A 57671-nucleotide genomic window follows, 5' to 3' on the forward strand; every position below is an offset into this window, starting at 1 on the left:
TATAACCAAAGCTCACCGAGAGGAAATCACATCCTTGCGCCTGCTGCTGAGCCGCTTCGACCAGTGCTTTACCGATACCCCGCTGCCGCTGCGCTGCCTGAACTGCAATGCGGCTGATACGCTGCGAACGCAAGGTTGCCGCCTCGGTAAAACCGGCATGCGCGGCCATCGACTGCGCCACCAGGTTGCCACGTGGCCGCCGCAATCCCGCCCAAACGGCTTCCGCGAGTTGCGGATCTAATCCTCCTTCCTCCACCAGCCATAAGGCACCCACAACACTATCGGATTGCCCTGCCAGCCAGAATTGCATGCCGGGCGCATCAAGCATGCGCCGTAGATCCAAGGGAGAGGTGCGATAGTGGGCGCTCGCCAGCAGACGATAACCCTCCTCAAGAGAACGGATGGCGTTTTGCGGCGTCGCGGGAAAAATGGTCGTTTCGCCATCGGCTGTGCGCTCTGCCGCATCCTCAAATAACAGCGCTTGGCTTAGCCATTGCTCAAGCGGATCACTTGCAGACCAACGTAACGGCTCATCGAGCTGAAAATAGCGTACCTGCGGCAATGTGGCGCAAAAGCGCAACATAAATCCACGCCCAGTGCCTTCATAGCCTTGCACCGTGGTGGTCAGCAGCACGCGTGGAAAACGCTGTACCAGTTGATGCAGCACGGGCGCCGGAATCGCAGCGGCTTCATCCACAATCAGCCACTGCGCCTGCGGCAGATCTTCTGCCGCCAGGATCGCATCCGGTGCCATAAAGTGAAAATGCTCCCCGGCAAATTCGGCCAATACTTGGGTCGAGACTTTGGCGGGCGCAGTCACTAAACAGTGTTGATGCTGCTGTGCCAGCATTCCGGCCAGAGCTGATTTGCCACGTCCGCGCGCAGCAGTAATCACCGCAACACCCGGCGGCATGGCTAACAACTGTTGCAGAATTTGCGCCTGTTGCTGTGGGGCCTGGCATTGCCAGTCGAGTAAGGTCAGGCTCGCGGGCTCGCGGATGGGCTGATGCTGACGCAGCACCATCACCTGCGGGTCCTGCAGGATCAGATGCTGAAGGTGACGTGTAAAATTTGGCGTGGCAATAGGCTCTGCCACATCCGCCCAGCGCAGGCTGTCTGCGTCAGGTTCGGCTGCCCAGGATTGCCACGGGGGGGTGAGCAGTAAGAGCCAACTGCTTGCCCGCAATGTCCCAGCCAGCGCGGCAAAGGCTTCGGCATGGAAACCTTCACGCGCATCAAAAATAGCGTGCAGGAATTCACGTCCCAGCAAGGTGCGCAACGCGGCGGGCGCCACGCGCTGCGCGACATCCTGGCTGTCACTGAGCGTTAACCAGTCACCGGATAATGCGGCGCGCCAGTCAGCCGTCTGCTGCATGGCCCATTCCGCTTCACCGGCAATCACACACAGACGTCTTATCCCCGCACGCTGCATGGCGGCGGTGATCGCAGGCAACCGCATCAGTTGTTAGCGAAGGTGTTGCAATCACCCGGATTGCCGCTATCAAATCCGCGTTTGAACCACGTATAGCGTTGCTGCGACGTACCGTGTGTGAAGCTGTCTGGCACCACGCGGCCCTGGCTTTTCTGCTGGAGGCGGTCATCCCCTATCGCTTCAGCCGCATTGAGCGCTTTCTGCAGATCCCCCACTTCCAGCATATTTTGCTGTTGTACGTAGTGGCCCCACACGCCAGCAAAACAGTCGGCCTGTAGCTCCATTTTCACCGACAGCTGGTTGGCCTGTACCTGGCTGGCACCCTGCTGCAGCTGACGAACTTTGGCTTCAATGCCGAGCAATTTCTGGATGTGATGGCCCACTTCATGCGCGATCACATAGCCTTGGGCAAAATCACCGCCGGCCCCGAGTTTGGTTTTCATGTCATCGTAGAATGAGAGATCGATGTAGACGGTTTGATCTGCCGGGCAGTAAAACGGCCCCATCGCGGACTGACCGGTACCGCAATTTGTGGAGGTGTAGTTACGGTACATCACCAGCTTTGGCGGCACGTACTGTTTGCCCATTTTCTGGAACAGCGTGCTCCAGGTATCTTCCGTGGTGGCCAGCATCACCTTGGTGAATTTGGCATCTTCATTATCCTGTGCTGAATTCACCGGACGCTGTTGTTGCTGTTGCGAGACGGGTGCGCCCCCTTCCAGCAGTGCCGTGAGGTCATAACCATAATAACCGGCCACGGCCACCACAATTAACAGGATGATACCGCCCTTGCCGCGCGGGATGCGAATTTGCCGCCCGCCGCCGCCGCCCAATCCGGGTGAATCATTGCGGCGATCTTCTACATTGTCGCTCTCACGACGACCTTGCCAGCGCATGGCCTGCTCCTGTTTAAGAGGTTTTGCATGATTTTAGTTTGCGGCATAGCTAATCACCAGCGTTGCGGAGCGGAAGCGTGTAGCGGCGCAATTCATTGCGCATATTTTAGGTGGGAAAACAACGGGAATGCACCAAATGGCGCAACAGCAGAAAGGAGCACCGGCTGAAACGCGCGATAAATCGCGCCGCTACGAACCGGTGCAGGCTGGCATTAATCCAGCTTCACACCCAGACGATGTGCCACTTCTTCATACGCTTCAATCAGGCCACCGAGGCTCTGACGGAAACGGTCTTTATCCATTTTGTCCATGGTCTCTTTGTCCCACAGACGTGCGCCGTCTGGCGAGAACTCATCGCCCAGCGTCACTTCGCCGTTGAATAAACCGAACTCCAGTTTGAAATCGACGAGGATTAAGCCCGCGTCATCAAACAGTTTGCTCAGCACGTCATTGGCTTTAAAGGTCAGTTCCTGCATGCGGGCCAGATTGGCTTTGCTTACCCAGCCAAATGTCTCGCAATAAGATTCGTTAACCATCGGGTCGTGTTTGGCGTCATCTTTCAGGAAGAGATCAAACAGCGGTGGATTGAGCAGCATGCCCTCTTCCACGCCCAGACGTTTTACCAGCGATCCTGCCGCGCGGTTACGAACCACGCACTCTACCGGCACCATCTCCAGCTTTTTCACCAGCGCTTCGTTATCCGACAGCAGCGCTTCCATCTGGGTCGGGATGCCCGCTTCCTGCAATTTGGTCATGATGAAATGGTTGAACTTGTTGTTCACCATCCCTTTACGATCAAACTGCTCGATTCGTGCACCGTCTCCTGCTGACGTATCGTTGCGGAATTCGAGTACCAGCAGATCCGGATTATCGGTGCTGTATACGGTTTTCGCTTTACCGCGATACAACTCAGCTCGCTTTTGCATCTTGTTAACTCCAAACATGAAAGAACCCGTTCAGCGGTGTTTCACCGCGCGATGACTGCCTGACGCAATCGTTTACTTCGCCGGGCGCTATTATACACAAAATAATTCGAGATACAGGAAGGCGGCAAACGAGCGAGTCACGATGAGCTGACTCAAGTCAGTGATTCGGGTGAACGAGAGCAGCCAACGCATCTGTAGCTTGAAGTATTTGTATCTATGCCAAATCCAAACAAAAGGGCCGGAAATCTCCGGCCCTTTGGCAATTTATTTGTTCAGTGCACCTTGGAACACGGCCACCAACGCATCATTCTGCGACTGAGTGAGCACATGGCCCTTAGGATCGATGAACTGCAGACTGCTGCGGTTATCCAAATCACCCACCTGCAATTTGTAATCGCCGTTTGGCAGTTCTGGATCTTTCGCACCAATCGCATCAAACGCGCTGCTGCCCGGCTGCTTGTACGTCACTTTCAGACTACCCTGTGAACGGTTGTCATCAGTCACTTCCATGCCCATACGTTTCAGTGCCGCTGGCAGACGCTGCCAGGTCACGTTAAACGGTGAACGCAGCACCAACATTGGCAGACCGGTATCATCCGCGCCGCTCTGAACATCAATCTGTCCGGTCGCGCGGCCCGCAGCGGCATCTGCGCTGGCGGTATCGATTTTATCCAGACCGGTACTGATGTCGTTCAGCATCTGAGCAGTGTAGCGCTGAACCTGCGCTGGTGATGTCACCGCCTGGCCATTCTGCTGCAGCTCCAGCAGACGAACGGTCAGCACCTGCTGATAGCTCTGGTTCTGTACGCTGATCTGATAGCGTCCGCGATATTGGTTGTCTTCGTCAGCACGGTTCCACTGCACCCAATCGGTCGTCAGCTGCTGCTCAGCATCATTACGCTGTGCGATCGGGAACTTGTAGGACTGGATCACATTCACCACCTGTGACCAGATAGAGCCACGGCTGCTCTCTACCGCCAGCACACCGGTATTGCCAGTGAACTGTGCACGCGTGCCGTTCAGCAATGCCAGCGGTTGGGCTGGAGGACGAATATCCAGTGCTTTACCCACTGCGCCTTTGGCAACGGTGTGCGGCACATCATAATCACCATTCTGCAGCGGCAGAATCATGCCCGCTGGGGCTTTTAAATCATGCAGTTCAGGCGCCTGCAGGTAAGATTCATCACCGCTGACCTGGCGCTTATAACGCTGATCGCTGGAACAAGCTGTTAGCAGCATCAGGGTGGACAAACCCACCACGGTTGCCAGCGTCGAGCGCTTAACTGAATAACTCATTGATTCTCCCTAATTTATCGCAGACCCGCTTTAATCAGCGCTTGGGCCGTTTTCGCCTGACCCGCTTCGGTCAGTGGCGTCATTGGCAAGCGCAGCGTGTCATCTGCGATTAATCCTAGCTGTTTCGCTGCCCATTTGACTGGGATTGGATTCGGTTCACAGAAAAGCGTCTGGTGCAGATGCATGAGACGCTGATTCAGGCGGCGCGCTTCGGCGAATTTCCCCTGTTGCGCTAAGGCACAGAGTTCAACCATTTCACGAGCTGCAATATTAGCCGTGACCGAAATGACGCCTTTGCCGCCCAGTTGCATTGAGTCCAGTGCCGTGGCGTCATCGCCGCTCACAATAACGAACTCATCATTAACCAGCTCTTGGATCTGAGAAATACGCGATAAGTTCCCGGTGGCCTCTTTGATTCCGATAATATTTTTAATTTCGGCCAGACGAGCAACGGTTTCAGGCAGCATATCGCAGCCGGTACGCGAAGGGACGTTATACAGCATCTGTGGCAGGTCGGTGCTTTCCGCAATCGCTTTGAAGTGTTGGAACAGACCTTCCTGAGTTGGGCGATTGTAGTAAGGCGTTACGGTCAGACAACCCACGACACCGGTGCCTGTGAAGCGCTTAGTGAGGGAGATACCTTCCGCAGTGGCGTTTGCACCAGTACCCGCGATGACCGGAATGCGACCATCTGCCAATTCCAGAGTTTGCATGACCACATCACCATGCTCGTCATGGCTAAGGGTGGCAGACTCGCCGGTGGTACCAACAGATACAATTGCCGCGGTACCGCTGGCAACATGATAATCAATCAGTTTTTTCAAACTCTCGCGGCAGACATTGCCTTTTTCATTCATTGGCGTAATGAGCGCAACAATACTTCCGGTGAACATGGGCTATCCCCTCGACAAACAAGTGCCTCATGTTACGTTTTACCTCGAAAGAAAAGCAAGTGAGCCAAGCCATTCCCGCGCTTGTCAGCAGTTTTTTTTATGTTTACCTTATGGTTATTAGCGAACGTACAGGAAATGTCATTTTGTCGCAGTCACAGCCTCACCATTTGGTGATTACCGCCTTGGGCGTCGATCGTCCGGGAATCGTCAATACCATCACCCGCCACGTCAGCAGCTGCGGTTGTAATATCGAAGACAGCCGTCTGGCCATGCTCGGTGATGAGTTCACCTTTATCATGCTGCTTTCTGGTAGCTGGAACGCGATTACCCTGATTGAATCAACGCTGCCAATGAAAGGTGCCGAGCTGGAACTGCTGATCGTGATGAAGCGAACCAACGCGCGTGTCACCCCGCCCATGCCCGCCACCGTGTGGGTGCAGGTAGAAGTGCCAGATTCGCCCCACATCATCGAGCGCTTCACCGATCTGTTCGACAAACATCAAATGAACATCGCTGAACTGGTTTCTCGTATCCAGCCCGCCCAGGAAGGTATTCCACCGACGCTCTACGTGCAGATGACCGCACACAGTCCGGATAACCATGCCAGCGCACCGTTTGAGCAAGCCTTCAACAAACTGTGTGAAGAACTGCATGCACAAGGCTCAATTCGTCTTTATAGTGTCACCGACGATGCCAGTAGCACCGCATAATCTTAATCCGGGTTATTTCTCCACACACTCTGCCGTCGTGGCATACCGTGTAGTGAAATAACCCAGAGGGTGTAAAACCCACAGCATGAAAAAAATGGAGAGTTGTGATGAATCCACTGAAAGCCGGTGATACCGCACCGAAATTTAGCTTGCCCGATCAGGACGGCGAACAAGTAAATTTGGCCGACTTCCAGGGACAGCGCGTTCTGGTCTACTTCTATCCGAAAGCCATGACGCCGGGTTGCACCGTACAGGCCTGTGGTCTGCGCGACAACATGGATCAGTTGAAAACCGTGGGTGTGGAAGTGCTGGGCATCAGCACTGACAAACCTGAAAAACTGTCACGCTTTGCTGAGAAAGAAGTGCTGAATTTCACACTGCTATCCGATGAAGATCATCAAGTGTGTGAGCAGTTTGGCGTTTGGGGTGAAAAAACCTTTATGGGTAAAACCTATGACGGCATTCACCGCATCAGCTTCCTGATTGATGGCAACGGCAAGGTAGAGAAAGTCTTCGACGATTTCAAAACGTCAAACCACCACGACATCGTGTTGGATTATTTGAAGTCCGCCTGATAGCAAACGGGTGCACACTGTGCACCCGTTTCTTTTAAGCCTGATGCTGCTCCAGCGAGGTTTCCGGCCAGGCGCGCACCACGGCTTTAATCAGGGTGGCTAGCGGAATGGCAAAGAACACCCCCCAAAAGCCCCACATCCCGCCGAAAATCACCACCGAGAGAATAATCACCAGAGGGTGAAGATTGACGGCCTCCGAGAACAGAACCGGCACCAGCACATTGCCGTCCAGCGCTTGCACCACCAGATAGACGATAAACATCGTCCAGAAATCGCTGCCTAAGCCCCACTGGAACAGGCCCACGCCGATCACCGGGATAGTCACCACCATGGCACCGATGTAGGGAATCAGCACTGAAATCCCTACCAGCACCGCCAGCAACAGCGCGTAATTGAGGCCGAGCACCAGGAAAGCAATCCAGGTGACAAATCCGACCGCCACCATCTCCAGCACTTTGCCGCGAATATAGTTGGTGATCTGCTGATTCATCTCCTGCCACACCACGCCGGCTAAGCCCCGATTGCGCGGCAAGACACGGCGCACAGCATTGAGCATCTGCTCTTTATCTTTGAGCAGGAAAAACACCATCAGCGGCACCAGCACCAGATAGATCATCAGCGTCATCAACCCCACCAGCGAGGCCAGCGAGTACTTCACTAATGATTCACCCAGTCCCGTCAGGCGGCTGCGGAGGTTCTCGACGATGATGTCGATGATGCCTGCATCCACCAGGGCCGGGAAACGCTTTGGCAGACCTGCGGCATAGACGTAGAGCTTATTCAGCATATTGGGCAGGTCACGCAGCAAGTTAATGCCTTGCTGCCAGGCCACCGGGGCGACGATAAGGACCATCACCAACAGAATACCGGCGAACACAATCAACACGGCGCTGGTTGCAAAAGTACGACTGCATCCAAGACGTTGCAAACGTACCGTTGGCCATTCCAGTAAGTAAGCCAGGACCAGTGCCACCAGCAATGGAGCCAGCAAGCCACTGAAGAAGAACAGGATACAGAACGCCATCAGCAGAATAACCAGCAGACCAATCGCCTGCGGGTCGCTAAAACGACGTTTATACCATTGATAAAGCAGAGCCAGCATTTCACTTCCTTGGTGCCAAAAACAAGTCGACGATTGTACAGAAATACCTGGTGCGCATAAATGCGCACCCTACAACGTCGGGTTGACCGAGAGGCAAGCCGCGCAGATCAATGTTGGGTTGCAAGTTATGGCGACCAGGTGAAACCGAATACCCACGCAAACCGCATAGGCCATTGTAGGGGCGCCATTGATGGCGACCAGGTAAATCAGTGCGTTATGCTGCTCACCAGCGCATCCTGACCGGCAATCATCACGCAGTTACGTCCGGCATGTTTCGCCTGATACAGAGCTGCATCGGCCTGTTTCAGGCTCTGCTCGTGGCTACCGTTTTCAACGTCCCAGTGAGCGATGCCGACAGAGAGCGTGATGTGGCCAACATGGTCAATCCAGTTCTCGGCAATACTGGTGCGCACTCGCTCAGCGATCATGCGGGCTTCTTCAGTCGATGTGGCAGGCAGCAGCATCAAAAACTCTTCGCCACCGTTACGACACACCACGTCAGTTTGCCGTGCGCTGTGGCGCAGTGTCCGCGCCACCTGTTTAATCACTTCATCACCGACATCGTGACCAAAGTTATCGTTAACGCGTTTGAAGTGGTCGATATCCAATGCCAGCACCGCATAGGGTTGACGCATGGTATCGAAATAGTCGAGCACCGCGCTGAGTCCACGGCGGTTCAGCAGGCTGGTCATCGGGTCGGTTTGTACTTCCGACTTCAGACGCCCAATTTTATCCTGCACTAAGCCGATGCCGGTCAGCAGCGCACGTTTGACCTGAGCTGCCTCGAAATACCATGCACGAATACCGCCGATTTCACTGGACACACCTTGGGTATCCATCTGGCTGGCCTTTCGTGCCAGTTGCCACAGCGGCAGCGCAATCAGGCGGGCAAAAATCACGGCCATCAGCAAGGTCAGCAGTGCAAACGGCACCGAGTTTTTCAGCACTTTCAGCAGCAGCCCAGAAAGCGGTTGCAGCGTGACATCGGTTGGCTTGAGTGCCACCACCATCCAGCCCGTGGTCGGCACAATGGCATAACCCGCCAGCTTAGGCGTGCCATCTTCGGTTAATTGCACTTCGCCATTGGTGCTCTCTTTACGTTCGCGTTCGCTGACGATCTCCGGCACGGTTTTACCAATCAGTTGGCTGTTCTGGTGATAAAGCACCTGATTGTTGCGGTCCAGGACATACACATGCGTGCCATCGCGATAGAACTGCTCGCCGAGTAATGCGTTGAGGATACTTTTCTTCTTCAGATAGATGGTGCCGCCCACATAGCCCAGGTAGCGCCCTTCATTGCTCCAGATAGGCCAGGAAACAAACACAATCAGGTTGTTGGCTGCCGAAACCGTGGGTTTACTGACCATGGGCTGACGCTGCGCCAGCGCCTCACGCGAGGCCTGGCTGGTGAGCTGCATGCCTTTCAGCATCAGAGACTCAGGGGAAATCGCTTTCACGATACCGTCCGTCCCCACCACCGCGACCGAGTTAAAACTGTTGGTCTGCTCACGTAACCGATTCACTTCCTGCTGTGCCAGCGCCGTATTGTCAAAGTCTTTACCCAGCTGTGTCGCACTGTAGTGCAGTTGAGACTGCGCCAACTGAAAGAAGACTTCAGTGGTGGCGGCCAGCTTAGTGGCGTAAGCGCGGTTGGCTTCGAGGGTGCTTTCGATCAGGACCATGCGCTGCACACGCCAGGTGGCGTACAGCGTATTGGCGAGAGTGATGACGATACTGGTGATCGCCAGCAACGCGATCAGCGTTCGCAGGTCGGTTTTCGGCCGGATGCGCGTTAGCATGACGCAGCCGCCCTGGTGAATAGGTTCATAATTCGCGTGCCTGACAATATAGTTATAGTTGGACTAGCTACCCCTGGTGAGGGAACCGCCAATTGTACACCTGTAAACCAAATTGAGCACGAACCATCCTGTCAGACACGCGTAATTATTCAGCAAACATCGGTGCTAATCGATCAACCCATTGGCGTCATAAAATGGCCAGGGACCAGGATAATCGCCAATCGCACACTGATGGGTGGTCATGCCCTGTTGCGGGTGCCAGCGATGCAGCAGGAATCCCGGCGGTTCCAGCACAAAGTTGGCCGGTCCATTTTCAGATAAATCAAAGGCCACCTGATGCGATACGCCAGGCGCAACACAGGCTAATGTGCCGGCGAAGCGCGCCTGCACCGAGCGATGCAGATGGCCGCTCAGGACACGTTCAACTTGTGGATGGCGGGCAATGATGTTTGCCAGTGCCTCAGGATTACGCAGCGGCTGCTTGTCCATATGGCCAATGCCAGAAACCAAAGGGGGATGATGCAGCATCACCAGTGTCGGTAGCTGAGGTTCGCGCGATAGCTGCTCGTCCAGCCAATCCAGCTGCGCCTCGTCCACATAACCCCAGGGCTGCTGCGGCACGCTGGAATCCAGCGCCAGCAGCTGCACGCCTTTCACCCGCGCCTGCCAGTTCAGCGTTTCACCGTGCTGCAAGTAGTGGTGATCCGGGAACGCGGCACGTAACTGCTGCCGATCGTCGTGGTTGCCAGGCATGAGCATAAAGGGCAGCTGCAGCCGACGCAGTGCCGTGCGCAGCGTTTGGTACTCTTCGGCGGTGCCAAAATCCACTAAGTCGCCGGTAATCACCACTTTATCCGGGCGCGGTGTCAGACGATTTAACGTCTCAATCACCCGCAGCAATGCCGCCTGGGTATCGACTTTTTTATACGACAGGCGACCGTTCGCCTTGATGTGTAAGTCACTAATTTGCGCAATCAGCGTCAATGCTTCAGACACGAATCTCTTCCTCAGGATGCAGAAAATTGGAGTGCGGCGTCCTGCGCCAGCGTCCAGCTCACCGGTTGTCCGGCATGCCAGGCTTCACGTGCATGACGATCAACCTGAATGGGGGTTGCCAGCCCGATATCGATCATTAGCCGCTGCGATGCACCTAAAAAGGTGCTGGCCAGAATAAAGCCCTGGCGCGCATAGCGGTTGTCATCGGCCAACAGCACATCCTCCGGGCGACAGAAGCGTTGCGGGTTGCCACGGGTATCGACATCCACGCAGTTAATCGCGCCCACAAAGTCGGCGACAAATTTCGACGCGGGATGCTGATAAATGTTCTGCGGCGTGTCGATCTGCACCAGCCGGCCGTGCTCCATCACCGCGATGCGGTCGCCGAGCGCCATCGCCTCTTGCTGATCGTGGGTAACGTAAACCGCAGTAATCGCCAGCTTTTTGAGCAACGAGCCAATTTCAAGGCGCAGCCGGTCGCGCAGGCGCGCATCCAGCGCCGCCAGCGGCTCATCAAACAGTAAGACTTTCGGGCGTGCCGCCAGTGCACGAGCTAAAGCGACACGCTGTTTTTGCCCACCGGAAAGCTTGTCGATACTGCGTTGTGACAAGGCACTGAGATCCACCAATTCCAGCATCTCCTGCACGCGCGCTTCACGCTCGGCACGTGGCACCCCCTGCACTTTCAGGCCGTACGCCACGTTCTCCGCCACGTTGAGATTGGGAAACAGCGCGTAGTTTTGGAACACCATGCCGACATTGCGTTTCTCAATCGGCAGTGCGGTGACGTTGCGATCATCGAACCACACTTCCCCGCCTTCATCACTGCGTTCAAGCCCGCTAATGATGCGCAGTGTGGTGGTTTTGCCACAGCCAGAAGGCCCGAGCAGCACTAAGGTTTCACCGGGATTGACGGTTAAATCAAGCGGATGCAAGGCCAGTTGATGATTGAATTGACGTGAGCAGTTGCGCAGCTTCACGGTTACGGCCGCAGGATTCATGCCGCCTCCTTGTTTTGGCGCGAAACCGCGCGGTTAAGCCAGTGATTGACCGCATTGAGCATCAGCAACAGCGGCAGAATCATCAGAATAAAAATCAGGGTGTAAGCGGAGCCCACTTCCAGTCGCATCGAGGCATAGCTGTCAGCAAGGCCGACCGGCAAGGTTTTGGTCAGTGGCGTGTGCAGCATCCAGGTGATGTTGAATTCACCCACTGACAAGGTAATCACCATAAAAGCCCCCGCCAAAATGCCGTTGCGGCAGTTGGGTACCACTACGGTAAAGAAGCGCTGCCAGAGACTGGCCCCCAGACTGGCGGATGCCTCTTCAAGGCGCGGCATATCCACCGCCTGCATCACTGCCAGCACCGGGCGCATCATAAAGGGCAGCGTGAACAGCACGTGCCCAATCAAAATGAAGACCCAGCTATCACGCAGCGTAGAGAACTGACCGTAAAGCAGAATGATACTGAGCGCGGTGGCCAATCCCGGCAGGGCGACCGGCAACATCAGGCACTCTTCAATACGTGCCGCCCAGCGTCCGGGCGCTTTCAGCAAGCCCCACGCGGCAGGTACGCCAATCACCAACGTCACTAACAGGCAGAACAGCGCGATCAGCAGTGACAGCCAAAAGGTGTCGGCATACATTTCCCATACCTGTTCCACCCATTTCAGGGTCAAGCCGCTGCGCAGGCCGATAAAGTAGTTGTTCGTCACGCCCGCCAGCATCGACAACACCACGGGCACAATCATGAACAGCGCTGTCAGCGTGGTGACCAGCAGTTGCAGGCTAAACAATCCGCGACGATTCATACCGCCCCCTTGTGTGCCAACCGGCGTGCGAACATCAGCGCCAGCCACGCCACCGCTCCCATCACCACCGACAGCGCCGCCGCCGTGGCAAAGTTGGCGTAGTTAGTAAATTCGCCGTAAATCGTTAGCGGCAATACCGCCAAATTGGTGCCGAGGGTAAACGCGGTGCCAAAGGCCCCCATACTGGTGGCGAAGCAGAGCGCCCCGGTTGAGAGCAACGCCGGTTGCAGGCCGGGCACAATCACATCCCAGGTGATACGCCACTGGCTGGCACCGAGCGAACGTGCCGCCTCTTCCAGCGAACGATCCAGCTTTTCACTGGCGGCAACCAGGGTGACGATGGCGCGTGGCAGTGAGAAATAGAGATAACCGATAAACAAACCGGTGAGCGAGTAGGCCAGGGTCCAGCGCTCGTGCACCAGGCTCATGCTGATTTGTGCCAGCAAGCCCTGACGCCCCGCCAGCATCACCACCAGAAAACCCACCACCACGCCGGGAAAAGCCAGTGGGAAAGTCAGCAGCGCGAGTAAGGTGCCGCGTCCAGCAAAGCGCTGACGCGCAAGAAAACAGCCGACGATGGCGGCAATCGCCAGCGTTACCAGTGTGACCAGCAGTGACAGCACCACCGTATTCAGCAGGCTGAATAGATAATTTGGCTGGCTCACCACCGTCCAGTAACCACTATTACCGCTGCTACGATCGTTCTGCATGCCCATTTGCAACAGGCGCGCAAACGGCAGCAGCCAGAAGGCGCAGAATAACAGTAACGCGGGCAGCGTCAGCCATAACCAGCGGCTACCCGGCAAAGCACGAGCCTGGCGGCGTGAAACCGCCAGGTTGTCGGAGATCGACATAATCAGTGAATCTCGCTCAGGTACTTAGCAGAGAAGGCTTTCTGCGCATCGGCCATCTGCTGATAATCGACGGTTTGAGCACGCGCATAATCGCTATCCGGCAGGAAGAACTTCTTCGCTTCAGGTGACATGGCAGAAGTGCGCACCGGGCGCAGGAAGGCGTTGGCCCAAATGGCCTGGCCTTTGTCAGACAGCACATAGTCGATCACTTTTTTACCGTTGGCTTCATGCGGCGCATTCTTCACCAGGCTGATCACGTAAGGCACGGTGACGGTGCCCTCTTTCGGGATCACAAAGGCCACGTTGGCATGGTCCTTATACTTGGCGCGATAGGCGTTGAAATCGTAGTCGAGCAGAATCGGGATTTCGCCGGAGATCAGACGCGCATAGGCAGTCTGTTTCGGTACGATCGGCTGGTTAGCTTGCAGTTTCTTGAACCAGTTCAGCGCAGGGGTGAAATCCTGCATGTTACCGCCTTTCGCCTGGTTAACGGCCACCGCTGCCACGTAACCAACAAAGGCACTGGCAGGATCGAGGTAACCGATCATCCCTTTGTATTCGGGCTTCAGCAGGTCATCCCAGGACTGCGGCACAGGCGCGCCATTCAGCGCATCCACGTTCACCATAAAGCCCATGGTGCCTGAGTGCAGCGCGACCCATTTACCGTTGGGATCTTTCATTCCGGCTGGGATCTCATCCCAGTGTTGGGGTTTATAGCCGGTGATGACGCCGGCGCTGTCCGCCTGGATGCCGAAACTGACGCCGTAATACACCACATCTGCCACCGGATTGCCTTTCTCCGCCACCATTTGCGCCAGCGCCTGGCCGGAGTTTTTGTTGTCTTGTGGCACGGTGATGCCGGTGTCTTTGGCAATGGCTTTAAGCTGTGTGCCCCAGTCAGCCCACTCGGGCGGGCAGTTGTAACAGATCGCCGTTTCAGCGGCCTGCGTCATCATGCTGAACAGCGAACCGGCGGTCAGCACGATCGCGCCTGTCAAAATTTTCACTTTTTTATTAAAGGTCATGGTGGTTCCCTGGTGTGGTTAAAGTGGTGGCAGGTGCAGCAATGCTTTCGCCAACCCGCAACCGATGTGCCAGTACGCGGGTGCCGCGGCTGGCCTGTTGTAACAGCATGTCTATCGCACAGGCACCGAGCATGTCGGCTGGCTGAGTGACGCTGGCCAGTGACGGCGCAATCTGCTCGCCAATATCGATGCCATCGAAGCCCATCACCGAAAGCTGCTGCGGGACGCGCAAACCTGCACGTGCCGCCGCCCCAATCAGGCTGATGGCGAGCAAATCGTTAGTACAAATCACCGCAGTCAGCGGTGCAGCGCCCTGCAACTGCGGTTGCAGCAGCGCAAAATCAGAGTGGGTGTGGCTGGTCATTTCAATCACGGGCAGCGCATGCAGCCCGGCACGGTGCATCGCATCGCAGTAGCCTTGATAGCGCAAGCGCGCACGGTCTGATTGCAGCATCGGCCCCGCGACCATGCCGATATGACGATGGCCGAGCGCCAGCAGATGCTGTGTGGCCTCCTCCATCGCCTGGCGGTTGTCGACGCAAATGGCTGGCCAGTGACTTTGCTGCGGCACGTTATGCGCCAGCACAAACGGCATGCTGGCTTCGTGCAGCGTATGCAACACGGCGCTGTTATCGGCGTCCGCCACGGTCAGCACTAAACCGGCCACACGCTGACGCAGCATATGTTCAACAATCGCCGCCTCGCGTTCGGGCTGATAATCACTGGTGGCGACCAGCAAACCGTAACCGGCGGCGCGCGCCTGACGCTCCATCGCCTGCAACTGGCGGGAAAAAATCGGGTTCAGCAGTGACGGCAGCAGCACACCCAGTGTGGTGGAGCTTTGCGTGCGCAACTGACGGGCAATGTGATTGGGGCGAAAACCGAGTTGCTCTGATGCCGCCAGCACTTTTTCCAGCGTGTCTGGTCGCAGCAGATGAGGATCAGAGAATGCGCGCGCAGCAGTAGCGCGGGATACGCCAGCCAGCTTTGCCACACTGATTAAATCGGACATGTTCGCCTCGTGAATTGCCAATGAGATCGATCTCATTGGCGCTTAAATTAGCGGCGAACTGTGACAACAACATCGCGGGGAGATGACGGAAAGATGACAGCAGCGCAAACTGCTGTCAGGAGAGAATTACAACATCAGGAAGGCATACCCTTCGTTTTGCAGAGAGGCCACGGTGGTGCCGCTGGAGAGCGTGTGCGTGACTCGGGTGTCTATCCACTCGCGTTGCAACTGGTGGAACGCCACCGACTGATCGCAAATGGTGACTTTCACCCCCGCCTGCTTCAGCTCATCGATCAACTTCAGATTCGGGTTATCCGTGCCGTAGGCTTTGCGGAACTGCTCGTTATTCAGTGCCGCAGGAACGGCATCACTGTTGATCGACACCACAAAGTTCAATTGATTGAGCGGCACACCGGCTGCGTAGTAGAGGTTGGTCACCCGCGCCACGCGCTCCAGTCCAAGATTGGGCTGGCGTACATCGCCTTCGGTGCGATTGATTTGGAATACAATCTTGTTGCTCAGGCCCGGTGTGTTAGCAGGGTTGTAATCTGGCGTGTTCACAAAATGAATTTTGCCATAGCCTGCAATAGCCGGTGTGCTCCAGAAATCAGCCGGTTCGGACTTATTGTCAGCGAATTTGCTGCTGACCTTATCCACCAGCTCTGGAAGCTGTAACACATTACCGCCCACGAAGCCTGCCAGTGCAGCGATAACAATATAGGACGCTGGACGCATTTCACTTCTCCTCGATAAAAGACTGGAAGCCCAATTACATTTGCAGGAAGGCATAGCCCTGATTTTCCAGCGTCGACACGGTGGTCGGGCTGGACAATGCATGAATGACCGATTGATCGATCCACTCTTTCGGGAAGTGGTGGAATGCCACCGACTGATCGCACACTGACACTTTCACCCCCAGCTTATTCATCTCACTGATCAACGCCAGATTCGGGTTATCGACTTTGTAAAATTGCTGGAAGTGGGCATTGTCCAGCATGGCGGGCGTTGCATCCCCCGTTACGGACACCACAAAGTGCAACTGGTCGGCGGGAACGCCTGAAGCGATATAGAGATTCACTACGCGCGCAACGCGCTCTAACCCCAGATTGGGACGCTTCATATCCCCTTCGCTTTTGGTGATTTGAAACACCACTTTATTGCTTAACCCCACCACCGGTTTAAACGCGGCATCGGGTTCGTAATGGATCTTGCCGTATCCCTCAACGGCTGGGGTGCTCCAAAAACCGTCTGGATCGGTCGGCTCGGCAGAAAAATGGCTGGCCACACGCTGATAAATATCATCACTTTTTGTCACGGTGGCACCGACAACCCCACCCACAATCGCTATCAAGGCGTACGAAACAACAGAACGCATAGAAACTCTCCGGCATGCACTGCGCGTCACTTCACAGTCCGTTTGAACAAAGTACGTTATCTATACCACAGCGTGAGCATGGCAAAAGGCCTGCACTTTCGGGCTGTCCGGGGAATTGGTTGCGGGAAAAATAATGAGTCAGGCTAATTGAATAAGGCTGTTGATTGAGGTTGAATCGCTGCTTAAGAAATAAATGGCTGCTTTATTATTTAATTTGCAAGCGTTGAGTCAGTTATCGAATATCAAAAAACAGACCACACTTAACTAAAATTTTCGCCAGATGTTAAAACAACACAATTAAAATCACTGATGGATAAAACAGGCCAGTATCGAAGATGACCGCCTGTTTTTCAGAGTAAACCTGGAAAAGTTCATGCCAAATTCAATTATTTTGAGCAACTTTACGTAACTTTAACCTTTATTTTGAATATTCGTTTATGCAGTCGCTGAAAACTATTCAATTTTTTGCTGTAATTTCTGGCTGTCGGGTTATTGATTTCACCTTGCGTGCCATCCCGCACTGGCTAAGATAGAACCGCTGCGTCAAAGGAACGCATACGCAGAACATTTGAACGACTTACCTGTCCAACTTCAGGTGACTTTTACAGGATCAAGGCATGTTTAACCGGTTGAAGAAATCAGTGCTGGCGGCCCTTATTCCTACGCTGCTGCTGACACCTGCGCTCTCGGTTCGCGCTGATGTGAGTGATAACCTGCCCGATATGGGCACTACCGCAGGTTCGACGCTGTCGATAAATCAGGAACTGCAAATTGGCGATTTCTACGTGCGCCAACTGCGTGCCAGTGCGCCACTGATTAACGATCCGCTGTTGAATCAATATATTAATGAACTCGGACAGCGTTTAGTTGCTCATGCTAACTCCGTCCGCACGCCATTCCACTTCTTCCTCATTCAGAACGATGAACTGAACGCCTTTGCCTTTTTTGGCGGCAATGTGGTGCTACATTCCTCGCTGTTCCGCTATACCGACAATGAAAGCCAGCTGGCATCGGTAATGGCGCACGAAATTTCCCACGTCACCCAACGCCATCTGGCCCGCGCGATGGAAGAACAGAAGCGCAATGCGCCGTTGACGTGGGTGGGTGCGCTGGGTTCCATCCTGCTGGCGATCGCCAGCCCACAAGCCGGGATGGCGGCACTGACCGGTACACTGGCCGGTACCCAACAGGGGATGATCAGCTTTACCCAATCCAACGAGCAGGAAGCGGACCGCATCGGCATTCAGGTCTTACAACGTGCTGGCTTTGATCCGCAAGCAATGCCCGCCTTCTTGCAAAAACTGGCCGATCAAAGCCGCTTCTCGTCCAAGCCGCCGGAAATTTTACTGACGCACCCGTTACCCGACAGTCGTCTGGCGGATGCGCGCAACCGCGCTAACCAGATGCGCCCGGTGGTGGTGCAGTCATCCGAAGGCTTCTATATGGCAAAAGTCCGTGCACTTGGCATGTACGCCACGGGACGTAACCAGCTCACCGACGATCTGCTTAATGAGTACGCCAAAGGCAACTCACGTGAACAGATGGCCTCGCAATACGGCAAAGCCGTCCAGTTTTTACAGGCGAAAAGCTTCGACAGCGCGAAGAAGATCATCGCCCCGATGCTGGCAAAACAGCCGGATAACATCTGGTTTTTGGATATCATGACGGATATTGATATTGGTCTGAACCAACCGCAGCAAGCGATCAGCATGTTGACCAGCGCCAAAGGCAGCAACACCAATCCGGTACTGCAACTCAACCTCGCCAATGCGTATGTCGAGGCGAAGCAACCGGCCAACGCCAGCCGTATTTTGAACCGCTATACCTTCGCGCACCCGGACGACGTCAACGCCTGGGACTTGCTGGCACAAGCTTCGGCGGCTCAGGGGCTGCGTGATGAAGAACTCTCCGCTCGCGCTGAAGGTCTGGCACTGAATGGTCAGCTCGACCAGGCGATTACCACCTTAAGCAGCGCCAGTGCGCAGGTGCCACTCGGCAGCCTGAAACAGGCACGTTACGATGCGCGTATTGATCAGTTCCGCGAACTGCAAAAACGCTTCCGTCAGTATCAGAAAGGGTAATGTCGTGTGCGCATTAATGCGCACCTGAAAAAGGATATTTAACAATGGTCAGCATTTATCACAACCCGCGTTGCAGCAAGAGCCGTGAAACCCTGGCGCTGTTGCAAGAGAAAGGCATTCAGCCGGATGTCGTGCTGTATCTGGAAACGCCACCTGATGTGGCAACACTCAAAACGTTATTGAAAAAACTGGGTATGAGCAGCGCACGTGACCTGATGCGCCGTAAAGAAGAGTTGTATAAAGAGTTGCAGCTTGCGGACAGCAATCTGAGTGAAGATCAGCTGCTGCAGGCGATGGTGGATCACCCCAAACTGATCGAACGTCCGATCGTCCTGAATGGTGATAAAGCGCGTATTGGCCGCCCGCCGGAAGCGGTGCTGGAGATTATTTAAAGCTCCAGCGCCTCTTTGACAAAGGGAATGGTGAGTTTGCGCTGTGCGCTGATGGATGCGCGATCGAGCCGATCCAGGGTGTCAAACAAGGTACGCATTTCGCGGTCGAGGCGTTTCAGCAGGAAACGCCCGACATCTTCGGGCAGTTCAAAACCACGCAGTCCTGCACGCAGCTGCATCGCCTGCAATTTGTCCTCATCCGACAGCGGCTGCAAACGATAAATTTGCCCCCAGTCGAGTCGTGAAGCCAGATCCGGCAGCCCCAGATTCAACTGGCGCGGAGGACGATCGCCGGTGATCAGCAGGCGCGTTTTGCCGATTTCCAGAATGCGGTTGTAGAGATCGAAGATCGCCATTTCCCACTCGGCATCGCCCGCAATACATTCGATGTTATCAATGCACACCAGCGCCAGGTTCTCCATACCGTCTAACACTTCCGGCACAAACCAGGTACGCTTATCCAGCGGAACATATCCCACCGCTTCACCGCGCGCGGACATTTCCGCACAGGCTGCATGCAATAGATGGCTACGACCACCGCCTTCGCGGGACCAAAAATAGAGATAGCTGCCGTGTTGCTGAGAAAGTGCGCCTTGCAGCGCCGCCAGCAAAGACGGATTTTCCCCCGGCCAGAAACTGGCAAAGGTTTCATCATCGGGTAGATAGAGTGGCAGTGAAAGCTGTGCCGGCGTGTTCAGAAGTACCTCAACGGATGAGCAGGCAGAAAACGGCGCAAGTTTATCACGATCTTTGCAAGAGATGAACCGGGCTTCCCTGCCCGACGAAGCGCATCAGGCCTGGCGCTTTTCTTCGGCATCCAGCACCACTTCTTCTGGACGTAACAAGTTGATGACGCGGAAGATCAAAGCCAGCGCGACGCCAACAATGGTCGCCAGCGCCATGCCTTTCAATTCTGCCGCACCAATGTGCACTTTCGCGCCACTCACGCCGATGATCAGGATCACCGAGGTCAGAATCAGATTCTGCGCTTTGTTGTAATCCACTTTGGATTCAATCAGCACACGAATACCGGAAGCACCAATCACCCCGTACAGCAGCAGAGAAACACCGCCCATCACGGGCACCGGGATCGCCTGAATGGCGGCCGCCAGTTTACCTACACAAGAGAGCAGGATAGCGAAGATCGCCGCCCCGCCGATCACCCAGGTACTGTAAACGCGGGTAATGGCCATCACGCCGATGTTTTCGCCGTAAGTGGTATTCGGCGTGGAGCCGAAGAAACCGGAGATCATGGTGGATAAGCCGTTGGCGAACATGGAGCGGTGCAGGCCCGGATCGCGGATCAGGTCTTTTTTCACGATGTTCGCCGTCACCACCAGGTGACCCACGTGCTCCGCAATCACCACCAGCGCAGCAGGCAGAATAGTGAGCATGGCAGCCCATTCGAAGCGTGGTGTGTAGAAGGTGGGTAAGGCAAACCAAGGTGCATCCGCGACTGAACTCCAGTTCACAATGCCCATAAAGGAAGAGAGCGCATAACCCGCCAGCACGCCTATCAGAATCGGAATGATGGCAAGGAAGCCACGGAACAGCACGGAACCGAACACGGTGACCGCCAGCGTCACCATCGAGATGATAATGGTTTTGCTGTCAGGTGATGTGCCATCCGCAGGCAACAGACCCGCCATGTTGGCCGCAACACCCGCCAACTCCAGGCCGATAACCGCCACAATCGCCCCCATCGCCGCAGGCGGGAACATCACGTCGAGCCAGCCGGTGCCAGCTTTTTTGACAATCAACGCCACCACACAGAACAGGAATCCACACAGGATAAAGCCGCCTAGTGCGACTTCATAGCCCAGTGGCAACAGCAGTAACACCGGTGAAATAAAGGCAAAGCTTGATCCCAGATACGCCGGGATTTTACCTTTACAGATAAACAGATACAGCAGCGTACCCACGCCGTTAAACAGCAACACGGTGGCCGGGTTGATGTGGAACAGAATCGGCACCAGCACCGTAGCACCAAACATGGCGAACAGGTGTTGCAGGCTGAGTGGTATGGTTTGTAGCAGCGGTGGACGTTCGTCGACACCAATTGCACGTCTTGTCATCATCTATCCCCTCTCCCCTGCGTCCTTCAAACCATGGCTGCGTTGGCTGCTCTCGTTCACCCGAATCACTTACTGATGTAAGCTCATCGGGATGAACTCGTTTGCCGCCTTGCCATGGCTCGAATGACTTGGGGATGATTGTTGTGTTTTTGCCAAAAAAAAGCCGACTCTCTGGTCGGCTACTCAAATGCTATTTTTCAAATAATACGAATGCATATTCTGCCTGCAGATGCAGGCCCGGGGTAAAGTGGCAAGCAAAATAGCCCGGAGCGATCATTACTTAGTTCCGAAAATCTTATCGCCGGCATCGCCGAGGCCAGGGATGATATAACCTTTTTCGTTTAACCCCTGATCGATTGACGCGGTATACAGCTCAACGTCCGGATGCGCTTTTTCCAGCGCGGCAATCCCTTCCGGTGCGGCGACTAATACCAGCACTTTAATGCTGTTGCAGCCGGCTTTTTTCAGCAGATCGATAGTGGCGATCATCGAACCACCGGTCGCCAGCATCGGGTCAACCACCAACGCCAGGCGCTCTTCGATGTTAGAGACCAGTTTCTGGAAGTACGGGACCGGCTCCAGCGTCTCTTCATCACGGTACACACCCACCACGCTGATACGCGCGCTTGGCACGTGCTCCAGCACACCTTCCATCATGCCCAGCCCAGCGCGCAGAATCGGAACGACGGTGATCTTTTTACCTTTGATTTGATCGACGTCGACCGGGCCATTCCAGCCTTCAATGGTCACGCGCTCGGTTGCCAAATCAGCAGTGGCTTCATAAGTCAGCAGGCTGCCGACTTCCGAGGCCAGCTCGCGGAATCGTTTGGTGCTGATATCATGCTCACGCATCAGGCCCAGTTTATGTTTGACCAGCGGGTGTTTGACTTCCACGATCTTCATGATTGTTCTCCCGGAATTGAGTTGAGCTAAAAAAAATCGCCGGATTATACCGCCTTTTTGTCGCAGCGCCACTTGTCATTGGTCAATGGCTTAGCGCAATTTGCTCGATCATAAGAATTAGCGAAAAATCAGCGCCGCGCAAAGCGGCGAGAGATGGGACTCGCAAACGTTTGCCTGCACTGGTAGAATTAGCGCGCTTAATTTTTGCCACCAACCGCAATTCGCGTGGGGACTCCGCAGTGACCGACAAAACCTCTCTCAGCTACAAAGACGCCGGTGTTGATATCGATGCTGGTAACGATCTGGTTGACCGTATCAAAGGCGTAGTAAAGAAAACTCGCCGCCCGGAAGTCATGGGTGGATTGGGTGGCTTTGGCGCGCTCTGTGCGCTGCCGCAGAAATACCGCGAGCCTGTGCTGGTCTCTGGAACCGATGGCGTCGGCACCAAGCTGCGTCTGGCAATGGACCTCAAGCGTCATGACAGCATCGGTATCGATCTGGTTGCGATGTGTGTGAACGATTTGATTGTTCAGGGCGCTGAGCCACTGTTCTTCCTTGACTACTACGCGACCGGCAAACTGGATGTGGACACCGCATCAGCAGTGATCACCGGCATCGCCGAAGGTTGCTTGCAGTCAGGCTGTGCGCTGGTCGGCGGTGAAACTGCTGAGATGCCAGGCATGTACCACGGCGAAGATTACGACGTGGCCGGGTTCTGCGTTGGCGTGGTAGAGAAATCAGAAATCATTGACGGTTCGAAAGTGCAGGACGGCGACGTGCTGATCGCGCTGGGTTCCAGCGGCCCGCACTCGAACGGTTATTCCCTGGTGCGCAAAATTCTGGAAGTTAGCCAGACCAATCCAGAAACCAAACAGCTGGATGGCAAACCACTGGCCGATCACCTGCTGGCACCGACCCGCATCTACGTGAAAAACATCCTGAGCCTGATCGAACAGGTTGATGTACACGCCATTTCTCACCTGACCGGTGGCGGCTTCTGGGAAAACATTCCTCGCGTGCTGCCAGACAACACCCAGGCGGTGCTGGACGAGAAAAGCTGGCAGTGGCCGTCCGTGTTCAGCTGGTTGCAGCAAGCGGGCAACGTGAGCCGTCACGAAATGTACCGTACCTTTAACTGCGGCGTGGGTATGATCATCGCGCTGAGCCCGGCGGATGCCGATAAAGCGGTACAGCTGATGAGCGACGCAGGCGAGAAAGCGTGGAAAATCGGTGTGATTAAAGCCTCTGACTCTGAAGAGCGTGTGGTTATTAATCCATGAAAAAACTGGTTGTACTGATCTCCGGCAACGGAAGCAATCTTCAGTCCATCCTTGACGCCTGCGCAAGCGGGCGTGTCAACGGCAGCGTCGCTGCCGTTTTCAGTAATAAAGCTTCGGCTTATGGTTTAACCCGTGCGCAGGACGCGAACGTACCTGGCCATGCCCTCGCCGCCAGTGATTTCGCCGACCGTGATGCCTTTGATCGCCAACTGATGCAGGAAATCGACGCTTATGCGCCGGATCTGGTGGTGTTGGCCGGTTATATGCGCATCCTCAGCCAAGCGTTTGTCGCGCATTATCACGACCGGCTGGTGAATATCCATCCGTCGCTGTTGCCGAAATATCCCGGACTGCATACTCATCGCCAGGCATTAGAAAATGGCGATGAGGAGCACGGCACCTCGGTACACTTTGTCACCGATGAGCTGGATGGCGGACCGGTGATTCTGCAGGCGCGCGTACCGGTGTTTGCTGAAGATGACGAAGAAGAGATCACCGCACGCGTGCAGCATCAGGAACATGCGATCTATCCACTGGTGATTAGCTGGTTTGTCGATGGACGTTTGCAGATGCGTGAAGGGAAAGCCTGGCTGGATGGGCAACCGTTGCCGCCTGCTGGATACGCACACGACTGAAGTTTTGGTACGCATAAATGCGCACCGAATACAGGTAAGCACATATCGTAGCGGCGCGATTTATCGCGCTGTTTTTTTATGTGCGCAAAACTCAGCGCAATAAATTGCGCCGCTACAGATCATAGAATGAATCAACCAAACCGCCCCGTAATATAATCTTCCGTTTTTCGTGCTCTCGGTGACGTAAATATCCGATCGGTTTCATCGAACTCCACTAACTGGCCGTTATGCATAAACGCCGTGTAATCCGACACGCGCGCCGCCTGCTGCATGTTGTGCGTCACCAGCACCAGCGTGAAATGCTGCTTCAGTGTGGTCATCAGCTCCTCGATCACTAACGTGGAAATGGGATCAAGCGCCGACGTCGGCTCATCCAGCAGTAAAACTTCCGGCTCAATCGCGATTGCGCGCGCAATCACCAAGCGCTGCTGCTGACCGCTGGAAAGGGTCAGCGCATTCTGCCCCAGTTGATCCTTTACTTCACTCCACAGGGCCGCAGCGCGCAGCGCACGTTCGCAGGCTTCATTCAGTACACGACGATCGCGCACACCTTGCAGACGCAAGCCATACACCACGTTTTCGTAGATCGATTTCGGGAACGGATTCGGCCGCTGGAACACCATACCAATACGGCGGCGCAATGCTGGCAGATCCTGATTCGCCTGCATCACCGCATGTTGGTCGAGCAGAATTTCGCCCTCAATGCGACAGCGGTCAATCACATCATTCATGCGATTAAAGCAGCGCAACAGCGTCGATTTACCACAGCCAGAGGGACCGATCAGCGCCGTGATGCGGTTCTTCGGGATCTGTAAATCAATACTGTTTAGCGCCTGGCGCTCGCCGTACCACAGCGACAGCTGGTTGACGGTTAACGCGATGTCGTAATCGGACGTCATCTCAAAACCTTTTTAGTGCGTCATTAGCCGGTAACGCTCACGCAGACGATGGCGCAACGCCATGGCCAGCAAATTGAGCGACAGGATGATCACCACCAGCAACAGCGCGGTGGCGTAAACCAAGGGTCGATCAGCATCGATGTTTGGACTCTGGAAGGCCAAATCGTAAATCTGAAATCCGAGGTGCATAAATTTGCGATCAAGATGCAGATAAGGGAAAACCGCATCGACCGGCAATTCAGGGGCCATTTTCACTACACCCACCAGCATCAAGGGCGCGGTTTCACCCGCCGCGCGCGCAACGGCCAAAATCAGGCCCGTCAGCATCGCCGGAACGGCCAACGGCAGTACCACGCGCCACAGCGTTTCCGCTTGCGTTGCTCCCAGCGCCAGTGATCCCTGACGCAGATTATCTGGAATACGTGACAAGCCCTCTTCGGTAGCAACAATTACCACTGGCAAGGTTAACAGTGCCAGCGTCAACGCTGCCCAAAGCAAGCCTGGCGTACCAAAAGTGGGATTGGGCAGTGAGCGTGAGAACAGCAGTTGGTCGATGGTGCCGCCAATCAACCAGACAAAGAAACCGAGACCAAACACACCATAAACAATCGACGGCACCCCCGCCAGATTCACAACGGCGATGCGCACCAGGCGGGTCAGCGCGTTGCGTCCGGCGTATTCATGCAGCCACACCGCGGCTACCACGCCCAACGGCATAACGATGATCGACATCAGCAGCACCATCAGCACGGTGCCAAAGATCGCCGGGAAGGCCCCGCTCTCACCACCGCCCGATGTCGGCGAGTCACTGACAAACTGCCAAATCTGGCTGAAGAAGTGCTGGAGTTGCTGGCCGAAAGACATCGCATTGGGATACCAGGCGTCCACCATCTGTGCCAAAGGAATAATGTGATCCTGGCCCTGCACATCACGCAGCACCAGGCTATCGCGCTGGCTTTGCTGCTGCAGACGAGTCAGCTGCTGGGCTAACTCGCTAAAGCGGCGATGCAGCGCAGAGCTGTTAGCATCAAACTCCGACTGCTCCTGCAAGGTAAAGGTCCCGTGACGCTGCTGCTCATCGGCTTGCTGCTGCAGGCTTTCCAACTGGGCATTGAGACGCGCCATCTGCACGCGACGAATGTGACTGGCCTGGCGCAGCTGCTCATGCACCTGCGTCAAACGCTGATGCAGCAGCGCATCACGGTCACGCGCGGTCAACACTTCGTTATCTTCACGCAACTCAATCAGCCAGCCGTAGGCGTTACCGCCGCTGCGGCGTTGCAGAACAATGACATCCGCCGGGCGACGGGTTTTCGCCGCGCCCTGACTGTACAGCACGCGAAAATCCGGTGCGGCAAAATCACGGTTGCCGGTTTTCACCACATAGCGCCACTGCTCGCCCTGCGGCTGTTTGTGCAAGGTCTCACCCAGCACCATTACCGCTGGCCCTTCCGGTGGCTGGAAAAGATATTGATCGACCGGTTGCGGCCAGAAGGCGCGCACGCCCTGCCAGCCCAGCAAGCCAATTAACAAGGTAAACGCCAGCAGGCACACCGCCACCGCACCGGCCGTGAGCCAGCGCCAGCGATCGTTTTGACGCATCGCTTTCATCCCTGTCCCTCATGCTGGCTGTAACGTTGACGCAGGCGCTGACGAATCAACTCCGCCACGGTGTTGATCACCAGCGTAAACATCAGCAGTAAAAGCGCACTGAGGAACAGGATACGATAATGAGCGCTGCCCGCTGCCGCCTCCGGCATTTCGATCGCGATATTGGCAGAGAGCGCACGCAAGCCCGCAAACAACCCGCCTTCACTGACCGGCGTGTTTCCGGTGGCCATCAGCACAATCATGGTTTCACCCACCGCGCGGCCAAAGCCGATCATCAAGGCCGCAAAGATCCCCGCCGATGCGCCAGGCAACACCACACGCGTCAGGGTTTGCCATGGCGTTGCGCCTAATGCCAGCGATCCCTGCCCTAACGCCCCCGGCACACTGAATAAGGCATCTTCTGACAGGGTGAAAATCAACGGCACTAAGGCGAACCCCATCGCCAGCCCGGCGATCAGTAAGTTGCGCTGCTCGTAATGCGCGAGCTGCTCCCCAATGTTCGGCCACAACTGCGTTGGCAGCCACAGTGTCAACAACGTCACCACCAGCAACACCGGCAGCAACAAAATCACTTCAAAACCAGGGCGCCGCCAGCGGAGTGGCAGATGCGGACTGAGCACGCCACAGAGCAACAATGTTGCGGCCAGCACCAGCGGCAACAGCAACACACCCACCAGCGCAGTACTGATATGCGGTGCCAGCCACACGCCGGCAATCAGTCCGATCACCACGCTCGGCAACGCACCCATCATTTCAATGCCGGGCTTCACCCAGCGCCGTAATCCCGGCGACATAAACCAGGCGGTATACATTGCTGCGGCCAGTGCCAGAGGCGTGGCGAACAGCAGAGCCAGCGCAGCGGCTTTCAGCGTGCCAACCACCATCGGTATCAGGCTGAATTTGGCTTGATAGCTGTCTCCCGCCGCCGTGGATTGCCACACCCAATCCGGTTGCGGATAGTTTTCGTACCAGATTTTCTGCCACAGGTTTCGCCAGGTGAAATCGGGCCACGGATTATCCAGAGCAAATTGTTGCCACTGCCCATCGCGCTCAACAATCAGTGCATCCCCGCGCGGTGCAAACGCCAGCGCCTGAATGCCTGGTGCCAGTTGGCGAGTCAGAATCGGCCCCTGTTGTTTACTGGCAAACAGTTTGACCTCACCGGCATGATTAAAGGTGGCAAACACGCGACGCTGCGGCTCGGGCACAATACTCACTGCATCTTTACTGTTGTTGAAGGTGTGAATCTCCTGCAGGCGCGGGCCTTTATCACTCGCAATCGCAAACCACTGATTTACGCCTTGGGTATCCTGAATTAACAGAGTCTGTCCGCCGGTAAGAATATGCAGGCTCTGCGGACGCTGATTGAGCGTTTGGGTTTCGCGCAGTTGTACGCCCTCTGCGGTGATCTCCCACACACGCAGTAAACGCCCTTCACTGGCGTAGAGCAGCTTGCCGTCGGGCGACAACAGCAAATGATCGGCTTGTTGCTGCGGCAGTAGAATTTGATTGAGGGTTTGCTGATTTTCTAACGTCATCAGGCTGATGCCTGCGGGCGTTTGCGCGGCGATACGCCACTGATGATCGCCCAGCGAAGCCAACGCCATGTTGCTCACCGGCCCTTGCTTCAATTGCAGCGGGCGATCGCCGAATGGAAAATACCATTCACCGTGGTTGTCGTGGATCAGCGGTTGCATCAACAGCAGCGCGCCCTGCATATTGAGTAATACGCTACTGCTGTTGCTGCTGTACACCGCGGCATCGGGTTTGCCGGGTAACGGCAAGGCGTCGGTGGCAGGTTGTCCATCAAGCGGAATAAAACGCGCTTCATTGCGGCTAATGCGCCAGCCAAGATGGCCGTCGCTGCCCATGGCCAGCACGGGGGCTTTATCCCAAAGTTGCAAATTGGTGGTCGCTTGCATGCCAGGCGCGCTAAAAAGCGGTAGCACCACCCAGATCAACCAGAAGAAAAGCAGTAGCATCAGCAGCAAAATGCCCACGCCACACGCGGTCACCACACGACGAACAACGTGATCGGTGGCGCGTCGACGGCGGTCGCTAAAGTGGACAGGAATTCGGTTTATGCTCATGCAGGCCAGGTTACAGGTGAAGACACGTCGCTATGTTGCCCGTAGCTGATTGATAAGACAACCTTTGGCGTTGGACAAGCTTGCCATACTCTCGCCATAATGGTGACGGACACTGAGCGGGAGCGCATTTTTACGATTATCCCGCCGGACAATCCGTCCAGCAACAGCATCACGGAGTCAGAATGGGTCAGGAAAAGCTGTATATAGAAAAAGAACTAAGCTGGTTAAGCTTCAACGAACGTGTTTTGCAGGAAGCGGCGGACAAAACCAACCCGCTGATTGAGCGTATGCGCTTCCTCGGTATCTATTCCAACAATCTCGAAGAATTCTACAAAGTGCGCTTCGCCGATCTGAAACGTCGCATTCTGATTGGTGAAGAGCAAGGTACGCCGACGACGTTACGCCATATATTGAAAAAAATTCAGCTGCGGGTGCAGAAATCGGATCAGGAATTCGATGCACTGTACAACGACCTGCTGCTGGAGATGGCGCGTAATCAGATCTTCCTGATTAACGAGCGTCAACTGTCGCCGAATCAGCAAGAGTGGCTGCGCTATTACTTCAAACATCAATTACGCCAGCACGTTACGCCGATTCTGATCAATCACGACACCGACCTGATTGAATTCCTTAAAGACGACTACACCTATCTGGCGGTCGAAATTATTCGCGGCGACGATATTCGCTATGCGCTGCTGGAGATTCCGTCCGATAAGGTGCCGCGTTTTATTAATCTGCCTGCCGAATCACCGCGTCGTCGTAAGCCGATGATTCTACTCGATAACATTTTGCGCTATTGCCTGGACGAAATTTTCAAAGGCTTCTTCGATTACGATGCGCTGAATGCCTATTCGATGAAAATGACGCGTGACGCCGAATACGATCTGGTCACCGAAATGGAATCGAGCCTGCTGGAATTGATGTCATCCAGCCTTAAGCAGCGTCTGAATGCTGAGCCGGTCCGTTTTGTTTATCAGCGTGATATGCCGGATGCGATGGTAGAAATGCTGCGCCACAAGCTGTCGATTTCCAATTACGACTCCATTGTACCGGGCGGCCGCTATCACAACTTTAAAGACTTTATCGGCTTCCCGAATGTCGGCAAAGCCAACCTTGAAAACCGCGCGCTGCCGCAGATTCGCCACATCGGTTTTGACGGCTTCCGCAACGGTTTTGACGCCATCCGCAATCGCGATGTGCTGCTCTATTATCCGTATCACACCTTTGAGCACGTGCTGGAACTGCTGCGTCAGGCGTCGTTCGACCCAAGCGTGCTGGCGATTAAGATCAACATTTATCGCGTGGCCAAAAACTCGCGCATCATGGATGCGATGATTCACGCCGCCTATAACGGTAAAAAAGTCACCGTGGTGGTGGAGTTGCAGGCGCGCTTCGATGAAGAAGCCAACATCCGCTGGGCAAAACGCCTGACGGAAGCGGGCGTGCACGTGATCTTCTCCGCGCCTGGTCTGAAAATTCACGCCAAGCTGTTCCTGATTTCACGTCGCGAAGGCGATGAAATCGTGCGTTATGCGCATATCGGCACCGGTAACTTCAACGAAAAAACCGCACGCATTTATACTGACTATTCATTGCTGACTGCCGATGCGCGTATCACCAACGAAGTGCGCCGCGTGTTTAACTTTATTGAAAACCCATATCGCCCGGTGACGTTCGAGCATCTGCTGGTATCGCCGCAAAACTCGCGCGACATGTTGTATAAGTTGATTGATGCTGAGATTGCCAACGCCCAGCAGAAGAAACCGGCGGGCATTACGCTTAAAATCAATAACCTGGTGGATAACGGCCTGGTTGATCGGCTGTATGCGGCTTCCGCAGCAGGCGTGAAAATTAACCTACTGGTGCGCGGCATGTGCTCTCTGATCCCTGATTTACCGGGCATCAGCGAAAATATTCGCATCACCAGCATCGTTGACCGTTATCTGGAGCACGACCGCGTCTATATTTTTGAGAGTGGCGGCGAGAAAAAAGTGTACCTCTCTTCCGCAGACTGGATGACGCGTAATATCGATCACCGTATTGAGGTGGCCGTGGCGATTCTCGATCCGCGGGTGAAGCAGCGCATTCTGGATATTATCGCCATTCTGTTGAGTGATACGGTGAAAGCCCGCATCGTGGACAAAGAACTGAGTAACCGTTATGTTCCGCGCGGCAATCGCAAGAAGGTGCGGTCGCAGCTGGCCATTTATGATTACATCAAGAAACTGGAACAACCCGAATAACGCCTATGCCAATTTCCCATAAAAGTACGCCAAAACCGCAGGAATTTGCGGCCATCGACCTCGGGTCAAACAGTTTCCACATGGTGATCGCCCGTGTGGTGGATGGCGCGATGCAGGTGTTGGGGCGTCTGAAACAGCGCGTGCATCTGGCCGATGGGTTGGATGCGCAAAATCGCCTGAGTGATGAGGCGATGGAGCGCGGCCTGAGCTGCCTTGCACTGTTTGCAGAGCGGCTGCAAGGGTTCAGCGCGGCGAACGTGACCATTGTCGGCACGCACACGCTGCGTATTGCTACCAATGCGGAAGAGTTCCTGCAGCGTGCTGCCGAAGTGATCCCCTACCCGATTGAGGTGATATCCGGCAATGAAGAAGCGCGTTTAATCTTCATGGGCGTGGAACATACTCAGCCGGAGAAAGGCCGCAAACTGGTAATCGACATCGGTGGTGGCTCGACGGAGTTGGTGATCGGTGAAGATTTCGAGCCGCAACTGGTCGAAAGCCGCCGCATGGGCTGCGTCAGCTTTGCCAATCTCTATTTCCCGAAAGGAGAAATCTCGCCAGAGAACTTCCGTCGTGCACGTTTGTCGGCGGCGCAGAAGCTGGAAACCATGGCCTGGCAGTATCGTTTACATGGCTGGCAATACGCTTTAGGCGCGTCGGGTTCGATCAAAGCGGCCTGTGAAGTGCTGCTGGCGATGGGTGAGAAAGAAAAACTGATCACCCCAGAGACGCTGGAGATGTTGGTCACCGAGGTGTTGAAGCATAAGTCTTTCAATGCGCTGAGCCTGCCGGGCTTGTCGGAAGAGCGTAAAGCCGTGTTTGTGCCGGGCCTGGCAATTCTTTGCGGTGTATTTGATGCGCTGGCGATCCGCGAGTTGCGCCTGTCGGATGGCGCACTGCGTGAAGGCGTGCTGTATGAGATGGAGGGTCGTTTCCGCCATCAGGATATTCGTAGCCGCACCGCGCAGAGTCTGGCCAATCATTACGCCATTGATAGCGATCAGGCGCGTCGGGTACTGGAAACCACCGAGCAGCTCTACCTGCAGTGGCTGGATCAGAACCCGAAACAAGCCAATCCACAGCTTTCCGCCCTGTTGAAATGGGCTGCGCTGCTGCATGAAGTGGGGTTGACCATCAATCACAGTGGCATGCAGCGCCATTCAGCTTACATCCTGCAAAACTCGAACATGCCTGGCTTTAATCAGGATCAACAGATGCTGCTGGCCACGCTGGTACGCTACCATCGTAAAGCGGTGAAGCAGGATGAGATGCCACGTTTCACCTTGTTTAAAAAGAAACAGTTTCTACCGATGGTGTTCCTGCTGCGCCTGGGCACCTTGCTGAATAATCAGCGCCAGGCCACCACCAAACCTGATTCGCTGAAGCTGACCACGGATGACGGCAACTGGACGCTGAAATTCCCTAGTGGTTATCTGAGCCAGAATACCTTGGTGCAGCTGGATTTGGAGCGCGAACAGGCTTACTGGAATGATGTGACTGGCTGGAAACTGACGCTGGAAGAGGAGTAACGCGGGCTGCTGGCCCGCTGTATCACTATGACAAACCGTCCCGATAACTTTTATACGGAAAAATATGGCCTGACGCCCACCCACTCCGAAGTGCTGGCCGCCCTGCCAAAACTGGAAGTGGGTAAGGCGCTGGATTTGGGCTGCGGACAAGGCCGTAATAGCCTGTTCCTGAATCAACATGGCTTTGACGTGACGGCCTGGGACAGCAATCCCCAAAGCCTTGAGCGGCTGAATGGCATTATCCAGGAAGAGAATCTGCAGAACATTCGCACTGAACTGTGCGATCTCAATCAGGTTCGCTTCAACGGCGGCTATCAGTTTGTGCTGTCGACCGTGGTGATGATGTTCCTGCAGCCGGAGACCATTCCGCAGCTGATTGCCGATATGCAGGCCAGCACGGTGAAATACGGCTTCAACCTGATTGTGGCAGCGATGAGCACGGAAGATTACCCGAACTCGCAGAATTTTCCGTTCACCTTTAAATCCGGTGAGCTGAGCCATTATTACCGTAACTGGCATATCGTGAAGTACAACGAGGATGTGGGCGAGTTGCATCGCCGCGACGAAAACGGTAATCGCATTAAGTACCGCTTTGCCACGCTGCTGGCACAGAAAGCCAGCTATTAAAAAATAAGGCCGCCCGCGTAATGCATGTCAGTTAAGAACTCAGGCTGCTTATTAATAAGTGGCCTGTCTATTCAGTGCGGGCTCTGCCGCCACTACTGCCCCCTCTGGGCCGTCCTCGCGCCGCTAAAGCGGTACCTTCGACTTCCACGTCGTGCCGGACGGACCGTTCGCGGATGACCATCCATGGTCGGCCGCTAACTGCCCCACGCCTCCCCGCGTGGGGCTCCTGGCCCAACGTAAAAGTCTCAGCGCTGCGGATAGCCCTGAGGGGGCAGCAGAGGCGTCATGGCCTCAGGCAATGTGCCCTTTTTGACAACCCGTACTGAAGCTGATGAGCCGGCTGGGGCCGCACCGGGGCAGGCATCCGCAGCGCTGAGCTGAGAGAGTATGCCAGGAGAGCCCGCAGGACGCGGGCGAAAGGTGGCGCTGGAACATGGATGTTCCATCGGCACCGGTCCGTATGGCAGACGAGTGAAGTGAAGGTACCGCGTAGCGGCGCGAGGACCGCCTGCCCCGGAGCGGCCCCAGACGGCGTTATCGTCTGCCGCTTAACTGACAAGCACTACGCCACCCGCGGCCTAATCTGATTTTGATCAATTTACCCTTTACCATTCCTGCTCATTTTTCACACAGCGATTGACCTGAAGATCTAACTGTGACTAAATGTTGCCATCGCCCAACTGGGTATCTACAGGAACCACCCCGCGTGAACAGCGCTTTCCCTGCACGAAGACGTCCTAAAACCGGCACCATGACTCGCATTATTTTGCTGATCAGTTTCTTTATTTTGGTTGGCCGTCTGATTTTCATCATCCCTGGTGCCATTGAGCATCATCAGCAAAAAAAAGCCTTACCTGAGCCGGTCCCTACACTGAGCATCAGCGATTCGCGCTAGAGAATTTGCGGGTCATCGTTGCTCGTCCACATTGTCCGGATATGACAATGCTGCTTAACTCGCCCTGATAACCCGCAACGCGCTACACTTTGACCTGACTTTACAGACACAAGGGACGCGCTATGTCTGCACCGTATGCACAACAATTAACCGAAACCCGCCAACGCATTCTTCACCTGTTACTCAGTGAGCACGACTTAGTCGACGTGTTACTGGATAAATCTGTCGATCTCAACGCAGCGGAACTGCGCGAGATCACCGACTGGCGTCAGCAGTTGGAAGATGAGCTTCAACATCTGCATGCCGCTGACTTGGCGGATATTCTTGAGGCGTTACCCGAGCAAGAACGTCTGGCATTGTGGCGTCTGGTGCCCTCCGAGCAACGAGGCCGCGTGTTGGTTGAAGCATCGGAAACCGTCTGGGCCAGTTTGACCGAAGGTATGACTGATCGCGAGATTCTGCACGCTATAGAGCCGCTGGACATCGACGATCAGGTATATCTGGCGCGCTATCTGCCGCGAGACCTGACTGGACGCCTGCTGACCACGCTGGAACCCAGCCTGCGAGCACGCCTGCTGGAGGTCATCGAGTTAGATCGTGACCGCGTGGGCCAGGTGATGGATTTCAACATCCTGACCGTCCGTTCAGATGTGACGCTCGCCACGGTGCAGCGTTTTCTGCGCAAGCGTAAAAGCATGCCGGATGGCACGGATAAAATTTTCATCACCAATGAAGAGAACCAGCTGCTGGGTGAATTATCGCTGACCGACATTTTGCTCAATAAGCCGAAAACCCTGGTCGCAGACGTGATGAACGCCCGCCCTACCACTTTTCAACTCAACGACAATGCGGAAGAGGCGGCCAGTGCCTTTGAACGTTATAACCTGATATCGGCTGCCGTGACGGATGCGAAAGGCAAGTTGATTGGTCGTATTACCGTGGAAGATGTCATCGACTTGGTCAACGAAGAGAACGAAAGCAATATTCGTAAAATGGGCGGTATCAGCCAGGGTGAAGACGTGTTTGCTCCAGTGCGCAAAGCCGTGGGTAAACGCTGGGCCTGGCTCGCTATCAACTTGTGTACGGCGTTTATCGCTTCACGGGTGATCGGCCTGTTTGAAGAAACCATCTCCCAATTGGTGGCGCTGGCCGCCTTGATGCCGATTGTGGCCGGGATTGGCGGTAACACCGGTAATCAGACTATCACCATGATTGTGCGCGCATTGGCATTGCATCAGGTTGAGCCAGGTAACTTCTCATTCCTGGTGGTGCGTGAACTCGGTGTCGCGTTGATTAACGGTCTGTTCTGGGGCGGGATTATGGGCAGCATCACCTGGTTGATGTACGACAACCTGCCGCTTGGCGGCGTAATGATGCTGGCAATGGTGCTGAATTTGTTGCTCGCGGCTTTAATGGGCGTACTGATTCCGTTGATCATGACCAAGATGAAACGCGATCCGGCCGTGGGCTCCAGCGTGTTGATCACCGCTATCACCGATACTGGCGGGTTCTTTATTTTCCTCGGTCTGGCGACGGTGTTTTTGCTGCATCATTAAGCTAAAGACAGTGCGCGTAACGTTGCAGTGCCTGCTGCAAGTTGAGCTGTAACGTTGCGCGAGCCAGTTCGCTCACTCCCGGTGCCACCCTTGCCGAACCTCGTTGATTTAACCATTCCAAAACGTCAACAAAATGCCAGAGCGCGGTTTTCCCATCATGAATCGGGCGTGGAAACTGCGGGCTATGAGCCAGCATTAGCTTGCGCATATTCTGGCGCGATACGCCAATCAACTCGGCAATATCTGTCAGCCCCACTAAGTCTGGCGCCGCTTCAATCAGCTCAGCATCGGGCAGTGCCGCAATAACATCTTCCAGCGCGCTACAAATGGCTTGCTGCGCATCAACCGCTTCCCGCGTAAATACCATACTCAACTTCCCAGCAACGCCAGTCCCTACCAGCGCATCAGTGCATCCCGCAGCGCCGAGACGTTCCAGCGCTTCATCGCAAGAAATGGCATCACTCAACTGAAAACGAAGGGTAAATTCAAATTCCATTTTTATTCCTTATTGATGATTGGCCGGGTGCAGTTATCCACTACTCGCTTTAACATCTTTGCGTGATTTTCAGGATTCTTCGGCGTACTCCAAATGCAGGTAATGCAAAAATCACCGCATCGACACTCTGCTGAATTCTCAGGGCAATACATTTTTCCCCAGGCATGATGTCCGCCTTGCACAATTTTCCATCCTTGCGCTTCTGCATAGCGTAAAACCCTTTCCACCGTTTTATGTGGGTATCGCTTCCTTTCTGACATTGCTCGCTACCTTATCCGTTGCATTCAAGGTTGTCAACTGACAACCCTAGGTGTTTTTCAGAAGTTATCTCAGCAGCAATTAAAGGGACTAGAAACAGGAACCGTCTTGGGTTCTGCCTCTTATCTTTTTGTTGGAAAGCAGCGCACAAATTAAGGCGCGTCACTGAGTGAGCGCATATACACTTAGCGCTAACACTGACCTGACGGAGATACAGCATGTTTAATGTAGGTGATATTGTGCAGTCGAAAACCGGTGGCCCAAAAATGCAGGTCACGCGCGTTGAAGGGGAATTGCTTTGGTGCGCCCGCATTGATGATCACATCAAGCGTGAAATTGAACTCAGAGCGGATACCGTGGCGTTGTATCACGAAGACGGTGATTTCGGCGTGTGCTGAGTATTGATTGCGCGATAAATCGCGCCGCTACAGTGCAATGCGCTCTAACGTAGCGGTGCAATTTATTGCGCGACCTTAACAATCACGGATTCTCTTTCTGCAAATTGTCCTGCCCTATCCCGCCGATAAAGGGCAAACGCAGCTTAAACGGCGTGAAGTCGAGCCCCAGATTCAGCCCCAATACATTCACCTCCAGCCCCTCTTCTGCCCCCACGGTAACGCCAAGCACACCCAACAGGGAAACCTGCACACCACGCCCGGACGGCGGTAAACCAATCGGATGCAGCAACGAACGGTAATCCTTACCAATCGCGTTAGCGGGCAAATCCAATTGCAGAGACGGCACTTCGCGACCAATGTGCGCCATAAAGGTGTTGCTGTTCGGCCCCGGCCATGCGTGATAGGTGTGCGGCCACGGATACGATTTTATCGCCGCTTCGATCTGCGGAATCATCGCCTCTGCCGCTTTGCCGCGATGCTCCACCAGCAACCGTGGTTTCGCGCCATACCAGTAACCGTCGGGCAAGTTTGAGTTGCGCCGTACCTTATTATCACTGCCCCAACTGATCACTTCATAGCGGCTGTATGCCGTTTCTCCGGCACGTTTAAAAATAATCCACGGATGTACGGCAACTGCGCCCTTCCAGCCATAGGTGGGCGCGGCATAGACCTGCACAATAGCCAGATTGGCATATTGGTGCGGGTCCGGCGCTAACCCGGCAGAATCTCGTCTTGCAGTGGCCCAACCGCCACGTTCGGTAGTCAGTTCGCCGGTGCGCGTGGCCTGAGCAAGACTGGCTGCTAATGAGAGCAGCACAATGCAGAGAAAGGAGAGCAGAAAGGCTTTCAGTGGCAGCATCGACGGCATCCTGATGAGTAACAATTCATCGACCATCATGCATTGTGAGGAGTGAGTTTGTATTCACCAACTATGCGATAGGAAAAATAATCAGAACGGATTAAACGGAAATTTTTATCCAATAAAAAGCCCGCTGTTAAGCGGGCTTGATGGACGGTTCAATTAAGGGGAATCATTCCCACTCAATCGTCGCCGGTGGCTTACCAGAGATATCGTAAACCACGCGGGAAATGCCGTTCACTTCGTTGATGATGCGGTTGGAGACGCGGCCGAGGAAATCGTACGGCAGGTGCGCCCAGTGCGCGGTCATGAAGTCGATGGTTTCAACTGCGCGCAGTGATACCACCCAATCATATTTACGACCATCGCCCATCACACCTACAGAGCGTACTGGCAGGAACACGGTGAAGGCCTGGCTCACTTTATTGTACAGGTCAGCTTTATGCAGCTCTTCGATGAAGATCGCATCTGCACGGCGCAACAGATCGCAGTACTCTTTCTTCACTTCGCCCAGCACACGCACGCCGAGGCCTGGGCCTGGGAACGGGTGGCGATACAGCATCGCGTACGGCAGGCCGAGTTCCAGACCGATCTTACGTACTTCATCTTTGAACAGCTCTTTCAGCGGCTCAACCAGACCCATCTTCATCTCTTTCGGCAGACCGCCCACGTTGTGGTGCGATTTGATCACGTGCGCTTTACCGGTGGCAGAAGCCGCAGACTCGATCACGTCCGGATAGATGGTGCCCTGCGCCAGCCATTTCACATCAGTCAGTTTCAGTGCTTCTTCGTCGAACACTTCAACGAACACACGACCAATGATCTTACGCTTGGCTTCTGGATCGTTCTCACCCGCCAGTGCGTCGAGGAAGCGGTTTTCTGCGGCAACGTGCACGATGTTCAGACCGAAGTGGTCACCAAACATGTCCATCACCTGCTCGGCTTCATTCAAACGCAGCAGGCCGTTGTCCACGAACACACAGGTCAGGCGCTCACCGATGGCACGGTGCAGCAGCATTGCCGTCACAGAAGAATCCACACCACCAGACAGGCCGAGGATCACTTTATCTTCGCCGACCTGCTCACGAATACGCTCTACCGCATCTTCGATGATCTTGGCTGGGGTCCACAGTGCTTCACAGCCGCAGATATCGCGGACGAAACGCTCCAGCATGCGCAGACCCTGGCGGGTATGCGTCACTTCTGGGTGGAACTGCACGCCGTAGAATTTCTTCTCTTCGTTCGCCATGATGGCAAACGGACAAGTCTCGGTGCTGGCGACGGTTTCAAAGCCGGCTGGGATGGCAGTGACTTTGTCACCGTGGCTCATCCACACATCCAGCAGCGGTTTACCGGCGGCACTGATGGCATCTTCGATGTCACGCACCAGCGCGCTCTGGGTCAGCACTTCGACCTGCGCATAACCAAACTCACGCTCGTTAGAACCTTCAACTTTGCCGCCCAGCTGCATCGCCATGGTCTGCATACCGTAGCACACACCCAGAACCGGCACGCCAGCGTTGAACACGTATTCTGGCGCTCGTGGGCTGTTCAACTCAGTGGTGCTTTCCGGGCCACCTGACAGGATGATGCCGTTAGGATTGAAGCTACGAATTTGCTCTTCGGTGACATCCCACGCCCAGAGTTCGCAGTAGACGCCCAGCTCACGCACGCGGCGCGCAACCAGCTGCGTATACTGAGAACCAAAATCGAGGATCAAAATGCGATGTTTATGAATATTTTCAGTCGTCATTGAGGCGTTTCCATTGGGATGGACTTAATAATAAAAGCGCCCGGCGGGTGCCGGGCGTTGAATCTTACGGGATTATGAACCCATGCGGTAGTTCGGTGACTCTTTGGTGATGGTCACATCATGCACGTGGCTTTCGTTGATGCCTGCGCCACTGATGCGCACGAACTCAGCCTTGGTACGCAGATCGTCAATGGTCGGGCAACCGGTCAGGCCCATGCATGAACGCAGGCCACCCATCTGCTGGTGCACGATCTCTTTCAGACGGCCTTTGTAGGCTACGCGGCCTTCGATACCTTCAGGTACCAGTTTGTCAGCGGCGTTGTCGGTCTGGAAGTAGCGGTCAGATGAACCTTTAGACATCGCGCCCAGTGAACCCATACCACGGTAGGATTTGAATGAACGGCCTTGATAGAGTTCGATTTCGCCAGGCGACTCTTCAGTACCCGCCAGCATAGAACCCACCATCACAGCCGCCGCGCCCGCAGCAATCGCTTTCGCGATATCACCGGAGAAACGAATACCGCCATCAGCGATAACCGGGATGCCAGTGCCTTCCAGTGCTTCAACCGCATCTGAAACCGCAGTGATCTGTGGTACACCGACACCAGTCACAATACGCGTGGTACAAATTGAACCCGGGCCGATACCCACTTTTACCGCGCTAACACCGGCTTTCGCCAACGCCAGTGCACCGGCACCGGTCGCCACGTTGCCGCCGATAATTTCCAGATTTGGATATTTCGCACGGGTTTCACGGATACGCTGCAATACGCCTTCAGAGTGGCCGTGTGAAGAGTCAATCAGCAGCACGTCAACACCGGCAGCGACCAGCGCATCAACACGCTCTTCGTTACCCGCACCGGCACCCACCGCAGCGCCTACGCGCAGACGGCCTTCTGCGTCTTTACACGCATTAGGTTTACGTTCTGCTTTCTGGAAATCTTTAACGGTGATCATGCCCAGCAGGTGGAAGCTGTCATCAACAACCAGCGCTTTCTCAACACGTTTTTCGTGCATTTTCTGCAGTACGATGTCGCGTGCTTCACCCTCTTTCACCGTGACCAGACGCTCTTTCGGGGTCATCACCGCAGAAACAGGTTGGTTCAAATCGGTGACGAAACGCACGTCACGACCGGTAATGATACCAACCAGTTCGTTGTCGGTGTTGACCACCGGGTAACCGGCGAAACCGTTACGCTCAGTCAACTCTTGTACTGCCGCCAGCGTGGTGGTTGGCAGTACAGTTTGCGGATCGGTCACTACGCCACTTTCGTGTTTTTTAACTTTGCGAACTTCATCCGCCTGGCGCTCAATCGACATATTTTTGTGGATAAAGCCCAGACCACCTTCTTGTGCCAGTGCAATTGCCAGACCGGCTTCGGTCACGGTGTCCATTGCAGCAGACAGCATAGGGATGTTCAGACGGATGTTTTTCGTCAGTTGGGTGCTGAGATCAGCGGTGTTCGGTAAGACAGTGGAGTGAGCTGGAACGAGCAGAACGTCGTCAAAAGTGAGGGCTTCTTTAGTGATTCTTAACATAGCAATATCTCCACCTGGGGGCGATTAAAACAGATAAAATATTGCCGCGGCATTATACAGGCCGAAATCGGTTGCCTCCAGTGTTTTTTCAGAAAAAGTCTTGATCCTCCTGGTCAGGCATGTAGTATCGGTTAATTAACCCTCTGATTTAAAATTTGATCTACATCACATGTCGCTACCGCCAATCGCCAATATTTTTACTGTCAGTCGCCTCAATACCACAGTGCGTCAACTGCTGGAAAATGAGATGGGCCTGGTGTGGCTCAGTGCGGAAATTTCAAATTTTAGCCAGCCCTCTTCCGGTCACTGGTACTTCACGCTGAAAGATGATGGTGCACAAGTGCGCTGTGCGATGTTCCGCAACAGCAATCGCCGGGTCACTTTCCGTCCGCAACACGGTCAGCAGGTTTTGGTACGTGCCAGCATCACGCTGTACGAGCCGCGTGGCGATTATCAGCTGATTATCGAAAGCATGCACCCTGCGGGTGAAGGCCTGCTGCAACAACAGTTCGAGCAGATGAAAGCGCGCCTGGCAGCGGAAGGTTTATTTGATCAACAGTTCAAGCAACCGTTGCCCGAGCCCGCACGTCAGGTTGGCGTGATTACCTCCGCCACCGGTGCGGCGCTGCATGATGTGCTGCGTGTTCTGCATCGGCGCGATCCCTCATTGCCCGTAGTAATCTACCCCACTCCGGTACAAGGTGTGGATGCGCCCGCAGCGATTGTGCGCGCCATCGAGCTAGCCAACCTGCGCGATGAGTGTGATGTGTTGATTGTCGGCCGTGGCGGTGGATCATTAGAGGATCTGTGGAGTTTTAACGACGAACGCGTCGCGCGGGCGATCTTTGCCAGCTGTTTACCGATTGTCAGCGCGGTCGGACACGAAACCGACATCACCATCGCCGACTTTGTGGCTGACCTGCGGGCGCCAACCCCTTCCGCTGCGGCAGAGCTGGTGAGCCGTAATCAGCAAGAACTGCTGCGTCGTTTGCAGTCCCAGCAGCAGCGGATGGAAATGGCGATGGATTTCTATCTGGCTGAGCAGCAGCGCCGCTTCACACGCATTCATCACCGCTTACAGCAGCAACATCCTCAGTTACGCCTGGCGCGTCAACAAACCACGCTGTTCCAGCTGCAACGCCGCCTCGGTGAAGCGATGGATCAACGGCTGCGTTTAGCCAGTCGCCAACAGGATCGCCTGCTCCACCGTCTCAACACGCAACAGCCACAGGGCCGTATTCATCGTGCACAACAGCAAATGCAGCAGTGGCAATATCGCTTACAGCAGGGTATGGAAAAACAGCTCAACCACAATCGTCAGCGCTTTGGTACGCTGGCGGCACAGCTGGAAGGCGTCAGTCCCTTGGCGACGTTGGCTCGTGGCTTCAGTGTCACCACCGATACCCAAGGCCAACTGGTGAAGAAGACCAGGCAACTGCACAAAGGCGATTTGCTGCGCACACGTCTGGATGATGGCTGGGTGGAAAGCCAGGTGACCACTCTCGAACCCCTCAAATCACGCAGTCGTAAAGCACGTACCTAACTGAAAAACTATACTTCTGGCATGTTCACTCACGGCCAGGAGTTACTATGCCTTACAGCGTTATTCCTCCGTACATGCTACGCAATATCATTGACCACTGTTCAGGTGCACCTCAAGATTCCGCTCGCCGCACCCTCACCCATGTTCAACAACTGATGGCTGAGCACAATCGTCCCAATATCGGCGTTGCGACTTCGCCACCGGGCACAGTGCTACGTGCCATTTATGATGCTGAAAATACACAAAACTTGCCTGGCACACTGATTCGGGATGAAGGCCAACCCACCAATGGCGATGTGGCGGCTGAAGAAGCCTGGAACTATCTTGGCATCACCTACGACTTCTACTGGCAAACCTTCAAGCGCAATTCTCTGGATAACAAAGGGCTGAAACTGGACGGCACCGTACACTATGGCAAGGCATATCAGAACGCCTTCTGGAACGGCCAACAGATGGTGTTTGGCGATGGCGACGGTGTGATATTCAACCGCTTCACCATCGCCTTAGATGTGGTGGCGCACGAACTGACGCACGGGGTGACGGAAACCGAGGCGGGGTTGGTCTATTTCCAGCAGTCTGGTGCGCTGAATGAATCGATGTCCGATGTGTTCGGTTCACTGGTTAAACAGTTTCATCTTAAACAGAGCGCCGATCAGGCTGACTGGATCATTGGTGAAGGATTGCTGGCAAAAGGCATTCATGGCCGCGGTCTACGTTCGATGTCTGCACCTGGCACCGCCTATGACGATCCTCAACTCGGCAAAGATCCCCAACCTGCCGATATGGCGCACTACATTGAAACACGCGATGACAATGGCGGTGTGCATCTCAATTCAGGCATACCCAACCGGGCCTTCTATCTCGCCGCTAAGGCACTGGGAGGCTTTGCATGGGAGCTGGCGGGGCAAGCCTGGTATGACACCTTATGTGATAAAGCACTGCCGCAGGATGCCGATTTCAGTACCTTTGCCCACTTTACCATCGAGCATGGCGGCAAACGCTTTAACCGTTCGGTAGCGGAAGCGATTCAAGCCGCGTGGCAGCAGGTAGGCGTAACGTGAACATTCAATTGAGTGATGACGCCATCATTGAGCTGGCACGCGAGGGCGGTATCGCCTTTATCCCCCGTTTACGCGGAGAACGACGCATTGCTTTGGGGCAACTGCCCGAACCGCAAAAACAGCGCGTCTGCAACGTGCTGGAACAGGCGCTGCCGCTGGGCGAGCCAGAAGATCAGGCAGCCAATCTTGGACGCGGCGATCAACGCTATTTCCGTATTCAAATCACTTATGCCACACATCAGGAAGCGGGATCAGTCGTGATTTTGATTCCGGAGACGTTGGCCTCTCCTGAGCTGGAGGCGCTGTGGCGTGACGGCCAGTAATCTCAGAGATCTCCCAAAGCAGGCTGTAACTTACTGACTATAATCATTAAGTGGCTAGCTAGTCCACGTCGAAGAAAACACCCTTAGATGAGGTCTCTGCTATGACACAAAAGAAGCAACGAGGCGGTGCTGGGAACTTTGCAGAGGACCCAGAGCGTGCCAGGGAAGCCGGCAGTGCTGGCGGCAAAGTCAGTGGGGGCAATTTCAGAAACGATCCTGAGAGAGCCAGGGAAGCTGGAAGAAAAGGAGGTCAAAAAAGCCGTCGCCCCTCCAAGCAGCAGTAAATAAGGTACCTTAAGGGAATGTGTGCGCCACGGATGGTTATAAAAAAAGGCCGACATCATGATGTCGGCCTTTCTCATATTTAAGGCAACTTACTTGCTGTCTGGCAACGCGTAAGCAATCACGTAATCACCACGGTCTGGTGACTGGCGAGCACCACCTGCAGAGATCAGGATGTACTGTTTACCATTTTTCGGTGAAACATAGCTGATCGGACCGCCCTGGCTGCCCACTGGCAGACGTGCTTTCCACACTTCTTTACCGGTTGAGCTATCAAAGGCGCGCAGATAGTAATCCTGCGTACCGGCGATGAACACCAGGCCGCCCTGAGTCGCTAAAGTACCGCCCAGCGTAGGCATACCGATTGGCATCTGTGCATGCATCTTGATACCAAATGGACCGGTATCCTGCACCGTACCCACTGGCACCTGCCAAACAATCTGGCGGGTTTTCATGTCGATAGCAGACAAGGTTCCGAACGGTGGCGCCTGGCACGGAATGCCCAGCGGTGACATGAAGCGGTTTTTGTTCACCGCATACGGCGTACCTTTCAGCGGAACCGCACCCATACCGGTGTTGATGGCTTCACCACCGTTGCTGGCAGCCGATTTAGTGGTGTCCTGAGGAATCATCTGCACCCACAAGCCCAGACGCATGTCGTTGACGAACATGTACTGGTTGTTCGGGTCAAACGAGATGCTGCCCCAGTTCATCCCACCCAGAGAACCTGGGAAGCTGAGAGACTTATCTGTATCGGGTACGGTGAACAGGCCATCGTAACGCATGCCTTTGAAGGCAATACGGCAGACTAACTGGTCAAACGGTGTTGCACCCCACATATCAGACTCGGTCAGCTTCTGGTTGCCAATGTTTGGCATTTCCACTGAGTGCGGCTGAGTTTTGGTGTACTGCTCGTTCGGGATATGACCCTGCGGCATTGGCTGCTCTTCAACTTTCGTTAAAGGCTTGCCGGTCAGGCGATCCAGCACCCAAATCATGCCGGTTTTCGCACCGATAACTACAGCAGGCTTGGTCGTACCATCCTTCATCGGGAAGTCGACCAGGCTCGGCTGCATTGGCAGGTCAAAGTCCCACAGATCGTTATGCACGGTCTGATAAACCCACTTCTGCTTACCGGTGGTGGCATCCAGCGCAAGGATAGACGCGCCATAGGTGTGATCCAGCTTGGTACGATCTGCACCATACAGGTCAACAGATGAGCTACCCATCGGCAGGAACACGGTGTTCATGGCTGGGTCGTAAGACATCGGAGCCCATGAGTTCGGGGTACTACGGGTGTAGTCTTTGCCCGGCATCAGAACGGCATTTGGATCAACATTACCTGGGTCAAACGCCCAACGCATCTGACCGGTGATCACATCAAAGCCACGCAGCACACCGCCAGGCATATCCGTCTGTACGTTATCCGCTACACGGCCACCCACCACAACGGTGGTACCCGCCACTTGAGGTGCTGAAGTTAACTGATATTGTGGATCTGGCGCAGCGCCAAGACCTTTTTTCAGGTCAACCACACCGTGGTCACCGAAGTCTTCACAGAACTCACCGTTGTCGGCGTTGATAGCAATCAGACGCGCATCAATGGTGTTCATCAGAATACGACGCTGGCAGGTATCACCTGCCGCCAGTGCTGGCGCAGGAACCGGCGTTGAGCCCGGCTGCGTTGGCTGCTGCACAGGTTTGGTCGCATCGAAATACGCCAGACCACGGCAACGGTTCCACACTTCGGCTTGCGCGTTGATTTCACGCTTCCAGATCTGCTTACCGGTATCAGCTGCAACCGCAATCACGTTGTTGTGTGGGGTGCAAAGATACAGTGTGTTACCCACTTGCAGTGGCGTTTCCTGATCTTCTGCGCCGTTACCGGTTGGGCTGATTGGCGTATCGCCCGTGTGGAAGGTCCATGCAACCTGTAGGTCTTTAACGTTATCACGGGTAATCTGGTCGATTGCCGCAAAACGGTCGCCTTCTGGCGTACGGCCATAGCTGCTCCAGTCCTGCTGTGGCTTAGACTTGTCTACCGGAATCAGCGGCAGTTGTTTGCCTTCAAACGCAACGGTTGGATGCGGCTGGAACATCTGAACGAAAGTCGCCACCATACCCACAGCGATGACCGCAGACAGCACGTAAGACACTTTCGCCAGCGAGCTTTTGCCTTCACGCTTACGCAGTGCAGGCCATGTCAGGAACGCCAGCAGCATCAGGCCCGCTGGGACCATCAGACGAGAAACCAACTGCCAGAAATGGAAGCCTGCGTCGAACAGCGCCCAAATCAGGGTGCCAACGAAGACCAGAATAAACAGGGTGACGGCAGAGGATTTGCGACGGAAGAACTGAATCGCCGACAGCAACATCACAATACCGGAAATGAGGAAGTACCAACTGCCGCCCAAAGCGACCAACTTGCCGCCACCGATCGCGAAGAACAGACCGACAGCCAGAAGGACCAGCCCGAACAATACAGACCAGATACTCAGCCCTTTACAGGGACGAGCGGAATTTTCTGCCATAACAAAAACTCTCCTGAAAAAATAACGCGCTGGTGCCGATACGCCATTGGCAGCCGGTGACAATGCTCCCGCCGAAACTGGCGGCAAGAGCTAATCCGTTACGCTTTATTTTAAATCTATTGGTACGGGTACAATGCCCGTGATTCGGCGCTTGTGAGCGAGGACACATCGCAGGTGAGAGTCATTCTCGCTTCAAGGCGGCAGGATTGTACCACCTGGTACATTAGAAAGTGAACATCCATAACGAAGGAGTTACTGGCTAATAGCATTTTTGCTACAAAACCAGTCGTAAGGTATTAATAAATATGACGCCCCTAAGGTGAGATTTTTAGAGCGTTGTGAATTCAGGCACGAATTCGACACGCTTTTTCGAGATCAACCCGTGTCCGTGCTGGCAAAAATAGTCCACTGCACCGCAGGCTTTCAGCACCTGTAGCGGCTGCTGGCAATCCGGGCAGACCGCGCGTTGGGCATAATGGTGATGGCAATTATCGCAAGTGAAGCCGGTATCGGTAGGGTTGAGAGCGTGCTGGCAGTGGGGGCACAAATGGGGCATAGATTCTCCTTGTTACATTTTTCGCGCCTGATATGGCGCAAGTCGTAGCGGCGTGATCCCATTTTAAAGCCAAAAAAAAGGGCCCGTATGGGCCCTCATCATATTAACGTTTGTTTTTCTTCAGGTGCGACATCAGACGCTGACGTTTACGCTGCTGCGTTGGCGTCAACAGATTGCGTTTGCCCGCATACGGGTTATCGCCCTCTTTAAACTGAATACGAATTGGCGTACCCATGACGTTAAGTGAACGACGGAAGTAGTTCATCAGATAACGTTTATAAGAATCTGGCAGATCCTTCACCTGGTTACCGTGGATCACCACGATAGGCGGGTTATAACCACCGGCATGAGCATATTTCAGCTTCACGCGACGGCCACGCACCAATGGCGGCTGATGGTCATCTGACGCCATGGTCATAATACGTGTCAACATCGCAGTGCCGACGCGTTTGGTTGAGCAATCGTAGGCTTCGGTCACGGACTCGAACAGATTACCCACGCCGCTACCGTGCAGTGCCGAGATAAAGTGGATGCGCGCGAAATCGATAAAGCCCAGACGGAAGTCCAGCATCTCTTTGACTTCTTCTCTGGCTTCTTGCGTCATGCCATCCCACTTGTTGACCACGATCACCAGTGAGCGTCCGCTGTTGAGGATAAAGCCAAGCAGCGACAGATCCTGATCGGAAATGCCTTCACGCGCATCAATCACCAGCATCACCACGTTGGCATCTTCGATGGCCTGCAAGGTTTTGATGACGGAGAACTTCTCGACAGTTTCCGTGATCTTACCGCGCTTACGTACACCCGCAGTGTCGATCAGCACGTATTCGCGCTCATCACGCTCCATCGGGATATAGATGCTGTCACGTGTTGTGCCTGGCATGTCGTAGACCACAACACGGTCTTCGCCAAGAATACGGTTAGTTAACGTGGATTTACCTACGTTAGGGCGACCAACGATAGCCAGCTTGATCGGCAAGGTGGTGGGATCGAAATCTTCTTCTTCCTCTTCCTCGAGTGCCTGATCGTTCTCTTCTGCTTCTAACGCGGCCCAATAGGCAGCGTTCTCTTCTTCTTCCGTTAGCTCGACTTCTGGAACGATTTCGTCCATCCACGGCAGCAGTGCTGCTTCGAGCAAGTTGTTTACACCGCGACCATGCGAGGCAGCGATGGGATGAATTTCACCCAAGCCCAGCGCGTAGAAATCCAACACCGCAGCATCCGGATCGATGCCGTCCGTTTTGTTGGCGACCACAAAGGTGGCTTTTTCACGTGCTCGCAAATGATTGGCGATCTGCTGATCGGCCGGCATGACGCCTGCACGCGCATCAACCATAAACAGCACCACATCGGCTTCTTCGATCGCCAACAGCGACTGTTCTGCCATGCGGTTTTCGACGCCTTCCTCGGTGCCATCAATACCACCGGTATCGATAACAATAAATTCGCGCCCTTCCACTTCGGCGCGACCATATTTGCGATCGCGAGTCAGTCCAGGAAAATCCGCTACCAGCGCATCACGAGTGCGCGTTAAGCGGTTAAATAGCGTAGATTTTCCCACATTGGGACGCCCAACCAGCGCGACCACAGGTACCATAACACTTGCCTCAGTTTTGAAAATTAATCGCCCGAATGGCGTGATTATAACGACATTTGCCGGAAGGCGTCAGGCTGAAGGCGCAAAGAATACCATGCCTGACAAAAAACGAAACGGCCCCTGACGAATCAGGAGCCGTAAAAGCGAGCGGGAAATCGATCCCCGCAGAGCCAGATCTTAACGCGTGATGGCGTAAACTTCGCCGCCCTTCGCCTGAATCAGTAGCTTATCACCCGCCACGACCGGCTCAGTCTGGAAGCCATCGCTGTCCAGTTTCTGCTGCGCGACAAAGCGACCATCCAGCGTGTTGATCCAGTGCAGGTAGCCTTCGCTATCACCCACGACCAGATAACCGTTGAACAGCACAGGTGAAGTCAGATTACGGTGCAGCAAATCACTCTGACGCCAGATGGCCACGCCACCGTCAGCATTCAGCGCAATCACACGGTCGTCTTGATCGACCAGATAAATACGGCCCGCATCAATCACCATATCTTTCACGCCGCCGATTTCACGTTTCCACAAAATCTGGCCTGAGCGCAATTCCAGTGCCGTCAGGTTACCGTTGTACGCCAGCGCGTAAACGACACCATTGACCACAACTGGCGTAGTATCCACATCACTAAGACGATCAATTTCAGTGGCGCCGCTCGGCTGCGAAATACGCTGCTGCCAAATCAGCTGCCCCTGGTTCAGGATCACGGCACTGACACGACCGTTATCACCGCCGACAATTGCACCACCAAAGGCCACGGTTGGGGCAGATTCGCCACGCAGTGACAGCGCAGGCATGTCCAGATTCACGCTCCATTTGATGGCGCCGCTGCTCTGATCCAAACCTTGCAACATACCGTTGCTGGTATGAATCAGCACCAGACCGTCGCTAACCACCGGGCGCGACAAGGCTTCACCGGCGACTTTGGTCTGCCAGGCGATGCTGCCATCACTGTTGTTTAGCGCAAAGACCTGGCCACGTTCGCTGCCGATATAGATGCGATCGCTGGTAGCGGTAATACCGCCAGAGAGCAGTGCAGAAATGTTTTTCGAGAAGAAGCCGGTTTTCTCAGAGAGATTAACTTTCCATTTCTCTTTACCGTTGCTGGCATCCAGCGCTTTCACCACACCAAAGCGGTCAGCCGCATAGACGGTGCCATCCTGCCAGGCCGGATGCAAATTGGAATAGAAATCGCCAACGCCATCACCCACAGAGGTGCTCCAGGCAGTCTGTGGCGTAAACTGGTTTTCCACTTTCGGCAGCGGGGCCATTTTCACTACATCTTCTTCGCCGCTGAACAGCGAGCAACCGCTGAGGAGGGTGACTGAAATCAGCCCTGGCAGCAGGTATTTACGTAATTCCATGTGCGCTCTCTTGACTGGCTTAGCTTAAGTTATTCATCTTCATCTGCAGCATCTGCTTCAACGCAGGAGAGGCCTGCGATTCAGCGCCTTTGCTCCAGGCATCACGTGCGCCCTGCTTATCGCCTTTACTCAGCAGTGCTTCACCACGAATGTCCGCAATAATGGCTGTCCAGCCATCACCCTTAACATTGTTGAGGGTAGTCAGTGCGGCATCAGCCTGGTTTTGTTGCAGTTGAATGCGCGCCAGACGCAGGTTAATCACCGCCTGCAGGTTGGCATCTTTGGTGTCTTTCAGCCCGCTTTGCAACAGCGTAATGGCTTTGTCTAGCTGATTGGCTTCGACGTACTGCTTCGCCAAATCCAGCGACGCCAGTGCACCGTAGGTGTTGTTGTTTTCACTGGCAAACGTCGCGACGGCTTCCAGCGTCTGAGGCTTGTCAGCCTGCATCGCCGTGGTCAACTGTTGATACTGTGCCGATGCGGCTTTATCTGCACCATCCTGATGGCTGGTCCAGAAACGCCAGCCACCCAGCGCAGCGATGCCGATGATCACACCCACAGCCAGTGCTTTACCGTTGTTGGCAAAGAACTGACGCAGTGCGTCAACTTGTTCGTTTTCGTTGCTGTAAACTTCCACGCAATCCCTCTCCTGTAAATGGCTGTCGCAGTGCTACGCTGACTGCAGCAGCGTGCGCAACGTTGCTGCGGCTTCGCTCTGGGCGATAGTTTGTTGATCGCCGGTTGCCAGATTTTTGACGACAACCTGACCGGTTTTCACTTCATCTTCACCCAGCACCAGCGCAATGCGTGCGCCCCACTTGTCTGCACGGCCAAACTGCTTCTTGAAGTTACCACCACCGAAGTTCGTCATGAGCTTCAGTGCCGGATCAGCATCACGCAGTTTTTCCGCCAGTTGCATCGCGGCAGACTGAACGCCCTGCCCCGAAGCGATAACATAGACATCAACAATGCGCGTCGGTTCAAAATCTGGATTAACCGCCTGAACCAGCAACACCAAACGCTCCAGACCCATCGCGAAACCAACGGCTGGCGTGGCGCGTCCACCTAACTGTTCAACCAGGCCATCATAGCGGCCACCGGCACACACGGTACCTTGCGCGCCGAGGCTGCTGGTCACCCATTCGAAGACGGTACGGTTGTAATAGTCGAGACCACGCACCAGACGCTGATTCACGGTATAAGCAATGCCCGCATCGTCCAACAGGGCACACAGGCCGTCGAAGTGCGCACGAGAATCTTCGTCAAGGTATTCGTTCAGGGTTGGCGCGTCATTCAGCAGAACCTGCACGTCCGGGTTCTTGCTGTCCAGCACGCGCAGCGGGTTGCTGTACATGCGGCGTTTGCAATCTTCGTCCAGCTTCTCTTTATGCTGTTCGAGGAAAGCCACCAGTGCATCACGATAGTTAGCACGCGCTTCAAGTGAGCCGATGGAGTTCAGTTCCAGACGCACGTGATCAGCAATACCCAACGCTTTCCACCAACGTGCAGTCATCATAATCAGTTCGGCATCGACATCCGGTCCTTGCAGACCAAACACTTCAGCGCCAATCTGATGGAACTGGCGATAACGGCCTTTTTGCGGACGCTCGTAGCGGAACATCGGGCCGATGTACCACAAACGCTGTTCCTGGTTGTAGAGCAAGCCATGCTCGATACCGGCACGCACGCAGCCTGCGGTACCTTCTGGGCGCAGCGTCAGACTTTCACCGTTGCGGTCGTCGAAGGTATACATCTCTTTTTCAACCACATCGGTGACTTCACCGATTGCGCGTTTAAACAGCGGCGTTTGTTCCACAATCGGTAAGCGAATTTCGCTAAAACCGTAACTGGCCAGCACCTGCTTCAGGGTGCCCTCAATACGCTGCCAAATCGCGGTATCCGCTGGCAGGTAATCGTTCATCCCACGGATCGCTTGAATATTCTTCGCCACGTTAGAATCTCTTAATACAAAAAAACCTGTCCGGCATCATACCTTATGAGGATGAAACCGCACAGGTTCATTCACAAACTGGCGCGCGGCGAGCGCGCACCGTCCCTTATTTTTCCAGCTGCTGCACGTTAATGCGGCGGCTTTCATCCAGCATACTGGCCTTGGCACGAATGCGCGCTTCCAACTGGTCAATCATGTTGTCGTTATCAAGACGGTCACGTTGACGCACGCCGTCTTCGTAGAAACCACTTTTGCGGCTACCGCCCGTCACGCCCATGGTTGAAACCGTCGCTTCGCCCGGACCGTTCACCACGCACCCGATGATGGAGATATCCATTGGCGTGATAATGTCTTCAAGACGTTCTTCCAGCGCATTCACAGTACCGATCACGTCAAACTCCTGACGTGAGCAGGTTGGGCAGGCAATGAAGTTAATGCCGCGAGAACGAATACGCAGTGATTTCAGAATGTCATAACCGACTTTGACTTCTTCAACCGGATCGGCCGCCAGCGAGATACGCAGCGTATCGCCAATACCTTCTGCCAGCAGCAAACCGAGGCCGATAGCCGATTTCACCGAACCGGCACGCGCGCCGCCTGCTTCGGTGATACCGAGATGCAGTGGCTGATCAATGGCTTTCGCCAGCAGACGATAAGATTCAACGGCGAGGAAGACGTCAGAGGCTTTAACACTCACTTTGAATTGATCAAAGTTGAGGCGATCGAGGTGATCAACGTGACGCATAGCGGATTCAAGCAGCGCCTGAGGCGTTGGCTCACCGTATTTTTCCTGCAGATCCTTTTCCAGTGAACCGGCGTTAACGCCAATACGGATAGGAATATTGTAGTGACGCGCGCAATCCACCACCTGGCGAATACGCTCGTTGTTGCCGATGTTGCCCGGATTGATACGCAGGCAATCTACGCCGTATTCGGCGACTTTCAAGGCGATGCGATAGTCAAAATGAATGTCCGCCACCAGCGGCACATTGACCTGTTGCTTAATCAGTTTGAACGCTTCAGCCGCATCCATGGTAGGCACAGAAACACGGACGATATCGACACCGACTCGCTCAAGCTGGCGAATCTGGTTAACCGTGGCTTCCACATCCGTGGTGCGGGTGTTGGTCATTGACTGAACGGCAATGGGCGCACCATCACCAACCGGCACCTTGCCGACGTAAATCCGTGTTGATTTGCGACGGATAATGGGTGCTTCGTTATGCATATTCTCTCTCCACAATTACCCGGAAAGCGCGCTGCGCGTTATTGCGCACCCAGCGTCAGACGGGCAACCTGGTTATTACGGATAAAACGACTTAAATCAACGGGCTGATTCTGATATTGCACATCAACCGCACCTGGAGCACCAATTTTCAGACGATACGGAGGCGTTCCAGACAGGCTGAGCTTACCGCCGCTGCGTTGCAGTCCGCTGAACAGCTTCTTACCGGTCGCGTCTGTGACTTCCAACCAGCAGTCCGCTTTGAAATTCATGACGACAGCGTTCGGGTCGCCCGCTGGCTCGCTGACTGCGGCATTGCCCGTCGGCATTTGACCCGCCGGAATGCTGTTGGCCGGAGCCGGTGAAGTGGCTGCTGGCGGTGCGTTGTCAACAGGCGCCTGGCTTGGCGAGACCACCGCGTTATCGCTAGTTGCTGCCGGAGAAGAGGTGTTCGCCACGGGAGCATTGCTGCTGGTGTTCGGCGTTGCAACGGCACCGGCACCATTGTCGACCGGTGTGCCTGCTGCATTGGTGTCTGTATCTGCAGCACTGTCAGTGCTGCTATCACCCAACGGAATTGACTGGCTGCTATCGTTGCTGCTGCCATTCTGGTCCGCCATAGAGACCAGATCCGCCTGCGAGGCTTTATGGTTCTGCCACCACCAGGCACCTGTCAGGCCGATGACCACAAAGACCACCAGCCACGTGAAAATCATCAACCAGCCATCGCGCTTTTTACGGCGTTTGCCCAATGAGAAGCTCTGCATCGGCTCAATTTTAGCCGCGCGCACCGGTGCCTGTTTTGCCATCATCGGCAACAGGTCATCCTCCGGCACATGCACCAGACGAGCATAAGAACGGATATAACCTCGCAGGAAAGTTGAGGCTAAATCAGCTGGTGATTTGTCCTCTTCAATATCCCGCACGGTAGAAAGTTTCAGGCACAGGCGTTCAGCGACGTTTTGCTGGGTCAGTCCCATCTGCTCACGGGCCAGACGCAGGCGTTCACCTGTGGAATGTACTGCAGAATTCTCTTGAGTGGCTTCAGTATTCATTAGCAAAATAACGCTGGTACTGTATCGATTGTGGAAAACTTCGCGCCAACAGATCGCCATAACGTGTAACGTCAGCAGCGTTTCCCTGTTGCGCGGCGAAACGTATTTGTAACCACAGGCTGTCTGCCGTTGCGGGCAACCGCTGGTGGTACACTTCTAATAACAGCTGAACCGCCGTGCGATCCTGCTGCTCAAGACGCCTTTCCACTTCCGCAAGCAGATGACTCCCCTGCTCCGGTGCGGCATCCAGCGCGTGGCCTAGTGGCTCGCGCGCTGCGGCACTCTCTCCAGCCTGCAGGTAACAATAGCCCGAAAACAGAAATGCATCCTGCCGGGCATCTATTTCCTGCGCTGCGATCGCCAGCTTAAACTGTTGATGCGCTTCGTCATACTGCCTTAAACCGCAGAGAAACGCACCGTAATTGTTAGCGACATAGCCATTCGTTGGCGCTAACTTCTGAGCGCGTTGGTAGTGCCAATGTGTCTGCGCGCTATTCTGCTGCGCCTGTGCCAATCGCGCAAGCGCCAACGGCACGCGGTAGTCCTTGGGTGCGGCACGTTCTGCACGTAATAGATTGCGGTGCGCCGCGCCATAATCTTTCACAGCCAGATAGTGTAATCCTAACTGTAGCCTGATGTCAGCGGCACGGGTGTTGGGGGGTGGATTGACACAACCACTTACAACAAAGCAAGCCACAACCACCGCGAGTAATCCTTTACGCATTTCTGTCTCTCCTGCTCAAAATCGAGCAGAGAGACTGGCACGCCTCACGCCCGGTGAATATCACCAGGCGACGGGTTTCAGAGCGCCTTCACAGAGATGGTTTCACCGGCCATTTTCTTACGCAGTGTGCGCTTGGTACGGTCAATCACATCCCCTGCCAACTGACCACAGGCGGCATCGATATCATCGCCGCGCGTCTTACGCACGATAGTGGTAAAACCGTAGTCCATCAGCACTTTGGAGAAGCGGTCAATACGGCTGTTTGAGCTGCGGCCGTAAGGTGCACCAGGGAAGGGGTTCCATGGAATCAGGTTGATTTTGCACGGTGTCTCTTTCAGTAAGGCCGCCAGTTCATGCGCATTGTCGGTGCTGTCATTGATGTGATCCAACATCACGTACTCAATGGTCACACGGCCCTGATTGGCATTTGATTTGCCGATATAACGCTTCACTGCAGCCAGGAAGGTTTCGATGTTGTACTTTTTGTTGATCGGCACAATTTCATCACGGATGGTATCGTTCGGCGCGTGCAGTGAAATCGCCAGCGCAACGTCGATCATATCGCCCAACTTATCCAGTGCGGGAACTACGCCTGAAGTCGAAAGCGTCACGCGACGTTTTGACAGACCAAAACCAAAATCGTCCAGCATGATGTCCATCGCAGGCACCACGTTGTTGAGGTTGAGCAATGGCTCACCCATGCCCATCATCACCACGTTGGTGATCGGGCGCTGGCCGGTGATCTTAGCTGCGCCGATGATTTTCGCCGCACGCCATACCTGACCAATGATTTCGGAGACGCGCAGGTTACGGTTAAAGCCCTGCTGCGCGGTCGAACAGAATTTGCACTCCAGCGCACAACCTACCTGCGAGGAGACGCACAGCGTTGCACGGTCGGCTTCCGGGATATACACGGTTTCTACCAGCTGATCGCCCACGCGGATCGCCCATTTGATGGTGCCATCGCTGGAACGCATCTCTTCCGCCACTTCCGGCGCACGAATTTCAGCGCGTTGCATCAGTTTGCCACGCAGCACTTTGTTGATATCCGTCATCTGCTCGAAATCGTCGCAGCAGTAGTGGTACATCCACTTCATGACTTGATCAGCGCGGAACGGCTTTTCGCCCATTTCAAGGAAGAATTCACGCATCTGCTGACGGTTAAGATCCAGCAGGTTAATTTTTTCGTTTTTTGGGGAAACAACCACGGGGGAAGCGGACGACGGCGTCACAATCTGTTCGGACATAATGTTCTCTGGCCTCGTTGTTACACGTTACGGCTCTGGTTAAGAATAGGAAAAAAAAGGCGCCCTCGCTGAGGCTGGCTCAACAAGGGCGCATAATTGTACTACATCTGCTGCATGATGCCAGGGGGAACGACTTTACTTAAGCGTAAAAGGTGTAAAGACGTTTATCCGCATCAGCTGCAACGCACTTAGCGAGTGCGTGGGCAGACTTCGTTCTCAGCGAAGAAGTAAGCGATTTCACGTGCAGCAGACTCAGCTGAGTCAGAACCGTGGGTCGCGTTCTCGGTGAAGCTGTCAGCGTAATCAGCACGCAGAGTACCGGCCAGTGCGTTGTCTGGGTTGGTAGCACCCATCAGGTCACGGTGACGCTGAACGGCATTTTCGCCTTCCAGAACAGAAACAACAACGGGACCAGAAGTCATGAACTCTACCAGACCATCGAAGAATGGACGGCCTTTGTGCTCAGCGTAAAAGCCTTCTGCCTGCTCTTTGGTCAGGTGCAGCATTTTCGCGCCAACGATTTTGAAGCCTGCGCTTTCAAAACGGTTGTAGATAGCACCAATCACGTTCTTAGCGACAGCATTTGGTTTAACGATTGAGAAAGTACGTTCGATTGCCATGATGACCTCTAGTTAGCATCCTGAAGAAACCGGGAACTCGCTCCCGGTAAGAAAACGCGCCGATTATAGGGACATCATCAGGCGTTGCCTATTGCCGATTGGTGGAATTATCGAAAATAATTGATTTTTGTCGGGGCGGACACGCGCAAAATCTGGCATAGCGTGGATTCAGCCGCGAATAAATGAGACGGATGCCAGTTGCCCCGCTTCATCCATCACCACCAGTTGATACGGGCCCGGCTCACTCAACACCAGTGCGGCACTGTTTTTCTCCGCTTCCTGCTCAACGGGTTGTCCATTCAAAAACCACCAGCGCTGCTCCCCTTTTCCGCCCTGCACCGCCACCTGTAACATCAATACCACTTTGCCCGGCAGCGGCTGCACGCGCTGGCCGTTAATGACGCCGGTGATCACCATTGGTGGCGCATTGCCTTGGTTTAACGGCGGGCAGCGCGGGTCAATCGGCGGTAAACGCTGTTCGCGGCGCTCTGCTAAGGGTAGCCAGGGCTCAAGCGGTAAGGGCCACATCAGCCGCTCATGGCTTTGCGCACCCGGGCAGTCTGCCGCCACACGTAAGCCTTGGCTATTCAGCCAGTACCGCTGGCGTAAACCGTTAACGCTCTCCTGACCGGGTGCCAATAGCGTGGGCGGCACCGTTTGATTCAGCACCCAACTTTGGCGACGCTGGCGGCAGTTGTCGTCACCCGTCGGTAAAGGCTGACCTCCTGGCCAGCAAATGCTCATGGCGCTGACCGAGTCCGGGCGCGGGTCACGCGG

53 protein-coding genes (1 of these 53 running past the window's edge) are annotated in these 57671 nt (G+C 54.7%); 16 read left to right on the forward strand and 37 right to left on the reverse strand.

Annotated features, from left to right (window positions below):
* From PSSD_RS00005 to dapA, 5 genes are all read right to left on the reverse strand, one after another.
* A partial coding sequence (locus PSSD_RS00005) for a tRNA(Met) cytidine acetyltransferase TmcA (RefSeq protein WP_058967990.1) occupies positions 1-1459 on the reverse strand: 1459 nt, incomplete at its 3' end.
* Positions 1459-2328: a KPN_02809 family neutral zinc metallopeptidase gene (ypfJ, locus tag PSSD_RS00010; RefSeq protein ID WP_058967992.1), complete on the reverse strand. Its 870-nt coding sequence runs from the start codon at positions 2326-2328 to the stop codon at positions 1459-1461. The genes PSSD_RS00005 and ypfJ, both read right to left, overlap by 1 nt.
* A gap of 212 nt (positions 2329-2540) precedes the next feature.
* On the reverse strand, positions 2541-3254 hold the full coding sequence (purC, locus tag PSSD_RS00015) for a phosphoribosylaminoimidazolesuccinocarboxamide synthase (RefSeq protein ID WP_034825771.1): 714 nt from the start codon (positions 3252-3254) through the stop codon (positions 2541-2543).
* A 264-nt stretch (positions 3255-3518) separates the two neighbouring features.
* Entirely contained in the window at positions 3519-4550 is a 1032-nt protein-coding gene (gene bamC, locus PSSD_RS00020) for an outer membrane protein assembly factor BamC (RefSeq protein WP_058967994.1), read from the reverse strand.
* A 14-nt stretch (positions 4551-4564) separates the two neighbouring features.
* Positions 4565-5443 carry a 4-hydroxy-tetrahydrodipicolinate synthase gene (dapA, locus tag PSSD_RS00025; protein ID WP_039329765.1) on the reverse strand — a complete coding sequence of 293 codons (879 nt, stop codon included), beginning with the start codon at positions 5441-5443 and terminating at the stop codon, positions 4565-4567.
* Between the two features lie 110 nt (positions 5444-5553).
* Here dapA and PSSD_RS00030 point away from each other — a divergent pair, with 110 nt between their 5' ends.
* Both PSSD_RS00030 and bcp read left to right on the forward strand, forming a co-directional pair.
* Positions 5554-6153: a glycine cleavage system transcriptional repressor gene (locus PSSD_RS00030; protein ID WP_439654581.1), complete on the forward strand. Its 600-nt coding sequence runs from the start codon at positions 5554-5556 to the stop codon at positions 6151-6153.
* 107 nt (positions 6154-6260) lie between these two features.
* Positions 6261-6728, forward strand: coding sequence for a thioredoxin-dependent thiol peroxidase (bcp, locus tag PSSD_RS00035; RefSeq protein ID WP_039329769.1), 468 nt, complete (start codon positions 6261-6263; stop codon positions 6726-6728).
* Between the two features lie 34 nt (positions 6729-6762).
* Here bcp and PSSD_RS00040 read toward each other — a convergent pair whose 3' ends face one another.
* The 10 genes from PSSD_RS00040 to PSSD_RS00085 form a co-directional block, all read right to left on the reverse strand.
* On the reverse strand, positions 6763-7830 hold the full coding sequence (locus PSSD_RS00040) for an AI-2E family transporter (protein ID WP_058967998.1): 1068 nt from the start codon (positions 7828-7830) through the stop codon (positions 6763-6765).
* A gap of 206 nt (positions 7831-8036) precedes the next feature.
* Positions 8037-9629, reverse strand: a complete 1593-nt coding sequence (locus PSSD_RS00045; protein WP_058968000.1) for a sensor domain-containing diguanylate cyclase — start codon at positions 9627-9629, stop codon at positions 8037-8039.
* 165 nt (positions 9630-9794) lie between these two features.
* The gene (locus PSSD_RS00050; RefSeq protein ID WP_058968002.1) at positions 9795-10625 is read right to left on the reverse strand and encodes a phosphodiesterase; all 831 of its coding nucleotides are present in this window, start codon (positions 10623-10625) and stop codon (positions 9795-9797) included.
* A gap of 11 nt (positions 10626-10636) precedes the next feature.
* On the reverse strand, positions 10637-11626 hold the full coding sequence (locus tag PSSD_RS00055; RefSeq protein ID WP_039329776.1) for an ABC transporter ATP-binding protein: 990 nt from the start codon (positions 11624-11626) through the stop codon (positions 10637-10639).
* Positions 11623-12435 (reverse strand): ABC transporter permease, encoded by an 813-nt coding sequence (locus PSSD_RS00060; protein ID WP_058968003.1) that lies wholly within the window; start codon positions 12433-12435, stop codon positions 11623-11625. Before PSSD_RS00060 ends, PSSD_RS00055 begins: the two co-directional genes overlap by 4 nt.
* The gene (locus PSSD_RS00065) at positions 12432-13289 is read right to left on the reverse strand and encodes an ABC transporter permease (RefSeq protein WP_058968005.1); all 858 of its coding nucleotides are present in this window, start codon (positions 13287-13289) and stop codon (positions 12432-12434) included. Before PSSD_RS00065 ends, PSSD_RS00060 begins: the two co-directional genes overlap by 4 nt.
* A 2-nt stretch (positions 13290-13291) precedes the next feature.
* Positions 13292-14314, reverse strand: a complete 1023-nt coding sequence (locus PSSD_RS00070; RefSeq protein WP_058968007.1) for an ABC transporter substrate-binding protein — start codon at positions 14312-14314, stop codon at positions 13292-13294.
* Entirely contained in the window at positions 14304-15326 is a 1023-nt protein-coding gene (locus tag PSSD_RS00075) for a LacI family DNA-binding transcriptional regulator (RefSeq protein ID WP_058968009.1), read from the reverse strand. The genes PSSD_RS00070 and PSSD_RS00075 overlap by 11 nt, the downstream gene beginning before the upstream one ends.
* Before the next feature lie 126 nt (positions 15327-15452).
* On the reverse strand, positions 15453-16061 hold the full coding sequence (locus PSSD_RS00080; RefSeq protein ID WP_039329787.1) for a DsrE family protein: 609 nt from the start codon (positions 16059-16061) through the stop codon (positions 15453-15455).
* A gap of 34 nt (positions 16062-16095) precedes the next feature.
* Positions 16096-16701 (reverse strand): DsrE family protein, encoded by a 606-nt coding sequence (locus PSSD_RS00085; protein WP_039329789.1) that lies wholly within the window; start codon positions 16699-16701, stop codon positions 16096-16098.
* Between the two features lie 617 nt (positions 16702-17318).
* Here PSSD_RS00085 and bepA point away from each other — a divergent pair.
* Together bepA and arsC are read left to right on the forward strand one after the other, a co-directional pair.
* Entirely contained in the window at positions 17319-18782 is a 1464-nt protein-coding gene (bepA, locus tag PSSD_RS00090; protein ID WP_058968010.1) for a beta-barrel assembly-enhancing protease, read from the forward strand.
* Positions 18783-18826: 44 nt separating this feature from the next.
* Positions 18827-19174 (forward strand): arsenate reductase (glutaredoxin), encoded by a 348-nt coding sequence (gene arsC, locus PSSD_RS00095; RefSeq protein ID WP_058968011.1) that lies wholly within the window; start codon positions 18827-18829, stop codon positions 19172-19174.
* Here the strand turns inward: arsC and hda are convergent.
* From hda to upp, 3 genes are all read right to left on the reverse strand, one after another.
* Entirely contained in the window at positions 19171-19872 is a 702-nt protein-coding gene (gene hda / locus PSSD_RS00100; RefSeq protein WP_039329796.1) for a DnaA inactivator Hda, read from the reverse strand. The genes arsC and hda overlap by 4 nt on opposite strands.
* A 93-nt stretch (positions 19873-19965) precedes the next feature.
* A complete protein-coding gene (gene uraA, locus PSSD_RS00105) occupies positions 19966-21249 on the reverse strand; it encodes a uracil permease (RefSeq protein WP_058968160.1) in 1284 nt (427 codons plus the stop codon).
* Between the two features lie 276 nt (positions 21250-21525).
* On the reverse strand, positions 21526-22152 hold the full coding sequence (upp, locus tag PSSD_RS00110) for a uracil phosphoribosyltransferase (RefSeq protein ID WP_034825735.1): 627 nt from the start codon (positions 22150-22152) through the stop codon (positions 21526-21528).
* A 239-nt stretch (positions 22153-22391) separates the two neighbouring features.
* Here upp and purM point away from each other — a divergent pair, with 239 nt between their 5' ends.
* Positions 22392-23432, forward strand: coding sequence for a phosphoribosylformylglycinamidine cyclo-ligase (purM, locus tag PSSD_RS00115; protein ID WP_039329968.1), 1041 nt, complete (start codon positions 22392-22394; stop codon positions 23430-23432).
* Complete coding sequence (gene purN / locus PSSD_RS00120) at positions 23429-24067, forward strand: phosphoribosylglycinamide formyltransferase (protein ID WP_039329800.1); 639 nt, start codon at positions 23429-23431, stop codon at positions 24065-24067. The genes purM and purN overlap by 4 nt, the downstream gene beginning before the upstream one ends.
* Positions 24068-24198: 131 nt before the next feature.
* On the opposite strand, the gene pstB is transcribed toward purN, so the two are convergent.
* The 3 genes from pstB to PSSD_RS00135 are packed head-to-tail and all read right to left on the reverse strand — an operon-like array spanning position 24199 to position 28667.
* Positions 24199-24966 (reverse strand): phosphate ABC transporter ATP-binding protein PstB, encoded by a 768-nt coding sequence (gene pstB, locus PSSD_RS00125; protein ID WP_058968012.1) that lies wholly within the window; start codon positions 24964-24966, stop codon positions 24199-24201.
* Positions 24967-24978: 12 nt separating this feature from the next.
* A complete protein-coding gene (pstA, locus tag PSSD_RS00130) occupies positions 24979-26577 on the reverse strand; it encodes a phosphate ABC transporter permease PstA (protein ID WP_058968013.1) in 1599 nt (532 codons plus the stop codon).
* Positions 26574-28667 carry an ABC transporter permease subunit gene (locus PSSD_RS00135; RefSeq protein WP_058968014.1) on the reverse strand — a complete coding sequence of 698 codons (2094 nt, stop codon included), beginning with the start codon at positions 28665-28667 and terminating at the stop codon, positions 26574-26576. Before PSSD_RS00135 ends, pstA begins: the two co-directional genes overlap by 4 nt.
* Before the next feature lie 182 nt (positions 28668-28849).
* Here PSSD_RS00135 and ppk1 point away from each other — a divergent pair, with 182 nt between their 5' ends.
* The 5 genes from ppk1 (at position 28850) to mgtE (ending at position 35517) form a co-directional block, all read left to right on the forward strand.
* Positions 28850-30910 (forward strand): polyphosphate kinase 1, encoded by a 2061-nt coding sequence (gene ppk1, locus PSSD_RS00140; protein WP_039329808.1) that lies wholly within the window; start codon positions 28850-28852, stop codon positions 30908-30910.
* Positions 30911-30915: 5 nt separating this feature from the next.
* Positions 30916-32439: an exopolyphosphatase gene (gene ppx, locus PSSD_RS00145; RefSeq protein WP_058968015.1), complete on the forward strand. Its 1524-nt coding sequence runs from the start codon at positions 30916-30918 to the stop codon at positions 32437-32439.
* A 27-nt stretch (positions 32440-32466) separates the two neighbouring features.
* Positions 32467-33066, forward strand: a complete 600-nt coding sequence (tehB, locus tag PSSD_RS00150) for a tellurite resistance methyltransferase TehB (RefSeq protein WP_058968016.1) — start codon at positions 32467-32469, stop codon at positions 33064-33066.
* A gap of 706 nt (positions 33067-33772) precedes the next feature.
* On the forward strand, positions 33773-33961 hold the full coding sequence (locus PSSD_RS00155; RefSeq protein ID WP_039329814.1) for a YfgG family protein: 189 nt from the start codon (positions 33773-33775) through the stop codon (positions 33959-33961).
* A gap of 122 nt (positions 33962-34083) precedes the next feature.
* Positions 34084-35517, forward strand: coding sequence for a magnesium transporter (gene mgtE, locus PSSD_RS00160; protein WP_039329816.1), 1434 nt, complete (start codon positions 34084-34086; stop codon positions 35515-35517).
* A 1-nt stretch (position 35518) separates the two neighbouring features.
* Here mgtE and PSSD_RS00165 read toward each other — a convergent pair whose 3' ends face one another.
* Complete coding sequence (locus tag PSSD_RS00165; RefSeq protein WP_058968017.1) at positions 35519-36013, reverse strand: hypothetical protein; 495 nt, start codon at positions 36011-36013, stop codon at positions 35519-35521.
* Positions 36014-36489: 476 nt separating this feature from the next.
* Here PSSD_RS00165 and PSSD_RS00170 point away from each other — a divergent pair, with 476 nt between their 5' ends.
* Complete coding sequence (locus tag PSSD_RS00170; protein WP_058968018.1) at positions 36490-36669, forward strand: GDFGVC terminal motif YodC-like protein; 180 nt, start codon at positions 36490-36492, stop codon at positions 36667-36669.
* An 82-nt stretch (positions 36670-36751) separates the two neighbouring features.
* On the opposite strand, the gene PSSD_RS00175 is transcribed toward PSSD_RS00170, so the two are convergent.
* From PSSD_RS00175 to guaB, 3 genes are all read right to left on the reverse strand, one after another.
* The gene (locus PSSD_RS00175; RefSeq protein WP_058968019.1) at positions 36752-37528 is read right to left on the reverse strand and encodes a DUF3750 domain-containing protein; all 777 of its coding nucleotides are present in this window, start codon (positions 37526-37528) and stop codon (positions 36752-36754) included.
* 172 nt (positions 37529-37700) lie between these two features.
* Positions 37701-39281, reverse strand: a complete 1581-nt coding sequence (gene guaA, locus PSSD_RS00180; protein ID WP_039329828.1) for a glutamine-hydrolyzing GMP synthase — start codon at positions 39279-39281, stop codon at positions 37701-37703.
* A 72-nt stretch (positions 39282-39353) separates the two neighbouring features.
* Positions 39354-40820, reverse strand: a complete 1467-nt coding sequence (guaB, locus tag PSSD_RS00185) for an IMP dehydrogenase (RefSeq protein ID WP_039329830.1) — start codon at positions 40818-40820, stop codon at positions 39354-39356.
* A gap of 169 nt (positions 40821-40989) precedes the next feature.
* Here guaB and xseA point away from each other — a divergent pair, with 169 nt between their 5' ends.
* The 4 genes from xseA (at position 40990) to PSSD_RS00205 (ending at position 44031) form a co-directional block, all read left to right on the forward strand.
* Complete coding sequence (gene xseA, locus PSSD_RS00190) at positions 40990-42363, forward strand: exodeoxyribonuclease VII large subunit (RefSeq protein ID WP_058968020.1); 1374 nt, start codon at positions 40990-40992, stop codon at positions 42361-42363.
* 47 nt (positions 42364-42410) lie between these two features.
* Complete coding sequence (locus tag PSSD_RS00195; RefSeq protein WP_058968021.1) at positions 42411-43424, forward strand: M4 family metallopeptidase; 1014 nt, start codon at positions 42411-42413, stop codon at positions 43422-43424.
* The gene (locus PSSD_RS00200; RefSeq protein ID WP_058968022.1) at positions 43421-43747 is read left to right on the forward strand and encodes a protealysin inhibitor emfourin; all 327 of its coding nucleotides are present in this window, start codon (positions 43421-43423) and stop codon (positions 43745-43747) included. Before PSSD_RS00195 ends, PSSD_RS00200 begins: the two co-directional genes overlap by 4 nt.
* Positions 43748-43848: 101 nt before the next feature.
* Positions 43849-44031: a con-10 family general stress protein gene (locus PSSD_RS00205; protein ID WP_045814915.1), complete on the forward strand. Its 183-nt coding sequence runs from the start codon at positions 43849-43851 to the stop codon at positions 44029-44031.
* Between the two features lie 90 nt (positions 44032-44121).
* On the opposite strand, the gene PSSD_RS00210 is transcribed toward PSSD_RS00205, so the two are convergent.
* The 12 genes from PSSD_RS00210 to pbpC all read right to left on the reverse strand — a co-directional run.
* Positions 44122-46560, reverse strand: a complete 2439-nt coding sequence (locus tag PSSD_RS00210) for a glucose/quinate/shikimate family membrane-bound PQQ-dependent dehydrogenase (protein WP_058968023.1) — start codon at positions 46558-46560, stop codon at positions 44122-44124.
* Positions 46561-46888: 328 nt separating this feature from the next.
* On the reverse strand, positions 46889-47116 hold the full coding sequence (locus tag PSSD_RS26275; RefSeq protein WP_071885728.1) for a zinc ribbon domain-containing protein: 228 nt from the start codon (positions 47114-47116) through the stop codon (positions 46889-46891).
* A gap of 103 nt (positions 47117-47219) precedes the next feature.
* Positions 47220-48713 (reverse strand): ribosome biogenesis GTPase Der, encoded by a 1494-nt coding sequence (gene der / locus PSSD_RS00215; protein ID WP_058968024.1) that lies wholly within the window; start codon positions 48711-48713, stop codon positions 47220-47222.
* 177 nt (positions 48714-48890) lie between these two features.
* On the reverse strand, positions 48891-50072 hold the full coding sequence (gene bamB / locus PSSD_RS00220; protein ID WP_058968025.1) for an outer membrane protein assembly factor BamB: 1182 nt from the start codon (positions 50070-50072) through the stop codon (positions 48891-48893).
* A 19-nt stretch (positions 50073-50091) separates the two neighbouring features.
* Positions 50092-50709: a YfgM family protein gene (locus PSSD_RS00225; RefSeq protein WP_039329843.1), complete on the reverse strand. Its 618-nt coding sequence runs from the start codon at positions 50707-50709 to the stop codon at positions 50092-50094.
* A 33-nt stretch (positions 50710-50742) separates the two neighbouring features.
* The gene (gene hisS / locus PSSD_RS00230) at positions 50743-52023 is read right to left on the reverse strand and encodes a histidine--tRNA ligase (RefSeq protein WP_058968026.1); all 1281 of its coding nucleotides are present in this window, start codon (positions 52021-52023) and stop codon (positions 50743-50745) included.
* Positions 52024-52129: 106 nt separating this feature from the next.
* The gene (gene ispG / locus PSSD_RS00235; protein ID WP_039329846.1) at positions 52130-53251 is read right to left on the reverse strand and encodes a flavodoxin-dependent (E)-4-hydroxy-3-methylbut-2-enyl-diphosphate synthase; all 1122 of its coding nucleotides are present in this window, start codon (positions 53249-53251) and stop codon (positions 52130-52132) included.
* 38 nt (positions 53252-53289) lie between these two features.
* A complete protein-coding gene (rodZ, locus tag PSSD_RS00240; RefSeq protein WP_039329847.1) occupies positions 53290-54303 on the reverse strand; it encodes a cytoskeleton protein RodZ in 1014 nt (337 codons plus the stop codon).
* On the reverse strand, positions 54293-55027 hold the full coding sequence (gene pilW / locus PSSD_RS00245; RefSeq protein WP_058968027.1) for a type IV pilus biogenesis/stability protein PilW: 735 nt from the start codon (positions 55025-55027) through the stop codon (positions 54293-54295). The genes rodZ and pilW overlap by 11 nt, the downstream gene beginning before the upstream one ends.
* Before the next feature lie 77 nt (positions 55028-55104).
* Complete coding sequence (gene rlmN / locus PSSD_RS00250) at positions 55105-56274, reverse strand: dual-specificity RNA methyltransferase RlmN (RefSeq protein ID WP_039329851.1); 1170 nt, start codon at positions 56272-56274, stop codon at positions 55105-55107.
* 188 nt (positions 56275-56462) lie between these two features.
* Positions 56463-56894: a nucleoside-diphosphate kinase gene (gene ndk / locus PSSD_RS00255; RefSeq protein ID WP_007884899.1), complete on the reverse strand. Its 432-nt coding sequence runs from the start codon at positions 56892-56894 to the stop codon at positions 56463-56465.
* 168 nt (positions 56895-57062) lie between these two features.
* Positions 57063-57671 carry the final stretch of a peptidoglycan glycosyltransferase PbpC gene (gene pbpC / locus PSSD_RS00260; RefSeq protein WP_058968028.1) on the reverse strand. 1710 nt of this gene lie beyond the right edge of the window, so 609 of the gene's 2319 nt are visible here — the last part of the coding sequence; its start codon lies beyond the right edge, outside the window; it ends in the stop codon at positions 57063-57065.

Source organism: Type-D symbiont of Plautia stali (assembly GCF_001485335.1).
Classification (GTDB): Bacteria; Pseudomonadota; Gammaproteobacteria; order Enterobacterales; family Enterobacteriaceae; genus Pantoea; species Pantoea vagans_C.

What these genes read in the sequence shown, in the direction of transcription:
- ypfJ (WP_058967992.1), bottom strand. Translation starts at nt 2,328, where the DNA reads ATGCGCTGGCAAGGTCGTCGTGAGAGCGACAATGTAGAAGATCGCCGC.
- purC (WP_034825771.1), bottom strand. Translation starts at nt 3,254, where the DNA reads ATGCAAAAGCGAGCTGAGTTGTATCGCGGTAAAGCGAAAACCGTATAC.
- bamC (WP_058967994.1), bottom strand. Translation starts at nt 4,550, where the DNA reads ATGAGTTATTCAGTTAAGCGCTCGACGCTGGCAACCGTGGTGGGTTTG.
- dapA (WP_039329765.1), bottom strand. Translation starts at nt 5,443, where the DNA reads ATGTTCACCGGAAGTATTGTTGCGCTCATTACGCCAATGAATGAAAAA.
- PSSD_RS00030 (WP_439654581.1), top strand. Translation starts at nt 5,554, where the DNA reads ATGGTTATTAGCGAACGTACAGGAAATGTCATTTTGTCGCAGTCACAG.
- bcp (WP_039329769.1), top strand. Translation starts at nt 6,261, where the DNA reads ATGAATCCACTGAAAGCCGGTGATACCGCACCGAAATTTAGCTTGCCC.
- PSSD_RS00040 (WP_058967998.1), bottom strand. Translation starts at nt 7,830, where the DNA reads ATGCTGGCTCTGCTTTATCAATGGTATAAACGTCGTTTTAGCGACCCG.
- PSSD_RS00045 (WP_058968000.1), bottom strand. Translation starts at nt 9,629, where the DNA reads ATGCTAACGCGCATCCGGCCGAAAACCGACCTGCGAACGCTGATCGCG.
- PSSD_RS00055 (WP_039329776.1), bottom strand. Translation starts at nt 11,626, where the DNA reads ATGAATCCTGCGGCCGTAACCGTGAAGCTGCGCAACTGCTCACGTCAA.
- PSSD_RS00060 (WP_058968003.1), bottom strand. Translation starts at nt 12,435, where the DNA reads ATGAATCGTCGCGGATTGTTTAGCCTGCAACTGCTGGTCACCACGCTG.
- PSSD_RS00065 (WP_058968005.1), bottom strand. Translation starts at nt 13,289, where the DNA reads ATGTCGATCTCCGACAACCTGGCGGTTTCACGCCGCCAGGCTCGTGCT.
- PSSD_RS00070 (WP_058968007.1), bottom strand. Translation starts at nt 14,314, where the DNA reads ATGACCTTTAATAAAAAAGTGAAAATTTTGACAGGCGCGATCGTGCTG.
- PSSD_RS00075 (WP_058968009.1), bottom strand. Translation starts at nt 15,326, where the DNA reads ATGTCCGATTTAATCAGTGTGGCAAAGCTGGCTGGCGTATCCCGCGCT.
- PSSD_RS00080 (WP_039329787.1), bottom strand. Translation starts at nt 16,061, where the DNA reads ATGCGTCCAGCGTCCTATATTGTTATCGCTGCACTGGCAGGCTTCGTG.
- PSSD_RS00085 (WP_039329789.1), bottom strand. Translation starts at nt 16,701, where the DNA reads ATGCGTTCTGTTGTTTCGTACGCCTTGATAGCGATTGTGGGTGGGGTT.
- bepA (WP_058968010.1), top strand. Translation starts at nt 17,319, where the DNA reads ATGTTTAACCGGTTGAAGAAATCAGTGCTGGCGGCCCTTATTCCTACG.
- arsC (WP_058968011.1), top strand. Translation starts at nt 18,827, where the DNA reads ATGGTCAGCATTTATCACAACCCGCGTTGCAGCAAGAGCCGTGAAACC.
- uraA (WP_058968160.1), bottom strand. Translation starts at nt 21,249, where the DNA reads ATGACAAGACGTGCAATTGGTGTCGACGAACGTCCACCGCTGCTACAA.
- upp (WP_034825735.1), bottom strand. Translation starts at nt 22,152, where the DNA reads ATGAAGATCGTGGAAGTCAAACACCCGCTGGTCAAACATAAACTGGGC.
- purN (WP_039329800.1), top strand. Translation starts at nt 23,429, where the DNA reads ATGAAAAAACTGGTTGTACTGATCTCCGGCAACGGAAGCAATCTTCAG.
- pstB (WP_058968012.1), bottom strand. Translation starts at nt 24,966, where the DNA reads ATGACGTCCGATTACGACATCGCGTTAACCGTCAACCAGCTGTCGCTG.
- pstA (WP_058968013.1), bottom strand. Translation starts at nt 26,577, where the DNA reads ATGAAAGCGATGCGTCAAAACGATCGCTGGCGCTGGCTCACGGCCGGT.
- PSSD_RS00135 (WP_058968014.1), bottom strand. Translation starts at nt 28,667, where the DNA reads ATGAGCATAAACCGAATTCCTGTCCACTTTAGCGACCGCCGTCGACGC.
- ppk1 (WP_039329808.1), top strand. Translation starts at nt 28,850, where the DNA reads ATGGGTCAGGAAAAGCTGTATATAGAAAAAGAACTAAGCTGGTTAAGC.
- ppx (WP_058968015.1), top strand. Translation starts at nt 30,916, where the DNA reads ATGCCAATTTCCCATAAAAGTACGCCAAAACCGCAGGAATTTGCGGCC.
- tehB (WP_058968016.1), top strand. Translation starts at nt 32,467, where the DNA reads ATGACAAACCGTCCCGATAACTTTTATACGGAAAAATATGGCCTGACG.
- mgtE (WP_039329816.1), top strand. Translation starts at nt 34,084, where the DNA reads ATGTCTGCACCGTATGCACAACAATTAACCGAAACCCGCCAACGCATT.
- PSSD_RS00165 (WP_058968017.1), bottom strand. Translation starts at nt 36,013, where the DNA reads ATGGAATTTGAATTTACCCTTCGTTTTCAGTTGAGTGATGCCATTTCT.
- PSSD_RS00170 (WP_058968018.1), top strand. Translation starts at nt 36,490, where the DNA reads ATGTTTAATGTAGGTGATATTGTGCAGTCGAAAACCGGTGGCCCAAAA.
- PSSD_RS00175 (WP_058968019.1), bottom strand. Translation starts at nt 37,528, where the DNA reads ATGCTGCCACTGAAAGCCTTTCTGCTCTCCTTTCTCTGCATTGTGCTG.
- guaA (WP_039329828.1), bottom strand. Translation starts at nt 39,281, where the DNA reads ATGACGACTGAAAATATTCATAAACATCGCATTTTGATCCTCGATTTT.
- guaB (WP_039329830.1), bottom strand. Translation starts at nt 40,820, where the DNA reads ATGTTAAGAATCACTAAAGAAGCCCTCACTTTTGACGACGTTCTGCTC.
- xseA (WP_058968020.1), top strand. Translation starts at nt 40,990, where the DNA reads ATGTCGCTACCGCCAATCGCCAATATTTTTACTGTCAGTCGCCTCAAT.
- PSSD_RS00195 (WP_058968021.1), top strand. Translation starts at nt 42,411, where the DNA reads ATGCCTTACAGCGTTATTCCTCCGTACATGCTACGCAATATCATTGAC.
- PSSD_RS00205 (WP_045814915.1), top strand. Translation starts at nt 43,849, where the DNA reads ATGACACAAAAGAAGCAACGAGGCGGTGCTGGGAACTTTGCAGAGGAC.
- PSSD_RS00210 (WP_058968023.1), bottom strand. Translation starts at nt 46,560, where the DNA reads ATGGCAGAAAATTCCGCTCGTCCCTGTAAAGGGCTGAGTATCTGGTCT.
- PSSD_RS26275 (WP_071885728.1), bottom strand. Translation starts at nt 47,116, where the DNA reads ATGCCCCATTTGTGCCCCCACTGCCAGCACGCTCTCAACCCTACCGAT.
- der (WP_058968024.1), bottom strand. Translation starts at nt 48,713, where the DNA reads ATGGTACCTGTGGTCGCGCTGGTTGGGCGTCCCAATGTGGGAAAATCT.
- bamB (WP_058968025.1), bottom strand. Translation starts at nt 50,072, where the DNA reads ATGGAATTACGTAAATACCTGCTGCCAGGGCTGATTTCAGTCACCCTC.
- ispG (WP_039329846.1), bottom strand. Translation starts at nt 53,251, where the DNA reads ATGCATAACGAAGCACCCATTATCCGTCGCAAATCAACACGGATTTAC.
- rodZ (WP_039329847.1), bottom strand. Translation starts at nt 54,303, where the DNA reads ATGAATACTGAAGCCACTCAAGAGAATTCTGCAGTACATTCCACAGGT.
- pilW (WP_058968027.1), bottom strand. Translation starts at nt 55,027, where the DNA reads ATGCGTAAAGGATTACTCGCGGTGGTTGTGGCTTGCTTTGTTGTAAGT.
- rlmN (WP_039329851.1), bottom strand. Translation starts at nt 56,274, where the DNA reads ATGTCCGAACAGATTGTGACGCCGTCGTCCGCTTCCCCCGTGGTTGTT.
- ndk (WP_007884899.1), bottom strand. Translation starts at nt 56,894, where the DNA reads ATGGCAATCGAACGTACTTTCTCAATCGTTAAACCAAATGCTGTCGCT.